The sequence below is a fragment of the Rhodococcus spongiicola genome (genome assembly GCF_004011835.1).
Taxonomy (GTDB): domain Bacteria; phylum Actinomycetota; class Actinomycetes; order Mycobacteriales; family Mycobacteriaceae; genus Prescottella; species Prescottella spongiicola.
In genome coordinates this window covers 57,672-115,342 of sequence record NZ_RKLN01000003.1, presented here as the reverse complement: position 1 = coordinate 115,342, position 57,671 = coordinate 57,672, and the positions used below count along the sequence as shown (strand labels likewise).

The 57,671-nt window shown below is 68.0% G+C and carries 44 protein-coding genes (2 of these 44 cut by a window edge); 22 read left to right on the top strand and 22 right to left on the bottom strand.

All coding sequences use genetic code 11. From position 1 onward, the window contains the following. From EF834_RS08715 to EF834_RS08690, 7 genes are all read right to left on the bottom strand, one after another. A protein-coding gene (locus EF834_RS08715; protein WP_206615220.1) for a GAF domain-containing sensor histidine kinase crosses the window boundary here: on the bottom strand, window positions 1-1,244 show its 5' portion. 460 nt of this gene lie to the left of the window's left edge; the window shows 1,244 of its 1,704 coding nt (coding positions 1-1,244); it begins with the start codon at window positions 1,242-1,244; the stop codon falls past the left edge of the window. 95 nt (window positions 1,245-1,339) lie between these two features. Next, complete coding sequence (locus EF834_RS08710) at window positions 1,340-1,831, bottom strand: hotdog fold domain-containing protein (RefSeq protein WP_127946834.1); 492 nt, start codon at window positions 1,829-1,831, stop codon at window positions 1,340-1,342. Between the two features lie 26 nt (window positions 1,832-1,857). Continuing rightward, a complete protein-coding gene (locus EF834_RS08705) occupies window positions 1,858-2,520 on the bottom strand; it encodes an enoyl-CoA hydratase/isomerase family protein (protein WP_127946833.1) in 663 nt (220 codons plus the stop codon). 13 nt (window positions 2,521-2,533) lie between these two features. Further along, a complete protein-coding gene (locus tag EF834_RS08700) occupies window positions 2,534-3,187 on the bottom strand; it encodes a TetR/AcrR family transcriptional regulator (RefSeq protein ID WP_127946832.1) in 654 nt (217 codons plus the stop codon). A 300-nt stretch (window positions 3,188-3,487) separates the two neighbouring features. Beyond that, window positions 3,488-3,631, bottom strand: coding sequence for a hypothetical protein (locus tag EF834_RS18190; RefSeq protein WP_164874105.1), 144 nt, complete (start codon window positions 3,629-3,631; stop codon window positions 3,488-3,490). 595 nt (window positions 3,632-4,226) lie between these two features. Next, the gene (locus EF834_RS08695) at window positions 4,227-4,790 is read right to left on the bottom strand and encodes a hypothetical protein (protein WP_164874104.1); all 564 of its coding nucleotides are present in this window, start codon (window positions 4,788-4,790) and stop codon (window positions 4,227-4,229) included. Window positions 4,791-4,955: 165 nt separating this feature from the next. Next, entirely contained in the window at window positions 4,956-5,597 is a 642-nt protein-coding gene (locus EF834_RS08690) for an arsenate reductase ArsC (protein ID WP_127946830.1), read from the bottom strand. Between the two features lie 368 nt (window positions 5,598-5,965). Here EF834_RS08690 and EF834_RS08685 point away from each other — a divergent pair, with 368 nt between their 5' ends. After that, entirely contained in the window at window positions 5,966-6,739 is a 774-nt protein-coding gene (locus EF834_RS08685) for a SigB/SigF/SigG family RNA polymerase sigma factor (protein ID WP_235871075.1), read from the top strand. A gap of 4 nt (window positions 6,740-6,743) precedes the next feature. On the opposite strand, the gene EF834_RS08680 is transcribed toward EF834_RS08685, so the two are convergent. Further along, the gene (locus EF834_RS08680; protein WP_127946828.1) at window positions 6,744-6,977 is read right to left on the bottom strand and encodes a hypothetical protein; all 234 of its coding nucleotides are present in this window, start codon (window positions 6,975-6,977) and stop codon (window positions 6,744-6,746) included. Window positions 6,978-7,354: 377 nt separating this feature from the next. Here EF834_RS08680 and EF834_RS08675 point away from each other — a divergent pair, with 377 nt between their 5' ends. Both EF834_RS08675 and EF834_RS08670 read left to right on the top strand, forming a co-directional pair. Continuing rightward, complete coding sequence (locus tag EF834_RS08675) at window positions 7,355-8,398, top strand: tyrosine-type recombinase/integrase (RefSeq protein ID WP_127947303.1); 1,044 nt, start codon at window positions 7,355-7,357, stop codon at window positions 8,396-8,398. 73 nt (window positions 8,399-8,471) lie between these two features. After that, complete coding sequence (locus EF834_RS08670) at window positions 8,472-9,842, top strand: NAD(P)/FAD-dependent oxidoreductase (RefSeq protein WP_127946827.1); 1,371 nt, start codon at window positions 8,472-8,474, stop codon at window positions 9,840-9,842. A 12-nt stretch (window positions 9,843-9,854) separates the two neighbouring features. Here EF834_RS08670 and EF834_RS08665 read toward each other — a convergent pair whose 3' ends face one another. Continuing rightward, window positions 9,855-10,316 carry a PaaI family thioesterase gene (locus EF834_RS08665; protein ID WP_408014487.1) on the bottom strand — a complete coding sequence of 154 codons (462 nt, stop codon included), beginning with the start codon at window positions 10,314-10,316 and terminating at the stop codon, window positions 9,855-9,857. Window positions 10,317-10,828: 512 nt separating this feature from the next. Here EF834_RS08665 and EF834_RS08660 point away from each other — a divergent pair. The 4 genes from EF834_RS08660 (at window position 10,829) to EF834_RS08645 (ending at window position 14,562) form a co-directional block, all read left to right on the top strand. Beyond that, window positions 10,829-12,196, top strand: coding sequence for a FecCD family ABC transporter permease (locus tag EF834_RS08660; protein ID WP_408014497.1), 1,368 nt, complete (start codon window positions 10,829-10,831; stop codon window positions 12,194-12,196). 107 nt (window positions 12,197-12,303) lie between these two features. Beyond that, a complete protein-coding gene (locus EF834_RS08655; RefSeq protein ID WP_127947302.1) occupies window positions 12,304-13,299 on the top strand; it encodes a FecCD family ABC transporter permease in 996 nt (331 codons plus the stop codon). Next, a complete protein-coding gene (locus EF834_RS08650; RefSeq protein WP_127946824.1) occupies window positions 13,296-14,162 on the top strand; it encodes an ABC transporter ATP-binding protein in 867 nt (288 codons plus the stop codon). The genes EF834_RS08655 and EF834_RS08650 overlap by 4 nt, the downstream gene beginning before the upstream one ends. A gap of 85 nt (window positions 14,163-14,247) precedes the next feature. Then, the gene (locus tag EF834_RS08645; RefSeq protein WP_127946823.1) at window positions 14,248-14,562 is read left to right on the top strand and encodes a PadR family transcriptional regulator; all 315 of its coding nucleotides are present in this window, start codon (window positions 14,248-14,250) and stop codon (window positions 14,560-14,562) included. Between the two features lie 9 nt (window positions 14,563-14,571). Here EF834_RS08645 and EF834_RS08640 read toward each other — a convergent pair whose 3' ends face one another. Genes EF834_RS08640 through EF834_RS08630 form a run of 3 tightly spaced genes read right to left on the bottom strand, consistent with a single transcriptional unit; the run spans window position 14,572 to window position 16,645 of the window. Beyond that, window positions 14,572-15,078 (bottom strand): hypothetical protein, encoded by a 507-nt coding sequence (locus EF834_RS08640; RefSeq protein WP_127946822.1) that lies wholly within the window; start codon window positions 15,076-15,078, stop codon window positions 14,572-14,574. Next, window positions 15,075-16,193, bottom strand: a complete 1,119-nt coding sequence (locus tag EF834_RS08635; protein WP_127946821.1) for a DNA polymerase III subunit beta family protein — start codon at window positions 16,191-16,193, stop codon at window positions 15,075-15,077. The genes EF834_RS08640 and EF834_RS08635 overlap by 4 nt, the downstream gene beginning before the upstream one ends. Window positions 16,194-16,237: 44 nt before the next feature. After that, entirely contained in the window at window positions 16,238-16,645 is a 408-nt protein-coding gene (locus EF834_RS08630) for an ArsR/SmtB family transcription factor (protein WP_127946820.1), read from the bottom strand. 178 nt (window positions 16,646-16,823) lie between these two features. On the opposite strand from EF834_RS08630, the gene EF834_RS08625 reads away from it, so the two are divergent. The 12 genes from EF834_RS08625 (at window position 16,824) to EF834_RS08570 (ending at window position 31,638) form a co-directional block, all read left to right on the top strand. Next, a complete protein-coding gene (locus EF834_RS08625; protein WP_127947301.1) occupies window positions 16,824-18,071 on the top strand; it encodes an APC family permease in 1,248 nt (415 codons plus the stop codon). 23 nt (window positions 18,072-18,094) lie between these two features. After that, window positions 18,095-18,601: a DoxX family protein gene (locus EF834_RS08620; protein WP_127946819.1), complete on the top strand. Its 507-nt coding sequence runs from the start codon at window positions 18,095-18,097 to the stop codon at window positions 18,599-18,601. 140 nt (window positions 18,602-18,741) lie between these two features. After that, a complete protein-coding gene (locus EF834_RS08615) occupies window positions 18,742-19,203 on the top strand; it encodes a BlaI/MecI/CopY family transcriptional regulator (protein WP_127946818.1) in 462 nt (153 codons plus the stop codon). A gap of 28 nt (window positions 19,204-19,231) precedes the next feature. Further along, window positions 19,232-20,197, top strand: coding sequence for a M56 family metallopeptidase (locus tag EF834_RS08610; protein WP_127946817.1), 966 nt, complete (start codon window positions 19,232-19,234; stop codon window positions 20,195-20,197). 250 nt (window positions 20,198-20,447) lie between these two features. Next, window positions 20,448-22,127 (top strand): DEAD/DEAH box helicase, encoded by a 1,680-nt coding sequence (locus EF834_RS08605; RefSeq protein ID WP_408014486.1) that lies wholly within the window; start codon window positions 20,448-20,450, stop codon window positions 22,125-22,127. 74 nt (window positions 22,128-22,201) lie between these two features. Beyond that, window positions 22,202-23,662, top strand: a complete 1,461-nt coding sequence (gene gndA / locus EF834_RS08600; RefSeq protein ID WP_127946816.1) for an NADP-dependent phosphogluconate dehydrogenase — start codon at window positions 22,202-22,204, stop codon at window positions 23,660-23,662. A 112-nt stretch (window positions 23,663-23,774) separates the two neighbouring features. After that, window positions 23,775-25,109, top strand: coding sequence for a DEAD/DEAH box helicase (locus EF834_RS08595; protein WP_127946815.1), 1,335 nt, complete (start codon window positions 23,775-23,777; stop codon window positions 25,107-25,109). A 56-nt stretch (window positions 25,110-25,165) separates the two neighbouring features. Continuing rightward, a complete protein-coding gene (locus tag EF834_RS08590; RefSeq protein ID WP_127946814.1) occupies window positions 25,166-26,602 on the top strand; it encodes a GuaB1 family IMP dehydrogenase-related protein in 1,437 nt (478 codons plus the stop codon). Window positions 26,603-26,894: 292 nt separating this feature from the next. Next, window positions 26,895-28,274 (top strand): hemolysin family protein, encoded by a 1,380-nt coding sequence (locus tag EF834_RS08585; RefSeq protein WP_127946813.1) that lies wholly within the window; start codon window positions 26,895-26,897, stop codon window positions 28,272-28,274. Beyond that, window positions 28,267-29,355, top strand: coding sequence for a hemolysin family protein (locus EF834_RS08580; protein ID WP_127946812.1), 1,089 nt, complete (start codon window positions 28,267-28,269; stop codon window positions 29,353-29,355). The genes EF834_RS08585 and EF834_RS08580 overlap by 8 nt, the downstream gene beginning before the upstream one ends. 494 nt (window positions 29,356-29,849) lie before the next feature. Then, window positions 29,850-30,344 carry a hypothetical protein gene (locus EF834_RS08575; protein WP_127946811.1) on the top strand — a complete coding sequence of 165 codons (495 nt, stop codon included), beginning with the start codon at window positions 29,850-29,852 and terminating at the stop codon, window positions 30,342-30,344. 532 nt (window positions 30,345-30,876) lie between these two features. After that, window positions 30,877-31,638: a recombinase family protein gene (locus EF834_RS08570; RefSeq protein ID WP_235871074.1), complete on the top strand. Its 762-nt coding sequence runs from the start codon at window positions 30,877-30,879 to the stop codon at window positions 31,636-31,638. Between the two features lie 108 nt (window positions 31,639-31,746). Here the strand turns inward: EF834_RS08570 and EF834_RS08565 are convergent, their stop codons facing one another. From EF834_RS08565 to EF834_RS08520, 10 genes are all read right to left on the bottom strand, one after another. Beyond that, entirely contained in the window at window positions 31,747-33,840 is a 2,094-nt protein-coding gene (locus EF834_RS08565) for a DEAD/DEAH box helicase (protein ID WP_206615219.1), read from the bottom strand. Next, complete coding sequence (locus EF834_RS08560) at window positions 33,837-34,217, bottom strand: type II toxin-antitoxin system death-on-curing family toxin (RefSeq protein WP_127946810.1); 381 nt, start codon at window positions 34,215-34,217, stop codon at window positions 33,837-33,839. Before EF834_RS08560 ends, EF834_RS08565 begins: the two co-directional genes overlap by 4 nt. Then, the gene (locus EF834_RS08555; protein ID WP_127946809.1) at window positions 34,214-34,411 is read right to left on the bottom strand and encodes a hypothetical protein; all 198 of its coding nucleotides are present in this window, start codon (window positions 34,409-34,411) and stop codon (window positions 34,214-34,216) included. Before EF834_RS08555 ends, EF834_RS08560 begins: the two co-directional genes overlap by 4 nt. Before the next feature lie 156 nt (window positions 34,412-34,567). Beyond that, entirely contained in the window at window positions 34,568-35,857 is a 1,290-nt protein-coding gene (gene brxD / locus EF834_RS08550; protein WP_127946808.1) for a BREX system ATP-binding protein BrxD, read from the bottom strand. Continuing rightward, the gene (gene pglZ, locus EF834_RS08545; protein WP_127946807.1) at window positions 35,854-38,532 is read right to left on the bottom strand and encodes a BREX-2 system phosphatase PglZ; all 2,679 of its coding nucleotides are present in this window, start codon (window positions 38,530-38,532) and stop codon (window positions 35,854-35,856) included. The genes brxD and pglZ overlap by 4 nt, the downstream gene beginning before the upstream one ends. Then, window positions 38,529-42,227, bottom strand: a complete 3,699-nt coding sequence (locus EF834_RS08540) for a DUF6079 family protein (protein WP_127946806.1) — start codon at window positions 42,225-42,227, stop codon at window positions 38,529-38,531. Before EF834_RS08540 ends, pglZ begins: the two co-directional genes overlap by 4 nt. Beyond that, window positions 42,224-44,095 carry a DUF262 domain-containing protein gene (locus EF834_RS08535; RefSeq protein ID WP_127946805.1) on the bottom strand — a complete coding sequence of 624 codons (1,872 nt, stop codon included), beginning with the start codon at window positions 44,093-44,095 and terminating at the stop codon, window positions 42,224-42,226. Before EF834_RS08535 ends, EF834_RS08540 begins: the two co-directional genes overlap by 4 nt. Further along, complete coding sequence (gene pglX / locus EF834_RS08530) at window positions 44,092-47,682, bottom strand: BREX-2 system adenine-specific DNA-methyltransferase PglX (protein WP_127946804.1); 3,591 nt, start codon at window positions 47,680-47,682, stop codon at window positions 44,092-44,094. Before pglX ends, EF834_RS08535 begins: the two co-directional genes overlap by 4 nt. Continuing rightward, window positions 47,682-51,935 carry a BREX system serine/threonine kinase PglW gene (pglW, locus tag EF834_RS08525; RefSeq protein WP_127946803.1) on the bottom strand — a complete coding sequence of 1,418 codons (4,254 nt, stop codon included), beginning with the start codon at window positions 51,933-51,935 and terminating at the stop codon, window positions 47,682-47,684. Before pglW ends, pglX begins: the two co-directional genes overlap by 1 nt. Window positions 51,936-52,047: 112 nt before the next feature. Beyond that, entirely contained in the window at window positions 52,048-52,647 is a 600-nt protein-coding gene (locus EF834_RS08520; protein WP_127946802.1) for a TetR/AcrR family transcriptional regulator, read from the bottom strand. Window positions 52,648-52,729: 82 nt separating this feature from the next. Between EF834_RS08520 and EF834_RS08515 the strand changes: the two genes are divergently transcribed. The 3 genes from EF834_RS08515 to EF834_RS08505 all read left to right on the top strand — a co-directional run. Then, window positions 52,730-53,542, top strand: a complete 813-nt coding sequence (locus EF834_RS08515; protein WP_127946801.1) for an SDR family NAD(P)-dependent oxidoreductase — start codon at window positions 52,730-52,732, stop codon at window positions 53,540-53,542. Window positions 53,543-53,884: 342 nt separating this feature from the next. Then, complete coding sequence (locus EF834_RS08510; protein WP_127946800.1) at window positions 53,885-56,086, top strand: malate synthase G; 2,202 nt, start codon at window positions 53,885-53,887, stop codon at window positions 56,084-56,086. A gap of 188 nt (window positions 56,087-56,274) precedes the next feature. After that, on the top strand, window positions 56,275-57,671 hold the 5' portion of the coding sequence (locus tag EF834_RS08505; RefSeq protein ID WP_127946799.1) for an NAD(P)/FAD-dependent oxidoreductase. It continues 436 nt past the right edge of the window; only the first 1,397 of its 1,833 coding nucleotides appear in the window; the start codon lies at window positions 56,275-56,277; its stop codon lies beyond the right edge, outside the window.

The window sequence follows — 57,671 nt, the reverse complement described above, 5'->3', positions numbered from 1 at the left end:
TCGATCCGCGCCCGCAGCTCCGGCGACGTCATCCGATCCACCGTGCCGTGCAGCGAGAGCCCGGCCGCGAACAGCCTCTGGATGACGTGATCGTGCAGATCCCGAGCGATCCGGTCGCGGTCCGCGAGCAGGTGCAGCTCGTGTTTCTCGCGTTGGGCGGCGGCAAACCGTAGCGCGAGAGCCGCCTGATCCGCGAACGACGTCATCAACGCCAGCTGGTCGGAGTTGAAGGCGGGGCGCCCGCGGCGCCGCAAGGTCACAAGCACGCCCGTCACACCATCCCCGGCCCGCAGGGGAACGATCAGCGCGGGCCCGTACGCGTCCAGCGCGCGGTCGAACGGGGCGTATTCGAGCTGGTTGGAATTGGCGGGCGTGCGCATCCGGAAGACCCGGCCGGCGCTCGAACGTGTGACCGGGAGGACGCTACCGACCGCGCGTGCGGACTCCGGCCCTGCGGCGACGACGATCGTCAATTCGTCGATGTCCTCGACCGGTGCGTCCGGATCGGCGGGCATCGCCAGGAACGACTGGTCGGCGCCGGTCAGCTCCAAGGCCCGGTCGGCGACGACCTGCAGCGCACGATCGAGATCACCGCCTGCGAGCAGCACAGTACTCACATCGTGCACCGCCTCGAGCCGTCGCCGACTAGCCCTCGACTGGTCGTACAGGCGTGCGTTGTCGATCGCGATGCCGGCCGCCGAAGCTAGTGCGCGGACCAGGCTCTCGTCGTCGGCTGTGAAGGTCGCTCCCTCGGCCTTTTCCGTCAGGTACAAGGTCCCGAACACTCGTCCATGTACGAGAATCGGGACCCCCAGGAACGTCCGCATCGGTGGATGCCCCTCCGGGAACCCCACCGACGCCGGATGGGCGTGCAGGTCGTCGAGTCGCACTGGGACCGGATCGTCGAACACCAGACCCAAGATTCCGCGCCCTTGCGGCAACTCGCCGATGGCAGACGCCGTCGCCGGATCGATGCCCTCGAATACGAACTGCGAGAAGCGTCCCCCAGGGCACTCGGAGTCACGGACCCCGAGTGCCCCGTAGCGCGCGCCGGTCAGCCGCATTCCGGCGGCGACCACACGGCGCAACGTTTGGGGGAGATCCAGGTCGCCCGTCACCTCGAGCAGGGCCTGCACGAGACCCTCGAGTTGATCTCGCGTACGACAGGACTCGACGATCAACTCGGGTTTGCCGAGTTGATCCGGAACCTCCGGTTGACTTCCCGGTCTCGGCCTGGGGGCCACAGCGTCATTGTTCCACGTAACCTGGGCACCTTCGGCGTTGTCGGCAACGTGACAACGACCAGGCTCTGAAGTGAGACCAAGTAGATCTCAGCAGCTCAGCGAGACTTCTTGGACACCCTCATAGTGATCCTTGCAGTGAAGTATGTGTTGCCGTCGGTGTCGAGAAGATCGACAGGAACGACGAGTTCGGTTGGCTCATTTCCGAACTCGGGAATCGAGTCCAGGCGTGCGGTCGCGGTGACCGCAGTAGTGGCCTTCGCCTTGTATTCCACGGTCATGCCGATCGGAATCCATCGGTGGGTAGAGGGGATCGTGGCATCGGTCATCAAGCCGCCGGCAAGCTCGGCCATGTTGCACGAGGCGATGGCGTGGTAGGTGCCGAGATGGTTGCGCACGCCTCGCCGGTTGGGGGCGCTGACGCGGCACAGCCCGGGCCGCAACTCGTGGACCAGTGGGTGGACCGTCCGGAAGTAGGGGGCCTTCAGGCACACTGCCCGCGTGAAGATCCAGTTGCCGAAAGGCAAGTTCTGCAGCTTGTTCCAGATTCGGAGGTTTTCGCCGATGGGTGCGGTGGTGGAAGTGGTCATGACGTGGGAATCCTGTCTGTGATCGGTTACTGGCTACGGCTCTGCCGCAACGCGTCGGTGACGGAGCTGAACATGGTCGCCTTGATCGCCCCGAGGGTGCCGCGGTCCTTACCGGCGATCGGTGCCAGGCGACTGATCGCGGTTGTGACGAGTTCACTCTCCGCCGCGGTATCGTCGACCAACCCAGCCGCCATCGCTTCGGCGCCGCCGTACCGGTGTCCGGTGCTCATCGCGGTGATCGCGGTCTGCGGAGTGAGTTTCGCCTGAATGAGAGCGGCCATCCCCACCGTGAAGGGGATATTGATGTCCACTTCGGGGAAGCAGTAGTAGCCGCGGTCTTCGCGCATGACTCGGTAGTCGTGGGCGATGGCCAACATGGCGCCGGCGCCGAAGGCATGTCCGTTGACCGCCGCGATGGTGGGTAGCGGGTAGGTCAGGATCCGGTTGAACAGCTCTTGGACCTGCCCTACATACCATTCGGCCCGGCTCCCGTTGGCCATGAGCCATTCCAGGTCCAGTCCGTTCGAGTAGAACTTGCCGGCGCCCACGGTGACCAGGCCGCGTGCTGTCGTCTCGATCTCACCTAGGTGGGCGTTGACGGTGTCGAGCCATTCGGGGGAGAAGCGGTTCTCGCTATCGCCGAGATTCAGCACGGCGATGTCGTCGCGGTAGTCCAGGGTTGCAGTCATCGGTCGGTTCCTTTCACTTGTCGGCTGTGGTGTGCACTGACGTCGATAGAGGTAGGGGCGGTTCCAGTGCCAACAACGCATGCACGGCCGCCGCGAGGCGTTGACGCACAGCCGCATCGGGTGTGCGTCGACCTCGCAGCAGCAGCGCGCCGGGTAGCTCCACGACGCAATCTCTGATCACGTCCACGGCGTTCCTGTCTGCGCGGTGCCACATGGCGCGCGAAAGACGGACGAACAGCTCCGCGAGGGTGTCGTCGAGGTTGCGGATATCGGCCGCAAGGTCGTTCGAGAGGTCGCCGGCGCCGAGGAGTTCGTTGCGCCGCACGGTGAGTAGGAATCGGCCCGACACCGGAGCGTCGAGCAGGAATCGGGCCGGGGCGTCGGCGGCGGCGACGACCGCCTCGATCGCAGCATCCTGTCCTGTTCCCAGCTCCAACGCAGCGTCGACCGCCCCGTTCTGCATGGTCAGAAATCGCTGTGCGGCTCGTAGCCAGACTTGGCCCACCAGGCCCGCGCGAGACCCGAACGCGTGGTAGATGGCGCCATTGGACACCGAGGTGAGTTCGGACAACGCCCGGACAGTGACCGCCGCAGGTCCTGAATCGACGGCCAGCTTCTCTGCGGCATCCATCAACTGCTCGAGATCGTGAACGCGGGGTCGGGGCATGGCGCCCACAATAACAGAGCATTTGCTCTACTATTAAACGCCCGTTTGTCTGCAGGGCAGGCCGACGCCTCCAGCGAACCGACACGAAAGCGTGGACGCGGGCCCGTTCGGCTCCCGCCTACCGGAAAAGGCCACCAGGAGCGAGCCCGCCACGTTTGGAATTGCGGCTTGGCCGATGCGTCGGCACGCCTGGGCGCCCGGCTGCCTGGCCTCATTTCGTCATAGTGACGTTTCGAAGGAGTAAGGCGGCAAGCCGGGAGAGCGGTCACGACAGGGTCGAGGGTCGAGCCAGTCGATGATTCAGACACCGGCGGAACCGAGAACCGACGGCTTCGCCGGCTCACCGCATGCCGTACGGGACGCGACCGTGGTGGCCGTCGACGACGCGCGGCGCGTCGTGGACATCCACCGGGACGCCAGTTGCGCGACGCGATAGATCCGCACGTGTGCCTCGAAACAGCCTGGTCTGCAGCATGTTCCGCACACTGTCCGTGTGCCGATAATCGACATTATGTCAAGTAATGTAAACCCGGGCGGTCCCCGAGGGCCGAGCAGGACGCGATTCCCGATCCACCCAATCCGACCCGGAGTGCGCGCGGGTCAGGGCGAATCGACGATCCGAACCCACACCTCCCTCCCGGCCAGGAGGCGACGGACGCGGTGCCAACCAACGCAGCCATCGGCACACCCGCGAGATCAATGTGCGCGTCAACGACACGGATACGGCTTACCGTTACGGACGGCGTCGAACCGACGTACGGTCTGCAGGAGTCGGCCACTCTCCCCGCCGCAAGTCCCACCTTCCCGGAGTCAACCCTCATGGATATTACCGAATATCCATGTACAGCAACATGTTTCGTGCTACTCGCGGCCCGGTGAGCTCTCCGGGTTCGGCGAGCAGGCCGAGCGCCAGGCGGTCGACCTCGTCCCGGATCTAGCGCAGCCGATCAGTAGTCGACGGCAAGTTCGGGCAGGTGCGGTGGCTTCTGGTGACGTTCCTCCTCAACCATGAACCTCTCCCCTAGGCGAAGGAATTCCGTCAGGCACGTTGGGCACGGTCCGACGGCGCACTAGTGCCCGCGACCCGCGAATAAACCTTGCCGGCCACGAGCAGCGCAGCCAGTGCGAGAAGTGTCCAGCCGACCACCGGGAACGTGAGTACCACGCCCATGATCAGGCTTAGTGCCGCGAACCTTGCGACCTCCTGCACGGCACGCACCTTCCAGCGTTCCGTCGGCTTGCGCCGGTAGAAACTGCGGGCCAACCTGGAGAGCGCCACAATCCGCCCATCCCCGTCGAATTCGAACAGTGCGATTCCCATCCGGTTCGCGAACGATCGTGCCTCGCTGGTGTAGCCCCCGTATGAGAAGTGCACCCAGCGATCGTTGGTCTTTCCCAGGTAAAAAGTCTGGTGGATGCCCGTCAGATGTTGTTCGTCGACAGGCGATCTCGTAATCGTTCCAAGTCCCACGACGCGGCGACCGTCGACGTGGAACAGATCGTCCGTCCAACCAGCGCGCGTACTGACCGACTCGAAGCCCATGTCCCCCATGTGAAAGGCGACGGACTCGTGCATATCGCGACGACTGATGGCAGGTTTCAAGAAGACTCCAGAGCTTCGGAATGAGATGACAAATCGTACCTGGCAGATCCGAAGTGGGTCGGTCGATCGCCGGCCACACCGGAGAGTGATTGAGAAAGGGCATTCTCGACGCCCGGAACCGGTTCCAAACGCAGATCGACTATCTCCGGTCGACCCGGGCGCTCGTCAAAGTTCGGCGAGCAGACCACGCACGAGGACGTCGATCTCGTCTCGGATCTCGCGCACAACCTCAACGGGTTGTCCCTCCGGGTCGGCTACCGGCCAGTCGAGGTACCGCTTCCCCGGGTAGACGCCACAGGCGTCTCCGCACCCCATGGTCACCACGATGTCGGCGGCGGCGACCACGTCGTCGGTCAACGGCTTGGGGTACGCGGGAGCCAGGTCCAGACCGCTCTCGGCCATCACCTCCACGACGCCCGGATCGACCTCCCCGGTCGGTGTCGACCCCGCCGAATGCACGTGGACCCGATCGTGGCCGTGGTGATCGAGCAACGCTGCGGCCATCTGGGAACGGCCGGCGTTGTGGGCGCAGATGAACAGCACGTCGGGCTCGGTCTTGGGCACGCTCCCGTCTGCGCGGGCGCGGGCGGTCAGTCGTTCCGCCGCGAGATTCGGCGCGAGGGCCGCCAGATGGGCGTGGACGGTGGCGGTCTCCCGAAGCGCTTCGTAGGACTCGACCACTGCCCGTTCGACCGTCTCCGGGGAGAAGATTCCGGCATACCTCTTGGCCAAGTGATCTGCGGCGCGCGACAGAACGGCCGCGGGTAAGAACAAGGCGGGTTGCTGACGGTCAACGCGCTGGCTCATTGTCGCCTCCTGTGGTCCTTCGGTAGGTAGCCGCCGCCCCCATGAAACGCGAAGAAGATCACGATCGTGCACAACGTCCGTGCCGCGCTCGCGACCCGGTCGCATGGCGGGCCGGTGGGCCTTACCAGGTCCGACCGTTCGCTTTGTGTGCGCGGTGCCGGGCGAGCGGGCGGCCTGGGCCCGACCTCGAAATCGAAATCGCCGGTGCTGGACGACCGGGCGCCGCTCCCCTCTCCGATCGCTCCCAACCGGCTGCTGTGCGTCATACGATGAACGGAGTCCGATGTCCGAGGAGGACACGTGAGGCAGCCATCCCGGTTCCGCGCGACGGCACCGGGCCTGCTCCACCGGCACCGCGAGGCGATTGTGTGAGCGGATCGGCCCAGCACACCAGCGAATACCGCGACGTCGGTGCGGTCTTCGAGTCGATGGCGGCGCTCGACCGCACCGATCCGCGGTACCGAGTGCTGCGCGACTCGGTGGTCACGCGATGTCTCCCCCTCGCCGACCACATTGCCCGCCGGTTCGACGGCCGCGGTGAGTACCACGACGACCTGGTCCAGGTCGCTCGGGTCGGACTGGTCAATGCGGTCAACCGTTACGACGTGCGCGTGGGCTCCGACTTCGTTGCGTTCGCGGTGCCAACCATGATGGGCGAGGTTCGGCGACACTTCCGGGACACAGGTTGGGCGGTGCGGGTGCCGCGCCGGGTCAAGGAACTGCATCTCGAGATAACCCGTTCGGCCGCACTGCTGACGCAGCGCCTCGAGCGGCCTCCTACTCGGCGCGAGATCGCGGCCGAGCTACGGATCGGTGAGCAGGACGTCGCCGAGGGACTTCTCGCGGCCAACGCCTATCAGACGGTATCGGTCGACGCCCCGCAGAACGGTCGCGCCCGCGGACATCCGCTCGCCGAGGAGCTCGGCGACGACGATGCAGGTCTAGAGGCGGTCGAGAATCATGAAGCGCTCCGCCCGGTGCTCGCCGCCCTGTCCGACCGCGAGCGCCGGATCGTGTTCATGCGTTTCTTCGCCAACCTCACGCAGAACCGGATAGCCGAGGAGGTCGGGATCTCCCAGATGCACGTCTCGCGCCTGTTGGCCCGGTCTCTCGCGACACTCCGCAATCAACTCGAACAGTGATTGGTCACACGCGATCGACCAGCCGCTCGTGGCCGGCCATCCGCGCGCAGTTGGCGCAACAGAATATGCGGCTCTCGTCTTCGACGCCGTGGCCGAGGATGCGGCATCCGCAGTGCGCACACACGGGAGCCATCGCGTTTGCCGCGCACTCGAAACTGTCGAAGACCCCTCGGCGGTCTCCCATGACCACCGTGAACGCCTTGTCGTAGTCGTTGCCGCACGTCTCGCAGGTCGCCATTACTCGCCTCCTCATCGGGGCCGGCTCGCACACGCGCGGCCGGCGTAGATGACGAGTACCCAGATCCCCGCACCGATAACCCCCCGAAAACGGTCTGGCGAGGTGCGATTTCGCGACTGACACGGCCCGGAAAGCAAGGGGCCAGGCACACGTCGGGGGGCGTGCCTGGCCGTGTTCAAACTATGAGATCGGGGTAGTCGGCGAAAGAAGCGCCAGGGTGAAACCGAGGGTGAAGCCGCCTCTCCCCCCGTACGCCACAGCCACCCGCTTCACCGCCCCGTCGTCTCGAGTTGCCTATACACTTCCGATACGAATCGAACACATGTGCTGTTCGATCCGAGACGAGTAGCAGCGGAAGGCGCGTGGCAGCGAAAGATATGGATCAGGACAGCGTGCGTGACGACCAACGACTACTCGACGCCTGGTTCGATGAGTTCCTGCTACACCGCAGTACCGCGAAGCCGTCCCCGAACACCCTCAAGGCGTACCGGCAGGACTATGCCGGAATCTGCGAGTTCCTCGCTCACCAAACCGGGACCGCGGTGAGCGAACTGTCCGTGGATGTGATCACCAAGCCGGCGATGCAGCAGGCGTTTGCGACGTTCGCTGCAACGCACGAGGTCGCGTCGATCCGTCGATGCTGGTCCACCTGGAATACGTTGTGCGATTTCCTGTTTTCTCTGGACGCAATCGTTGCGAACCCGATGTCGGCGGTGCTGCGACCCAAGGCGCCCAGGCGGATTCCCAAGGCGCTCCCGTCGGACGCGGTCGCCCGACTGATCGCGACCCTGCAGGAGGACGACACCGACGGCGTCCGTCCGTGGGGCGAACGCGACCTTGCGATCATCCTCACGGCGTTGCTGACGGGCATGCGGTCGTCCGAGTTGATCGCGGTGAACATCGGGGATGTGCGCAGCGCCGCTGATGACGGATCGACCGGAGCGACGAAGGTGATCCTGGTCCGCGGGAAGGGAAGCAAGGAACGTGTCGCCACTGCGGAACCCGCGCTCGTGGCAGCCCTGACCGGCTATCTCGAGTCGCGAATCGACCGCTTTCCGGCCACGACCAAACGTCGGGTGTCGCAAGTCGCGACCGCCTGGCAGTACTTCCGCAGCACGGATCCGCTCTTCGTCGGCGCCGACGGCAGCCGGATCACTCGCGGCACGCTGCAGTACCGCGTGCTGCGGGCCTATCAGCGGGCGGGGATCAACGGGGAACGCGCCAAGGGCGCCCTCACGCACCAGTTCCGGCACACCTTCGCCACCAACATGGCCGACGAGAACGTCAGCATCTTCACCCTCATGCGCATGCTCGGCCACGAGTCGATGAACACCACCCAGGTGTACACGGAGGGTGCGGGTGCTGGGGTGCGGGAGGCGGCGGCGCGCAACCCGCTCTATCGACTGCTCGACGACCACTGATGCGGCGGCACGCTGCGCGCGGCGGCTACGGTGGCAGGGAAAGCACGGTTCGACGACTTTCGAGGAGCGCGGAATGAGCACTTCGTCGACGCCTACACGCCGCCATCGCGTCGTGGTCATCGGATCCGGATTCGGCGGACTGTTCTCCACCCAGGCCCTCGGGCGCGCGCCGGTGGACATCACGCTGATCGCCCGCACGACGCACCATCTCTTCCAGCCTCTGCTGTACCAGGTGGCGACCGGGATCCTGTCCGTCGGGGATATCGCGCCGACCACCCGGATCGTGCTGCGCAAGCAGAAGAACGTCGAAGTCCTCCTCGGTGACGTGGAGACGATCGACCTCGCAGCGGGCAAGGTGACCTCCCACCTGCTCGACCGTGAGACCGTCACCGAGTTCGATTCCCTCATCGTCGCTGCCGGTGCCGGACAGTCGTACTTCGGCAACGATCACTTCGCGGAGTTCGCGCCCGGCATGAAGACCGTCGACGATGCCCTGGAGTTGCGTGGCCGCATCCTGGGGGCGTTCGAGCAGGCCGAACTGTCCGACGATCCCGAAGAGCGAGCGCGGCTGCTCACCTTCGTCGTGGTCGGTGCCGGGCCGACCGGCGTCGAGCTGGCCGGGCAGATCGCCGAACTCGCGCACCGCACGTTGGCGGGGGCGTTTCGGCGGATCGATCCGCGCGACTCCCGGGTGGTCTTGCTCGACGGCGCCGCGTCGGTGCTGCCCGTGTACGGCGGCAAACTCAGCGCCAAGGCCGCCGAGCGGCTCGAGAAGCTCGGCGTCGAGATCCAGCTCGACTCGATGGTCACGAACGTCGATGTGGACGGGCTGGTCGTCAAGCACAAGAACGGCACCGAGAACCGGATCGAGTCGCAGTGCAAGGTGTGGTCGGCCGGAGTGCAGGCCAGCCCGCTGGGAAGGCAGTTGGGTGAGCAGACCGGTGCGGAGGTCGACCGCGCCGGCCGAGTCCACGTCAACCCGGATCTGACTCTCCCCGGCTACCCGAACGTGTTCGTGATCGGTGACATGATGGCGCTCGACGACCTGCCTGGCCTTGCTCAGGTGGCGATGCAGGGCGGCAAGTACGCAGCCAAGGAGATCCGGGCCGGGCTCGACGGCGCGCGGCCCGAGGACCGGGAACCGTTCAAGTACTTCGACAAGGGTTCGATGGCGACGATCTCCCGGTTCAGCGCGGTCGCGAAGGTGGGCAAGCTCGAGATCAGCGGGTTCATCGGCTGGGTCATGTGGCTCGTCGTCCACCTGATGTACCTGATCGGGTTCCGCAGCCGTCTGTCGACCGTGTTCTCGTGGATAGTCTCGTTCCTCGGCAGAGGCCGTGCGCAGATGACGTCGACCGAGCAACAGGTGTTCGCGCGCAACGCGATCGACATGCTCCAGGAGCACAGTCGGGCGTCCGCCGGCGAATCGCGCGAAGCAGGCTGACCCGGTCCTCCGTCAGCCGTTGCCGAGCGCCGACGTCTCGGCGATGTTCTGCAACCGCACCTGTCCGCGTGCGACGAGCCGGTCCTGCTCGTCGGTGACGGTCACGAGCCACAACTGCTGGGTGCGTCCGCGATGCACCGGAGTGGCCTCGGCGAACAGCATGCCGTCGCGGGTGGCGCGCAGGAAGTCGGTGTTGTTGTTCACCCCGACGACATGACCGCGGTCACCGAACCAAAGGCTGGCTGCGACGCTGGCGAGGGACTCGATGACCGCGCAGTGCACGCCGCCGTGCATGATTCCCCACGGCTGGAAGAGCGCGGGCGTGACCTTCCACTGCGCGCGGACGCAGTCGGCGGAGAGTTCGGTGTACTCGAGCCCGATTGCTTCCCCGAATCCCCTGTTGAGGAATGCGCCGACTTCCGCCGGGTCCGCTCCGGCGCCCGGTATGGATCCACGCTCCGCGTCGCTCGCCATCATCCGCTCCCTCGAGTCTGGCGGCCGTGGATGCCGGGCCGCCTACCGCATACGTTTCCCGTCATGGTGCCCGACGCCGCTGCGCGCGATTGATCCGCCCTACCGGGTGAAGCGAATCGGCGGGTTCCGCGCGTGTGCGCGGAACCCGCCGTGGAATGGACCGGGAGTCTCTGCAGCCCTCAGGACTCCGCACGGCCCGGCAGCCTGCGCATGAGCATAGGCAAGGCTCGCCTAAATTCGCAACCCGAGAGTGGGGCGGGGTTGGTCTCGCGGCGCGGATACCGCCGTCGCACGTTCGGTTAGGCTTCCGTAACCTGATGCTCGACCGCGTCTTTTCCCTTCGCCTTCCCGTCCCCAGGAGCACCCCCGTCGTGACGACCCGCCCGCCTGACACGAGTCCGGACTCGTCGACGCGCAAGCATGCACTCGGTGGCCGCGGTGACCTCGGTGATCACAGGGGCGGCGGGGACTTCGGCAAGGAGGTCGTCCCCGAGGGCCCCGCCCCGTGGCAGCTGCGGGCGGTCGCGAACGTGATCGACCTGTGCGTCATCGCGATCCCAGTCCTGATCGGCTGGTACTTGGTCGACTCGCTCGCCGACATCAACGGCGGCGGCCAGGCGGACCGGTCCGTCTTCGGCGGGGCGGCACTGGCGGTCGCGATCGGTCTGTTCGTCTGGAACCGCGGTGTGCGGGAGGGCCGAGCCGGAACGACCGTCGGCAAGGGATGGTGTGGCCTCGTCACCCGCGACATCGAGACCTGCGCACCGATCGGTGTCCGGCGCGCACTGCAGCGCTGGTGGGATCGCGGCACGGAGGTGGTGCGCGAATCCACTGCCCGCGTGGACGGATTCGAACCGGTGGCACCCGATACCTCGCTGGCCGCCATTCGTCGCCGACGACTGCTGGGCCTGGCCGCGCTCGCGGTCCTGCTGGTGCTCGTGCTGTTCGCGAGCGTCTCGGTCGGGGCCCGGCCGTTGTCGTTCGGCGAGATCTTCCACGCACTGTTCTATTCGACGGGCGGCGACACCGACATCATCGTGCAGACGCTGCGCATCCCGCGGACCCTGCTCGGTCTCGTCGTCGGTATCGCCCTCGGCGTCGCCGGTGCCCTCATCCAGGGCCACACCCGCAACCCGCTCGCCGACGCCGGCCTGCTCGGCCTCAACGCCGGCGCCGCATTCCTCGTCGTGATCGCCATCTACGCCTTCGGGCTGGCCACCCCGGGCCAGTACCTGTGGTTCGCCTTCGTCGGATCGGCGCTCGCGTCGATCACGGTGTTCGGTCTCTCGTCGATCGGCAACGGCAGCGCCAGCCCGCTCAGTCTCGCCCTCGCCGGGGCCGCGGTCGCGTTCTTCCTGCAGGCGATGACCAGTGCGGTCGTCATCCTCGACCAGACCTCGCTCGACGGCTACCGGTTCTGGGTGGTCGGTTCGATGGCCGGTCGCGGGTACGACATCCTCTGGCAGGTATTGCCGTTCCTGATCCTCGGCTTGGTGATCGCGATCGCCAGCACCCCCAGCCTCAATGTCATCAGCCTCGGCGAGGACGTGGCACGGTCGCTGGGAACCAACGTCGCCGTCTCCCGCATCGTGGGCATCGCCGCGATCACGCTGCTCACCGGGGCGGCCACCGCCGCGTGTGGGCCGATCGCGTTCATCGGTCTGGTCGTTCCACACGTGGCGCGCGCGATCACCGGTCCCGACTACCGCTGGCTGGTCCCCTACGCCGGCGTTCTCGGCGGCCTCATGCTCGTGATGGCCGACGTGATCGGCCGGGTCGTGGTGCGGCCGGGTGAACTCCAGGTCGGCATCGTGCTCGCCGTCTTCGGCGCCCCGTTCTTCGTCGCGCTGGTCCGGCGCAGGAAGCTGGCGAGCCTGTGAGCGTCATCGACCCAGCCACCACGTCCGCCGAGCACGGCGAACCGCTGAAGGTGCCGTCACGGCCCGCGTTCCGGATCGGTCCGATCTCGCTGGTCCTGCGGCCGTACATGATCGTCGTGAACCTCGTGCTGGCAGTGGCGGTGTTCCTGCTGGTGTGTGTCGGCATCGGCCGCGGCGACTTCCCACTGTCACTCCCCGAGGTCGCCGAGGTGCTGTTCGGCGGAGGGTCGAAGGTGCAGCGATTCATCGTGATGGACCTGCGCCTGCCCCGCGCGCTGACGGCCGTACTGATCGGTGTGGCGCTCGGCATCGCCGGCGCGATCACGCAGTCGGTCGCCCGCAACTCGCTCGCCAGCCCGGACATCCTCGGCATCACGTCGGGTGCGGGTGCCGCGGCGGTCGCGTTGATCGTGCTCGGGGGTGGCGGGTCGTTCGTCGGTCTGCTCGCCACGCTCGGCATCCCCCTGGCAGCGCTGTTCGGCGGTCTGCTCACCGCGGGCTTGATCTACCTGCTGGCGTGGCGCCAGGGCGTCGAGGGATACCGGTTGATCCTGGTCGGGATCGGCATCAATGCGATGATGCTCGCGATCACCGGCTGGCTGCTCATCTCGGCGGACATCAACGACGCCTCCCGCGCCATGGTGTGGATCAACGGCTCGCTGAACGGCGCGGACTGGGCGCAGGTGTGGCCGGTGACGATTGCCCTCGTCCTCATCGGCGGCTGGGCAGTCGTCGCGACCTTCACGCTCGGAGCCCTGCGGCTGGGCGACGACAATGCCCGTTCGCTGGGGATCCGTCAACAGTCCGAGCAGGCCAAGCTGCTGATCGCGGCGGTGGTACTCGCGGCGGTCGCCACCGCGGCCGCCGGACCGGTCGGGTTCGTTGCGTTGGCGGCGCCGCAGGTCGCTATGCGCCTGATCCGTTCGGCCGGACCGCCGATCATTGCATCGGCGCTGACCGGCGCCGTGCTGGTGGTCGGCAGCGACATCATCGCGCGAACCGTTCTTCCCGTCGAACTGCCCGTCGGCGTCGTGACCTCGGCGATCGGCGGCCCGTTCCTGTTGTACCTGCTCGTCCGCAACAACCGGAAGGTCTCGGCATGACCCCTCGAACCGGACCGGCAGAGTCGGCGCCGCCCTCACCCGCCCCGCGGCTCGTCGCCGAGAACCTGACCCTCGGCTACGGCGACCGGATCATCGTCGAAGGGCTCGACGTCGAGATCCCGACCGGCGTGATCACGACGGTGATCGGCCCGAACGGCTGCGGGAAGTCGACGATGCTGCGTGCCCTGGGTCGGCTCCTCAAGCCGCGTGCCGGCACCGTGCTCCTCGACGGTAAGGCCATCTCGTCGATGCGCACCAAAGAGGTGGCGCGGACACTCGGCATGTTGCCGCAGGCCCCGGTCGCCCCCGAGGGGTTGACGGTCGCGGATCTTGTCGCGCGTGGACGCCACCCGCACCAGTCGTGGTTCCGTCAGTGGTCGTCGGACGACGAGGACGAGGTCGCGCGTGCGCTCACACTGACGGGTGTGGCCGATCTTGCGGACCGGCCGGTCGACCAACTCTCCGGTGGGCAGCGCCAGCGCGCATGGATCTCGATGGCGCTTGCCCAGGGGACTGAGCTCCTGCTGCTCGACGAGCCGACGACCTACCTCGACCTGTCGCACTCGGTGGAGGTGCTCGACCTCGTCGACCGCATGCACGAGGAGATGGGCCGCACCGTGATCATGGTGCTGCACGACCTCAACCTCGCCGTCCGCTACAGCGACCACCTGATCGCGATGTCGCAGGGACGGATCGTCGCGTCCGGCAGGCCGCAGGATGTCATCTCCACCGAACTGCTCGCGGAGGTGTTCGGGCTGGAGGCCGCCGTCATCGAGGACCCGGTCTCGGATCGTCCCCTGATCGTCCCGATCGGCACCCGGCACGTATATGGCGCGGCGGGCGGTCCGGTGCGCCATCGGTGACCGCCGTCCGTCGTAGTATCGAAACACGGTATCGGAATGCGATATCGGCTCGGATATCCGGGAGTTCGGATGCGGAGGTGTTCACATGCGGGAGTTTCAGCGCGGCGCGGTACGCGTCCACATCCTCCATCACGCAGCCCAGCGGGGTATCCATGGCGCGTGGATGACCCGGGAGTTGTCCGAGCACGGGTACGACATCAGCCCGGGCACGCTCTACCCCGCCCTGCACCGACTCGAAGCCGAAGGGCTGCTGACCTCGCAGCAGCAGGTGGTCGAGGGTCGTGCCCGCAGGGTGTACCACGTGACCGAAGCCGGGATACGGGCGCTCGAGGACGACCGTCGGGCCTTGGCCGAGTTGGCCCGCGAGGTTCTCGGCATCGACGCCACCGAGCACGTCTGATCTCGCCTGTCATGCCCCCGCGGCCGGCGCTGAGGCGCGCACCGCGGTGTCGTGGTTCGCGATGGCCGCGGTCACTTCGTCGATCGCGGCACGAATGAGCTCTCCGTACGAATCCTGAGGCAGTGCGGGCGAGTGCTCACGTGCGGCGTCAATGTGTTCGCGTGCCGCTTGGAAGGACCCCAGCCGACGGTAGTTGTCGGCCAGATTGAGATGGAGCGATGGGTAGAAGCCCGCGATGTGCAGGCTGACATGGTGGTCCTGGACGCGCCGCTCGGTGGTGGCGTCGGCGGCATCTAATGCGCGCACATCCCAGGCCAGTGCGCGCGCCGGATCCCCGTAGAGGTCGGCGAGGTAGTGAGCGAGCGTGCAGCGGTGCAAGGGGTCGCCCCCGACTCCGATGGCCTTCCACAGGTCCAGGAGATCGGCCCGGGCCCTGGCGGTGTCCCCGCCCCGAGCCTCGGTGACGGCCTTGCCGATCGCTTCCATCATCGGGTCCGCGTTAGTTGGTCCGGTCATTCGTCTCTCTCCGTCTGTTCGGTGTTCGCGGGTTCGGCGTTCGTTTCTCTCGATTGCGGGTTGGTCGGCATGGCGAGGGTGGTGAGGTCCCCGTTGTCGGCGGATCGGATGGTGGCCGGCTGGTCAGGGGCCCTGAGGTCGAGCAGCACGTCCGCCCCGATCGCGGTGCTGACAGCCGGATACAGAGTGGTCAGCTCGAACCAGACCTCCATGGACGGTCCGGTCACGCGGGCCGGCAGCCGCACACTGTGGTCCCGCTCGCCGCGTCGACCCCCTACCGCGACGGCAGCCTGGCCGACGCGCAGCGAGATGTGATCGGCGGATCGCTCCTCGAGCGACGCTAGGAGTAGGGCCTTCGGCACCTCAACGCGAGTCGTGATCGGTGGCAGCGCTGCGAGCATCAACCGGTAATCGGGGAAGGGCTCGGTCAATAGGCGGCAGTGGTGATCGTCCCGATCGGCCAGCCGGATCCAGATCTCGTACTCGGTTGCCTCTATCCGGGCTAGCGGGCTACGGCGCAGGTCCGGTAGGCAGCTACGCAGATCGTCGGCGTTAACCGTGGCCGCCCAGGTCATGGCGGACGACTCGGCAGGCACGAGGGTGCGTGTGGACAGGCGATAGCGGTCGGTCGCTGTCAAGGTCGCCGCCCCGGAATCGACCTCGAAGCGTACGCCGTTGAGGACCGCGATATCCCGGTCGTATGCGGCGGCCGTCAGGACCTGCTCGATAGCTGCCGTCAGCACCGGTCCACTCACGGTGACGACCAACAGTGCGGGCTGCGGGGCCAGCGAAGCCCTGATGACAGCTGCCTGCTGCCGCGCGGTCGCGGCCTCACCGACAACTGCGTCGACGTACGCCTCGACCGCACGGACAGCCTCGTCCTGCTCGGCGCAGAGGACCGATTCCGCCGAGGCGAGAGGCATACCGATCGCGCGTAGTCGCCTGAGCAGAACAGCACGCTCGAGTTGATCATCGCTGTAGAAGCGATACCCGGATATCGGGTCGACCTTCGCAGGCAGCAACAGTCCTGAATCGGCGTAGAAGCGTAATGCGCTTGCCGTGATTCCGCTTCGGCGCGCGAAGGAACCGATCGACATCAACTCTGAACGAGACACCCGGACATCATTCGGGTTCGACCTACCTGAAGGTCAACAGTCCTTCACAGTCGCGGTTTCGCGGCCGCGTCGTCGACCGACGTGCAGTCCGAGCCTCGGACGACGCCCGGCTCGGACGATAGCACCGCCGAGAGTTGCGCGAGCGCCGACGGGATCACCCGGTAGTACACCCAGGTGCCACGGCGTTCACTGTCGAGCAAGCCGGCCTCGCGCAGCACTTTCAGGTGGTGCGAGATGGTCGGCTGCGCCAGCTCGAACGCCGGGGCGATGTCGCACACGCAACTCTCCCCGTGCTCGTGTCCGGCGATCAGACTCATCATCCGTAGCCGGACCGGGTCCCCCAGTGCTTTGAACCTCTGGGCCAGATCGTCTGCCCGATCCGGACCCAACGGCTCACACCCGAGAGGTGCGCAGAGCGTCTCTGGCCGATTCGACACCGCCTGATTCGACATCTGTCAATACTGGCGTGCGTCAATTCGCCTCGTCAAACGTTTGGGCAGGCTCCGACCCGGCGAAGGGTCGCGGCGAACGGGGAATCGAGATATCGTTGGCCGATATCGGCTAGCGATAGGAGTTCGGGTGTCGAACAGCCGACCCAATTCCGCAACCACCGGCGACACGAACCAGTTGATGAGGCGCCTCGGCACCGGCGACGCCATCACCATCGGGTTGGGCTCGATGATCGGTGCCGGGATCTTCGCCGTGCTTGCCCCCGCCGCCCACGCGGCCGGCGCCGGGCTGCTGATCGGGTTGGCGATCGCCGCAGTGATCGCCTACTGCAACGCCACCTCCTCCGCGCGCCTGGCCGCCCGCTACCCCGCCTCTGGCGGGTCGTACGTCTACGGGCGGGAACGCCTGGGCAAGTTCTGGGGATACCTCGCGGGTTGGTCTTTCGTGACCGGGAAGACCGCGTCCTGCGCGGCGATGGCGCTGACTGTCGGGCTGTATGCCTGGCCGCAGTACGCGCACGAGGTGGCAGTCGCGGCAGTGGTGGCCTTGACGGCGGTCAACTACGTGGGGATCCAGAAGTCCGCGTGGCTCACCCGTGCAATCGTGGCCGTCGTGTTGGCCGTGCTCGCCGCGGTGGTCGTGGCCGCATTCGTGTCCGATGCCGCCGACCCGACAAGGCTCGAGTGGGGTTCGGACATCAGCGTCGGCGGCGTGCTCCAGGCCGCTGGACTGCTGTTCTTCGCCTTCGCGGGATACGCGCGCATCGCGACCCTCGGCGAGGAGGTCCGGAACCCGACTCGCACCATTCCGCGGGCGATCCCCCTTGCCCTGGGAATCACCCTCGTCGTGTACACCTGTGTCGCGGTCGCGGTCCTGCTCGTGCTGGACCCGCGGCAATTGGCCACGACAACTGCACCGCTCTCGGAGGCGGTCAACCTTGCCGGAGCCGGCTGGCTGGAACCGGTGGTACGGGTCGGTGCGGTCGTGGCCGCGCTCGGGTCGCTGCTCGCGCTGATCCTCGGAGTCTCCCGTACCACCCTGGCCATGGCCCGCGATCGTCATCTCCCCGGGGTGCTCGCCGCCGTGCATCCCCGGTTCGGGGTCCCGTACCGGGCCGAGATCACCATCGGAATCATCGTCGCCGCGGTCGCGGCGTTCGCCGACGTCCGCTCGGCCATCGGATTCTCCTCGTTCGGAGTACTGCTCTACTACGCCGTCGCGAACGCTTCCGCCTGGACCCTCTCGCCGAGCGAGGGTCGGCCGGCGAGATTGATTCCCATCATCGGGTCCCTCGGCTGCCTGGTGCTGGCGTTCACCCTGCCACTGACCTCCGTTGTGGCCGGGGCCGCCGTGATCGCAGCCGGTGCACTCGTCTACGTAGCACGCCGACTGCGAGTCGGTGGAAGAGGAAATCGGGGGCTCGAATAGGCCCAGGCGACCGGGAGGCACCCATGCCTGAACTTCAAAAAATTCTGACCCGACTGACCGCGACGGATGCACCAGCTTCGGTTGTCCTGATCCGCTTCTACGTCGGCGCCATTTTCCTGTCAGAGGGGATCCAGAAATTCGTCTACCCGGAGCGGCTCGGGACCGGACGATTCAGGACGGCCGAAATCCCCGCACCGGCGTTCTTCGCCTACTTCGACGGCGTGTTCGAAATACTGTGCGGCTGTCTGATTCTCGCCGGCCTGCTCACACGGCTGGCCACAATCCCCATGATCGTGGACATGATTGGCGCGCTACTGATCACGAAGATGCCCATCCTCTGGGGCAATTCCCCTACGTTTGCCGGTGAATCGGGATTTTGGGACTTCGCCCATGAGGCGCGCCCCGACATCGCTCAACTCTGCGGAAGCTTGTTCCTGCTCATCGTCGGGGCTGGCGCCTGGTCGCTGGATGCCCGCCTACGATCCTCGCGCGCAATGCCGAGCCAGCGAGAAGTCCCGAGCGAACCGTAGCCGCGCCCGGAGGGACGTTCGACGACCCAGCCCGGGACGTCCACGCCGACGTGGACTGAGACCGATACCACACACTCCGACTCGAACGCACTTCGGGTAGTGCGAGCGGTTCGGGACGTGCGGTACGTAGAATTTGAAGTATGGCTGGACTCGGTGAGCTCGAACGCGCGGTGATGGATCACCTGTGGTCCGTACCGGAACCCCAGACGGTGCGGCAGGTGCACGAGGCCCTCGCGGCCCGCCGCGAACTCGCGTACACCACGGTGATGACCGTGTTGCAGCGCCTCGCGAAGAAGCATCTGGTGATCCAACAGCGCGACGATCGGGCGCACCGCTACGTACCCGTGCACGGCCGCGACGAGTTGGTCGCGAGCCTCATGGTCGACGCCCTGCAGCAAGCCGACGCGTCCGATGAGCGTGCCGCGGCACTCGTCCACTTCGTCGGGCAGGTCGGCGCCGACGAGGCCGCCGCGCTCCGCGAGGCGCTGGCCGCCCTCGAGGAGTCCGAGGCGACCAAGGCCGACACGACCACCCAGTCGTCAGCCTCGATGCACCCGCCGGGCTCGCCCGGTTTGCGCCCGGGCACCGGCCGGGCGAGCTGAGGCCCGTAGACGTCATGCCGTGTAGCCGATGAACGCCAGCACCGCACTGGCTTTCGGGGTGCTCGCGCTCGCCCTGACCGGTCCCGTGCCGATGCTGCTGAGCCGTGCCCGGTGGCCGTTCCGTGCGCCCCGCGCGGCACTGGTGCTTTGGCAGGCGATCGCGCTCGCCGCGGTACTGTCGGCCTTCAGCTCCGGGCTCGCCATCGCCAGCCAACTGTTGGTTCCGGGCCCGGACGGGCGCCCCACCACGGACCCGACTGCCGAGATCGACGCGCTCGGTCTACCGCTGTGGATCCTGTACATGGTCGTGCTCGGCCTCACACTGCTGGTCGGCGCCAGGTTGATCGCCTCGATCGTCCGTGTCGCGGTGCACACGCGCCGCCGACGAGCCCGGCACCGCATGCTGGTCGACCTGCTCGACCGCGGCGACGCTGACATCTCCGCCGCCCTCGGGCGGCTGTCCGATGTGCGTGTCCTCGATGCTTCCGAACCGATCGCGTACTGCCTTCCGGGCCTGCGGCATCGGGTCGTGCTCAGCGAGGGGACCTTGAAGTCCCTCAACACCGCCGAGATCACGGCCATCCTCACCCACGAGCGTGCCCACCTGCGGGCCCGCCACGACCTGGTCCTCGAGGCGTTCACCGCACTACACCAAGCCTTCCCGCGAGTGGTTCGCTCCAAATCCGCACTCGGCTCGGTCCAGCTGCTCGTCGAGTTGCTTGCCGACGACTCCGCCGTCAAGGTCACCGGCCCGGCTCCACTGGCGCGCGCCCTGGTGACCTGCGCCGGGACCACGGCTCCCCGGGGTGCCATGGCGGCAGGCGGCCCGAGCACCCTGGTCCGCATCCAGCGCCTGGGTGGTGCCGGCGCCGACCCGCGGATCGCGGTGTCCGCCTACTTCGCGGCGGCAGCGATTCTCGTGGTCCCGACGATCGCGGTCGCCGTGCCCTGGCTAGTCGAGCTGAATCGACTGTTCTCGTCGTCCCAGCCCTGACCGCCGACTGGTTACGCGGGTCACAGCGCCCGCGCGGAGTCGTCGTCGTGGACGGGGGTCGCGTACACTCGTCCACGGCCCGACGACAGGGTCCATACAGTTTCGATTGTTCGATGTGGCACAGAGCACCCGGTCCCAAATGCGCAGCGCGCACTGACGACCGTTGAATCGTGCCCCCGGCTCGTCTCTTCGTGCGGCTGCGTGACAGCCCGCTCCGCGACGCGCCCGCCGTCCGGAGAGGTACTTCCGCGTGACTTCTGCTGCCCCCAGCCCTTCGACCACCGTCGACCACGACCGGCCGACGATCGACGACACCGAGGTGACGTTCGCGAACCTCGGATTGCCCCAACCGGTCGTCGCGGCACTCGCGCAGAAGGCGATCACCGTGCCGACGCCCATCCAGGCCATGGCGATCCCAGATGCGATCGCCGGCAGGAACATCCTCGGACGCGCGCAGACCGGGTCGGGGAAGACGCTCGCGTTCGGTCTGCCCATGCTGGCGCGGCTCGCCCGGCATGACGGTCGTCCCAGGCCCAAACGCCCCCGCGCCCTGGTGCTCGTCCCCACCCGTGAACTGGCTTTCCAGGTGGTCGATTCGCTGGCTCCGTACGCCACCTCCCTCGGCCTGAACGTGCGTCCCGCGGTCGGCGGCACGCTGTTCACCAAGCAGGTCGATCAGCTGCGTCGTGGCGTCGACATCCTCGTCGCGACCCCGGGGCGGCTCAGTGACCACCTCAGACAGCAGACGTGCGTCCTCGACGAGGTGGAGATGACCGCGCTCGACGAGGCCGATCAGATGGCGGACATGGGTTTCCTGCCTCAGGTGCGCGAGCTGCTCGACCAGACACCCGCGGGCAGCCAGCGACTGCTGTTTTCGGCGACCCTCGACCACGACGTACAGGCCTTGGTTCGAGAGTTCCTGCCCACCCACGAGATGCACTCGACGCAGGACGTCCGCGCATCGGTGACGACGATGGACCACTACGTGCTGTTGGTCGAGCGAGGCCAGAAGGACGCCGTCGTCGCCGAGATCGCGTCCCGCGAGGGTGGCCGCACGATCATGTTCGCCCGGACCAAGCTGGGCGCCGAGGGAATCACTCAGCGGTTGCGGGACAAGGGCGTCGCCGCCGAGGCGCTGCACGGCGGCAAGGCACAGAACCAGCGCAGCCGGGTGCTGGAACGATTCAAGAACGGCCGTACCCCGGTGCTGGTGGCGACCGATGTCGCGGCCCGCGGCATCCACGTCGACGGGATCGACCTGGTCGTACACGTCGACCCACCGCAGGACCACAAGGACTACCTACACCGTGCCGGTCGCACCGCGCGTGCGGGCGAGGCCGGCGTCGTCGCGGCAATCGTCCTGCCGAACCAGCGTCGCCAGTTCCGTCGCCTGACCGGCATGGCCGGGGTGAACGCCAGCATCGTCCCGGTCTCCCCGGGGTCCGAGAAGCTCGCCACGATCACCGGGGCCCGGACCCCGAGCGGTGAGCCCGTGCGCGAGAGCTACTTCCGACCGCAGCGCCGCGAGCGGTCGTTCGGTGACCGTGGCCCGCGCCGTGGTCTCGGCGACCGTGGTCCCCGCCGCGACGGTGGCAATGGCACGCGCCGCGACGGTGCCAATCGAGGTCATCTCCGCGACGGTGGCAACGGGCCGCGTCGCGACGGTGGCAACGGGCCGCGCCGCGACGGTGGCAACGGGCCGCGCCGCGACGGTGGCAACGGGCCGCGCCGCGACCACGACGACCGGGTGGTCCGCGGTCCGCGCCGGGACGTCGACAACCGCGGTCAACGCGGCGCGGCGGCTCGCCTTCCGGGTTCCGGGCCGCAAGCCGCCGCGTCACCGGAGCGCCGGTCGAACGGGTTCCGTAGCCGCGCCGACCGTCGCAGCTACGACGGTTTCACCGGGCCCCGCCGCGAACGCGACCAGTAACGGGTGGTGGATGCCGCCCCTGGAAGGGCGGGGGCGGTTCGCAATGCGGCAGGGCAACAGGGGAAGCTGTATTCATGACCACCGAGACCTCTGCCAGTACCGAGGCTGCCCGCGCCCAGATCGGCGTCACCGGGCTCGCCGTCATGGGATCCAACATCGCCCGCAACTTCGCCCGTCACGGGCACACCGTGGCCCTGCACAACCGCAGCGTCGCGAAGACGGATGCGCTCCTGGCCGAGCACGGCGACGACGGTGACTTCGTACGTACCGAGACCATCGAGGAGTTCGTGGCGGCCCTGCAGAAGCCGCGCCGCGTGCTGATCATGGTCAAGGCCGGTGACCCCACCGACGCCGTGATCGAGGAGCTCGCCGGCGCGATGGAGCCCGGCGACATCATCATCGACGGCGGCAATGCGCTGTATACCGACACGATTCGTCGCGAGGCCAGCCTGCGGGAGCGTGGCCTGCACTTCGTCGGCGCAGGCATCTCCGGCGGCGAAGAAGGCGCGCTCAACGGCCCGTCGATCATGCCCGGCGGACCCAAGGAGTCGTACGAGGCGCTCGGCCCACTGCTCGAGTCGATCGCCGCACAGGTCGACGGCACCCCGTGCTGCACGCACATCGGACCCGACGGCTCGGGACACTTCGTGAAGATGGTCCACAACGGCATCGAGTACGCGGACATGCAGCTGATCGGCGAGGCCTACCACCTGTTCCGTGACGCGCTCGGCTACGACGCCGAACGGATCGCCGACGTGTTCACCGAGTGGAACGCCGGAGACCTCGAAAGCTACCTCGTGGAGATCACCGCCGAGGTGCTGCGCCAGAAGGACGCGAAGACCGGCACGCCCCTGGTCGATGTGATCGTCGATGCCGCCGAGCAGAAGGGCACCGGCCGCTGGACGGTCAAGTCGGCTCTCGACCTCGGGGTGCCAGTCACCGGCATCGCCGAGGCCGTGTTCGCGCGGGCGCTGTCCGGTTCACGTGACCAGCGCGCGGCCGCACGGGGATTGGCGTCCGGGACGCTCGGCGACAAGCCGACCGATGCCGCACAGTTCACCGAGGACATCCGTCGCGCCCTCTACGCGTCGAAGGTCGTCGCGTACGCGCAGGGATTCGACCAGATCGCGGCCGGAAGCGCCGAGTACGGCTGGAACGTCACCCGCGCCGATCTCGCCACCATCTGGCGCGGCGGCTGCATCATCCGCGCACAGTTCCTCAACCGCATCAAGGAGGCGTACGACGCCGATCCGGAGCTGCCGAGCCTGATCCTCGCCCCGTACTTCCGTGAGGCGATCGAGAGCGGCATCGACAGCTGGCGCCGGGTCGTCGCGACCGCGACCATGCTGGGCATCCCGGTCCCGGGCTTCGCCTCGTCACTGTCGTACTACGACGGCCTGCGCGCCGAGCGGCTGCCTGCGGCGTTGACGCAGGGCCAGCGCGACTTCTTCGGCGCCCACACCTACGAGCGAGTCGACTCGCCGGGCAAGTTCCACACCCTCTGGAGCGGCGACCGCTCCGAGGTCGTGGCCTGAGCCTCCCGGCAGCGGACGGGGCGCACGCGCGGCGTCCGCCCCGTCGCGCAGGTTGGGCGTCGGCGGAGCCGCGGTAGCCTGTCACCTCACGAACGGAAGGCCCCGCTCATCCATGTCCGACCGTCCCTCCCCCTCCTTCGCGCAGCTCGGACTACCCACGACGCTGGTGCATTCCCTCGGCCGCGAGGGGATCTCGACCCCGTTCCCGATCCAGGCCGCCGCCATCCCGGACATACTCGCCGGGCGGGACGTGCTGGGGCGCGGTCCGACCGGCTCCGGAAAGACCCTCGCCTTCGGGCTGCCGCTGCTGGTGCGCCTGACCGGTGCGGCGAGCCGGCCCGGGCGACCGCGCGGGATCGTGCTGGTCCCCACCCGGGAACTGGCCACGCAGATCGAAGCGTCGCTCGACGCGTCAGCCGTGGCGCTGGGACTGCGGATGGCCGCGATCGTCGGTGGGGTGCCGCTCAAAGCGCAGGCCACCCGGTTGGGCCGCGGCGTCGACCTGCTCGTCGCCACGCCCGGGCGGCTCGCCGATCACCTGGGCCGGGACACCGTCCGCCTCGACGACGTGGCGATCACCGTGGTCGACGAGGCCGATCACATGGCCGAGCTCGGCTTCCTGCCGCAGGTCACCGAGATCCTCGACCAAACCCCCCGCTCGGCGCAGCGGCTGCTGTTCTCCGCCACCCTCGACGGCGAGGTCGACACGCTCGTCGCCCGGTACCTGCACGATCCGGTCACACATGCGACGGCCGCCGCCGTCGCCGCCGTCGACACGATGGCCCACCATGTGCTGCACGTGCCGCGAGAGATCAAGTGGGACACCGTCGCCCGCATCGCCGCCCGGAACGGCCGGACGTTGCTGTTCGTCCGCACCAAGGCGGGCGTGGACCGGCTCACCGACGAACTGCGCACGGCCGGGGTGAATGCGGCCGGCCTGCACGGTGACAAACCGCAGGGCCACCGCACCCGTGTCCTGACCGGGTTCGCGGACGGGACCGTACCGGTGCTCGTGGCCACCGACGTCGCCGCGCGCGGCATCCACGTCGACGACGTCTCGCTCGTCGTGCACGTCGACCCGCCCACCGAACCGAAGGCGTACCTGCACCGGGCCGGCCGCACCGCACGGGCCGGCGAGTCGGGTGTCGTGGTGACGGTGGTGACCGAAGACGAGCGTGCCGCCGCCGCGAAGGTGATGCGGGCGGCGGGCGTGGAGGCGGACCCCCCGCTGCCGGTGGGCGGCAAGGATCGGCGCTGGGCGACGGTTACGGGGGCGCGCGAGCCCAGCCGAACCCCGGTTCCCGAACAGACACCCGAGACGCCCCCACGCGCCGACCAGACGCGGAACCCCCGCGGACGTGGCAACGGGTTCCGTTCCCGCGGCGATCAGCGTCGCGGACGTCCCGCCGGTCCCGGGTACGGGCGACGCCGCCGGGGCGGACGGTGAGGGATTGCATGCACGTAGATGCGGCGCGACGGCCGTATCCGCAGTAACGTCAGGGCGTGAAGTTCCTCCGCGATCAGCAACCCCCGTACGACCTCACCTACGACGACGTGTTCCTCGTCCCGAATCGGACCGAAGTAGCGTCCCGCTTCGACGTGAACCTCGCGACGTCGGACGGGTCGGGCACCACGATCCCGATCGTGGTCGCGAACATGACCGCCGTCGCCGGACGCCGGATGGCCGAGACGGTCGCGCGCCGCGGCGGCCTTGTCGTCATCCCGCAGGATGTGCCGGCGTCCGCGGTCGCCGAGACGGTCAGCTTCGTCAAAAGTCGGCACCTGGTGGCCGACACCCCGATCACCCTCGATCGCGACGATGCCGTCTCGGATGCGCTGACGCTGCTGCACAAACGGTCGCACCGCGCGGCGGTGGTCGTCGACGGCGGCCGACCCGTCGGGGTGCTCACCGAGGCCGCCTGCTCGGACGTCGACCGGTTCACCCGTGTGGGCGCGGTTGCCGTGCGGGACTTCGCGACTGCGCCCACCACCGCCACCCCCCGGGACGTGTTCGCTCTGCTCGAGTCCCGGCACGACCCGCTCGCAGTGATCGTCGATGACGACGGCATGCTCGCCGGCGTCCTCACCCGGACGGGCGCGATCCGGGCGGGCATCTACACCCCTGCTGTCGACCAGCACGGACGATTGCGTGTCGCGGCCGCTGTCGGTGTGAACGGCAACGTCGCCGAGAAAGCCAAGGCGCTCGCCGACGTCGGCGCGGACGTGCTGGTCCTCGACACCGCGCACGGCCACCAGCAGCGCATGATCGATGCCCTCCGCTCGGTCGCCGCGCTCGGTCTCGGACTGCCGCTCGTCGCGGGCAACGTCGTCTCGGCGCAGGGCACCCGCGACCTGATCGAGGCGGGTGCGAACATTGTCAAGGTCGGCGTCGGGCCGGGCGCGATGTGTACTACCCGCATGATGACCGGCGTGGGGCGCCCGCAATTCTCGGCCGTCGCCGAGTGCGCCGACGCGGCCCAGGAACTCGGCGCGCACGTGTGGGCCGACGGCGGCGTGCGGCATCCGCGGGACGTCGCGCTCGCGCTCGCGGCCGGCGCCTCGAACGTGATGGTCGGGTCCTGGTTCGCCGGGACGTACGAATCGCCCGGGGAACTGCGGATCGACCGGGACGGCAACCGGTACAAGGAGAGTTTCGGAATGGCCTCCAAGCGCGCCGTCGCCGCCCGTACCGTCGAGGACACCGCGTTCGATCGGGCCCGCAAAGGGCTGTTCGAGGAGGGCATCTCGAGTTCCCGGATGCGGCTCGATCCGACCCGGCCCGGGGTCGAGGATCTGCTCGACCACATCTGCTCCGGCGTCCGGAGCGCATGCACGTACGCGGGCGCGCGGACGCTCGACGAGCTGCATGAGAAGGCGGTGATGGGGGTGCAGTCCGCCGCTGGATTCGCGGAGGGTCGCCCGCTGCCGTCGGGGTGGTGACCGTCACGGTCGTGGCACCGAAGGATGTCTCTTTCCTCCCATTCAGATCACGAACGCTACAGTGGAGGCTCACTTTCAGGAAATACGTTCGGCGCCGTTCCGGTTGAAGGTGATGACATGCGCCGCCCGACAGAGAGGACACAGGTGCCCGAGGCACCCATACACCAACCCCCCGCAACCTCCCCGGGATCGGATTCCGACTCGGCCGGGGCCGACGGATCCTCCGAAGGCTCCTCTACCGAGCCGGGCGACAAACCCGGCGGCCCTCATCCCCTGAGCGGGCGGTGCTGATATGGACGTCGCAGCGCTTACGCTCGCAATCCTGAGCCTGCTCGGCTTCATAGCCTTGACTGCAGGCACCGCCATCTTCGTGGCGGCAGAGTTCTCGCTGACCGCACTCGAGCGCAGCACCGTCGACGCCCACGCGCGTCGCGGTGACCTTCGCGCTCGCCAGGTCCGGCACGCCCACCGCACGCTCTCGTTCCAGCTCTCCGGCGCCCAGCTGGGGATCACGATCACCACTCTGATCACCGGTTATCTCGCCGAGCCCGTGCTGGCGCGATTCATCAGCCCACTCCTCAGCGGCTTCGGGCTGTCCGACGCGGCGACTCGGGGTATCTCCCTCACGTTGGCGCTGATCATCGCGACCTCGTTCTCGATGATCTTCGGCGAACTGGTCCCCAAGAACCTGGCGATCTCCAAGCCGCTGCCCACCGCCCGCGCCACGGCGGGGCTTCAGGTCGGGTTCTCGCTGATCTTCAAGTGGGCCATCAAGGGCCTCAACGGCGCCGCGAACTGGATCGTCCGCCGCCTGGGCATCGAACCCGCGGAGGAACTGCGCTCGGCCCGGTCACCGCAGGAGCTCGGCTCGCTGGTGAGCACGTCCGCCGAGCGGGGTTCCCTCGACGCGGGTACCGCGCTGCTGGTGAACCGGTCGCTGCGGTTCGGCGACCTGAGCGCCGAGGAGTTGATGACCCCGCGCGTGAAGATCGAGTCACTCGAGACCGGCGCGACGGTCGTCGACCTCATCGAGGCCGCGTCCCGGACCGGTTACTCCCGTTTCCCCGTCGTCGACGGGGACCTGGACAACACGATCGGCGTCGTGCACGTCAAACACGCCTTCACCGTGCCCGCCGCTCGCCGCACGTCCACCCGACTCGCCTCGCTCGCTCAGGTCGTTCCGGTGGTGCCGTCCACGCTCGACGGTGACGCGGTGATGGAACAAGTGCGTGCCGACGGCATGCAGGTCGCACTGGTCGTCGACGAGTACGGAGGCACCGCAGGCATCGTGACCATGGAGGACCTGATCGAGGAGATCCTCGGCGACGTGCGCGACGAGCACGACGAGACCGAGATCGACGTCCAGCGTGTCGGCCACAGCTGGTCCTGCTCGGGCCTGCTGCGCACCGACGAGGTTGCCGCCGCCACCGGCTACGTCGCTCCCGAGGGCGAATACGACACGATCGGCGGGCTCGTGCTCACGAGCCTGGGACGGATCCCCGTCGAGGGCGACGAGGTGGCCCTGCCCGACGCGAGCGGCCAGCCCCTCGGCCCCGATGGGCACGGCTGGATCGGGCGCGTGCTGACGATGGATGGCCGTCGCATCGACCGGGTGCTGCTGACCCCGGTCCCGGCGATCGACGCGATCCGAGAGGAGAACGACCGTGGCTGACCTCCTCGGAGTGTTGCTCGCCGTCGTGCTGCTGGCCGGCAACGCTTTCTTCGTCGGCGCCGAGTTCGCGCTCATCACCGCGCGCCGCGACCGGCTCGAGGCGTTGCATGCGCAGGGCAAGAAGCGTGCGGCGACCGTCATCAAGGCCGGCGAAAACCTGTCCCTGATGTTGGCGGGCGCCCAGCTGGGCATCACGATCTGCTCGATCCTGCTCGGTAAGGTCGGCGAGCCCGCGATCGCGCATCTGATCGAGAAGCCGATGGGCGCCCTCGGGGTGCCCGACGCCTTCCTGCGCCCGATCGGCTTCACAATCGCGCTCAGCCTGGTCGTGGTGCTGCACATCCTGCTCGGCGAGATGGTGCCGAAGAACATCGCCATCGCCGGGCCGGAGAAGTCCGCGATGCTGCTCGTGCCGGCTCACCTTGCGTTCATCAAGCTGGTCCGGCCGCTGATCGCGTTCTACAACCTCTGCGCCAACGGCATCCTGAGGCTGCTGCGGGTCGAACCACGGGACGAACTCGATGCGACGGTCTCGTCCATAGAGCTGTCGGAGATGATCGGGGAATCCCACACCGAGGGCCTGATCGACGAGGAGGAGCACCGTCGTCTCACGCAGGCACTCGACACGGAGGGGCGCACCGTCGCCGACGTCATGATCCCGTCGGCGAGAATGCGCACCGTCCCGCTGCTGGCGGGCGGCACCACGCTCGGCGCGGTCGAGGACGCCGTCATCGAGACCGGCTACTCGCGCTACCCGGTTCGCGGCGCTGATGGTTCACTGGTCGGCTACCTGCACGTGAAGGACGTCCTCGATCGGGTGGCCGACGAATCCGCCGGACCGGAGACGGTGATCCCGCTCTCGGACATCCGCCGCCTGCCGCTGATCTCGGTGGCGCTGCCGCTCGACGACGCTCTCACGGTCCTGCGCCGCACGGGCGCGCATCTTGGTGCGGTCGTCGACGGGTCCGGGGCGGTGATCGGGATCGTCGCGCTCGAGGATCTGGTCGAGGAGTTCGTCGGCACCGTCCGAGACGGCACGCACCGGATCGACGATGCGGTTCCCGGCGAGAGGGCGGTCTGAGGGCCGCGCATAGGACGCCGGGGCCGGCGAGGTTGGCCACCCGGTCCACGTACTTCCTGTTCACCTATTGGGGCATCCGGCGAAACCGGTTGCGGCGCTGGCATCCCGGACGCGCGACGGGCCTGGCCGGTGGGTGTGCGAACAGTCGGAAGTACGTGGGCCGCATGGCCACAAGATGACGGAGTGAGTGTCTCCGCCGCCGCACTCGACCATCGCCGGTCAACCCTCGGTATACCGCGCTGAGTGGTGGCGGTGCCGGGCTCGCGGGCACCGTTGCGACTGGGCCCTGCATGCCACCTGCTCGACCGGTGCCGCCGGTTACGGGCCATCGGTACCGATTCGCGATCGCCGTCTGGCACAGCTATCTTGGTCATCGGTCTGGGGGGACATTTCACGCATTTCCGGCGGGTCCGCCCCGGTCCCGCGGCGCCGACTGGGGACGCCGACGCGCACAAGCGCCGCGTCCCACGCGGCGCACAAACGAAGGGGAACTCTTGGCTCAACATCCCGCGAAACGACGTCGCTGGGTGCGACGCGCCATCGTCGCCGCCGCACTGCCGATCGCGATCGCCGCATCGTCCACCGGCACGGCCCACGCACAGGAAACCGGATCCACGATCCCGCCCACGAACGTCCCGGTGTGGAATCCGCTCGAAAGTCCTATCAACCCAGCCATGTTCGCACCCGACTACGCTCCCACGCCCGAACAGCGAGTCGAGGACTACGAAAATGCCGGCCAGTGGTACGGCTCCCTCAGCGGCGGCCTCAGCGGAGTAATCACGGGCGTCCTCGGTGGTGGCTCTCTCGCAGTGCCGATCGCCGTGGCTGCACCTTGGGCGGCCGGCCCCATCTTGGTCGGTGTGCCCGCGGCGTTCGCAGGTATGTACGCCGTCTACTACGGCTCGTTGGGCGCCGACCAGGGCGCCCAGATGAGCGTGGACACCGCGAATCAGCACAACGTGACCGGCCAGCGAAATCCGTTGTCGTAGCGCGTAATCGCGCACAGCGTTGGCGCTCTTCTGACGACTGAGGCCCGATCCGATCCTGGCGGATGGATCGGGCCTTGGTCGTTCGGGAACCCCTGTCGGAGACTACCGTCATGACCAGAGGGACAAAAGAATACAGACTTACAAGGCCCGCTCTCCCCGGCGCGTCGGATGCGGGAATACATAACCCCGTCGAACTCGGCAGCCAAGTACGGGAAATGCAAATGAGTCCGCACCCGACAATCGCAGGCCTCGTCGGTGCTCACGTCGAATAAGTGTGGCTTGAAAAGGCATCCTCACGATCACGGTATGGGCCAACACCTTCCGGCCTCCGAAGCGGGCGCGATCGGCGACGAATAACTCGCCCCTCGTCGTCACGCGATATCACATCTGGGCTCTGCGCGCGCCCAAACGACGCCCCTTAGCCGCAGTGAGTAGCTAGACACCTCGAAATCAGGGCGCTTCGAGGCGCTTCCGGTATGCAGTAAACGACCGTTTCACATCCTATTCTGCACAATTTCAGTACGGTAACGGGGTGGAAAAGGTGATCGAGGCCGCCCTCGCAAAGGCCGAGAGGGCGAGGAAGAAGAAGAATTCCGCCGAAACGGCAGTCCCCGGAACCGCGGTCGCCTATCTGCGCGTCTCGACGAAGGAACAGCGCATCAGCGGCGCCGGAATCGGCGCCCAGCGCGCGGCAATCGAGGCCGCCGCCGAGCGGGAAGGCTGGACCATCACCGCCTGGCACTCCGACGAAGGCATCAGCGGCGGCAAAGGTCCAGCTGAGAGGCCCGGACTGGCCGCGGCGCTCGCCGACATCACCTCAGGGCGGGCCGAACGGATGATCGTCCACAAGGTCGACCGACTCTCCCGCAAGTTCTCCGACTCGGTGATGCTGATGGAAGCCGCGATCACCGAGGGCTGGCCGCTGTACGTCGTCGCGCAGTCAGCGAGCACCCATGACCAGCACGGACGGTTCCTGCTGCGTCTGTTCGCCAACCTCGCTGAGGACGAGCGCGACACTATCCGCCAGCGAACCCGTGACGCCCTGGCCGTGAAGAAAGCTCAGGGTGTCCGGCTAGGCCGTCCTTCGGTCCTGTCCGACGAGGTGGTTACCCGGATCGTGCTCGCCCACCGCGGCGGCGCCGGATACGCGCGCATCGCGAACGACCTCAACCGCGCCCAGGTGCCGACCGCCCGCGGCGGCAAGATCTGGCATCCGTCCACAGTCCGCAGCGTTCTCGCAGGTCAGGACGCCGCCCGGATCAGCCGGGAGTTGTCGGAGGCAGGGGGTCAGTAGTGGGGATCATTTCGTCATGTGACGAGTGACGAGTTGCTGGGGCGCAATCGGCGCGGTGGCAAGCGCAGGGACAATATCGAGACGCCCGTCACTCGAGAGAGCGGCGACTCAAGTACGACTGATGATCCGGCGGTCCTCTACCGCACGGGCTGCCCCGCGCGGGTCCCCGATCCTCTCCGCCAAAGTCCTTGCTGCCAGCCCGGGCGGCAACGCCGCCGAGAACTTCAGCCCGGCAACCGCGTTCGCCGCGACCTCGGGCTGTTGCCAGACGATCCGGGCGATTGCGTCGGACACCTCACGTGGCCCGATTCCGGGGAGCAGTCGCAGCGACTTCTCGTCGATCCGCTGCCGGGGGTCCACCAGGGTCGGCAACGATGCCTGCAGAGTGCGGTTCGCAGCGGATCCCGCCCACGTCCACCAGCGTCCACTCCCCTCGGACGGCAGCGCGACCACGGCCGCGTCCGGTCCGATCGCATCGCCGTAGCGCTCCCGCAGCTCCGCGAGCGCGGCCTGCGCCCGCCGGGTGAGTGTCACCCCGGACGGTGCCTGGCCGAGCAGCACGGCCCGCATCCCCTGTGTGATCTCGTACGACACCCCGCCGCCGAGCCCGGACCACTTGGCCTTGCCTCCGGTCTCGACTGGGTCGACGAAACACCGGCGACGCTGCCAGTCGACGTGGGTGACCTTCCACGACCTGCCCGCGAGCAGCAGCACGCGCGGACCCTCGACCTCCTCGACCAGCAGATCGGTGCCAACGGTGCCGACCTCGTTGCGCCCGGCCAGCACCGTGAATTCGGGGGGCGCGCTGAACACAGCGGTGAGGTCGGAGAAGTAGCGGCGCCCGAACCGCCGTTCCGCCTCCGGCCCGATGTGCAGGAAGTCCCCATCTCGCTCGAAATAGCCTTCGGCACAGAGGAACTCCATGATTTCGTTGGCGGTGTCGTCGAACACCGCCAACGAACCCCACCAGTGACGCCAGGACGCGATCCCGAGGCGATGCTCCTGCAGGCACAGTGCCATCACCTGTTGTGCGGCGATGTGTCGCGGTGCTGGCGGCGGGGTAATCGGCTCCACCCAGCCTCGCGCCCAGCAGTGCAACATGCCGAGCGCGTGAAGTTCCTGTTCCTCGTCGAGGCACAGGAACAGGCAGTTGCGGACTGTGCCCGCGCGGCGCCCGGTGCGACCGAGGCGCTGCAGGAACGAGGCGACCGTCCGGGGTGACCCAATCTGGATGACCCGGTCGAGGTCGCCGACGTCGATACCGAGTTCGAGGGTAGAGGTGGCAACGATGACCGTGTCACGGGACTCGGCGAACGCCGTCTCCGATTGGCGTCGTTCGGCCGCGGAAAGCGATGAGTGCGAAACGAACGTCGTCACACCCCGCTCTCGGAGGGCGGCGCCGAGTTCCTCCGCACGTCGGCGGGAGTCGACGAACACAAGTCGCTTCTCCCCCCGATGCAGCGAGGCGATGACGGTCGCGGCGTTCGGAACGGATCCGACGAAGTCGACGGTGATGTCCGGTCGCACTGCCGGACCGTCGACCGCGGGCGCAACCACACGCCTGTCCCGGTCGGCGAAACCGCCTTGCAGCCAGCACAACAGCTCGTCCGGGTTGCCGACGGTCGCGGACAGTCCGATGCGCTGGATCTGACGACCGGCGACCCGCGACAGACGCTCGAGGACGGCGAGCAGATGCCAGCCGCGGTCGTCACCGGCAAAGGCGTGCACCTCGTCCACGACGACGGCACGGACCCCCGCGAAGAGCACCCGCGGATCCACCTTGGTGGACACCAGCATCGCCTCGAGCGATTCGGGGGTAGTGAGCAGGATATCGGGACGCTCCCGCAGGATCCGTCCACGCGCGGACGGTCCGACATCTCCGTGCCAGACGGCGGCGCTGCGGCCGAGCCACTGCGCGTAGCCGTGCAGGCGCGGCTGCAGGTTGTTCAACAGTGCCCGCAACGGGCACACGTACAGCACCGACACCCCTTCCCAGTCCTGCTCGGCCATCACCGACAGCAGCGGGAAGGCCGCGGCCTCGGTCTTGCCGCCGGCGGTCGGAGCGAGCACGAGTGCGTCCTCCCCGGCGAGTATCGGCGCGACCGCCGCCGCCTGGGTGGGTCGTAACCCGTCCCAGCGCAGCGTGTTCGCCAGGTGGTACCGGACGCCGGGATGCAGGAGGGAAAAGGCGTCGATCGTCATGGCTCCCGGAACTGCTGTAGCACATCGCCGACCTGTTCGACGTCGACTACACCCTCCGCCGCATCGTTCATCAGCTGCTCTGCGACATCGACGTCGAAGCCATAGGCCAACTCGATCCCGTTGTAGGCGAGAAACAGCCATGCCGCGTTCCAGGCGGTGCGCTTGTTGCCGTCGGCGAGTGCGTGATTCCGGGCGATCGAGTGCAGCAGCGCGGCTGCCTTCATCCACGAACCCGGGTAGGCGTCCTGCCCGAAGACCGTGCTCTGTGCTCGCGCGATCGCAGCATCGAGCAGACCAAAGTCCCGGACGACGGCCGGTTGCCCGAACACACTCGCTGCACACGCGAGCACGTCCTCGCGATCCAGATAGACGATCAAGCCAGCCGCCGGTGAAGTTCGGCGGACTTGTCGTTGATCCGAGCGAGGATCTCGTCGCGCACGTGCTTGCGCGACCTCGCCGCCTCGACCACGGCGTCGTGGACGAACGTGCGCAGGGACACGTTCTCGCGCTCCGCTGCCTCGCGCAGCGCTCGGTGCTCCTCGTCGGTGAAGGTGATGTTCAGGGCCGGCATGATCTCACGGTACCAGTGACAGTGCCACTGTCGGTACCAATTACGGTGTCGTCGGTGGTCATGCGTTCGCCCGCCGCGAGCCCCTGAGCAGCGGGATCGATAGCACGGTGATGCCGGTTTCCGCGCGCAGTTCGGCGAGGGGATTCGGGCACCGCTTCAGTTCGGTTGGATATCCAGCTCGACGTCGTCCGCCGAGACCGCCTCCCGTTCGGCGTCGGACAGCTCCGATGCTGCGATCTTCACCTCGTAGTCGGTGTACGGGTCGAACTCCGGGTGCAGTTCGATCACATCCAGCACGTCGACGAGTTTGCGCAGGAACAACCGCGGGGCGATACCGACCCGACCGCCGAGCCCGCCGGCTACCGCCGCGGCGAATCGTCGCAGGAACTCGTCGCCAGCTGTCGTCCGAACCCGATCTGCGGATTCGATTCCGGTGCAGAACAATTCACGCACCCTGCCGCCGAGTTCGACGAGCCGGTCCAAATCGAAGCCGGTCAGCCGCAGCTGGGGTGCGCGCGGGTTGTCGAACCGCGGGTCGCGGGAGAAGTCGGTGTGCAGACGATCAGCCAGCGGGGGCAGCAATTGGATGCCCTGCCGGCCCTCGAAGAAGGCGGGCGTACCGGTGATCAGCAGGTACAGACCCGGGAAGTGCCCGTCGTGGACCTCGTCGACCAGCTGCCGCAGCGCGTTCAGGGCCTTGGCGCGGGCGTCGGAGCGGACCCGCTGCAGGGTTTCCACCTCGTCGAGCACCAGCACCAGCCCGGCGTTCCCAGCGTCGGCGAGGACCGCGAGCAGACCGCGGAGGAATCCGAGCGCGAGGAAGTGGTCGAGGTCGCCCTTGATCCCGGCCCGACGTTTGACCGCCGCCGCGACGTGCGGTTGGCCGCCGAGCCAAGCAACGAGGCCGTCGGCGCCGTCGTTGTCGCCCTCGGCGACCATCCTGCGGTACGCGCGGATGGCCATCGGGAACACCGGCGCCCGGGTGGCGACGTCGGTGAGGCGACGCTCGAGTAGCTCGTCGACGCTCACGCCCTGCCCGGCGGCGTCGTCCTCGATGGTGAACAGCCAGGCGTCGAGGATCGGGCGCAGCGCGGACGGCGGGATGGAGGCGGTGTGCAGCGATTCGATGCTGCGCCGGTAGACGGTCTCGAGCTTGTGCAGCGGGGTGTCGATCTCGTTGATCTGCACCTCGGCCACCGCGAACCCGCGTTTGGTCGCGCGGTCGGCGAGCCAGCGGGCGAAGAACGTCTTACCGGACCCGTAGTCGCCGCGCACCGCCTTGAACATCGCGCCGCCGGCGGCGACCACGGACAGTTCGGCGTCGAGTTCGGTCTCGAAGCGGCCGAGTCCGACCGCCAACTGGTCGAGCCCGTTGGAGGGCACGGTGCCCCGACGTAGCGCGTCGAGGATCTCCCGGCGCCGACGCGGCGAGACCGGGGCACTCACGGCCCGATCCCGAATTGCTCACGCAGCGCCGCCTCGTCGACCCCGACGACACCGCCGCCCAGCAGCAGCACCTCGTAGCCCTCGACGTCGAGCACCCGCTTGATCTGCAGCAGGGCACCCCCAACACGGGAAGGGGCGAGACCGAGGATCGCGGCGGCCCGTGCGGTGGTCAGCTCCCGCGCCGGCGCCGCCAGCAGGGCGGCAAGCAACGTCCGAATCTGCTGCTCACGCACCACGATTCGCCCGGCCAAGCGGATCTGGTCGGCGAACACCTTCGTCGCCAGCACCTGCTCGGCAACACCCCCGGTCTCGGGGGCCGACTCCTCGGCGTCGAACAGGGTGGGTGCGGCCTGCTCGGGGGCGTGAGAGGACATCGGCACCGGCGGGGGCGCGTCCACGTCGACCGGGGTGTGCCACCATTGCGGCTCGACCGGGTCGAGCGAGCTCAAGGGCTCCGGTATCTCCCCCGTGTACAGGGCGAGCACCGGCACTACCGCCTCGGCGGGGCTGGCGCCGCCGTGGTAGCCGGCGTTGACGGACCCGTAGCGGACGGTCTCGTCGACGGCGAGGACCACCGCCCCGCTGTCGGTGAGCACCCGCGGCCCACGGACCACGATCTCCCCGTCCTCGACGCAGTCGAGGTCGCCGTGTGCCCGCTGCCCGTACAGGTTCGACCTTTCACGCTTGACGGAGTCGCGGCGTTCGATGATGTGCCCGTGATCAGAGGTGACGATCACCGCGCGGCCGGCGCGCTGCGCCGCTTGGAGCAACGGACGCAGATGGGTGATGGTGTCCACGGCCCACACGGTTCCGCCGGGATCGGTGTGGTGAAGAGTGTCGTCGACGTAGTTGAGCACCGCCGCCACCAGCGGCCTGCCCTCGGTGTCGGCGATCGCGTTGGCGACCTCGGTAGCCAGGTCTGCGCCCGCGGGCACGGTGTCGAGGGCCTTCTTGTGGAAGATCGGGTCGGAGCGGCCAGCATCGGCCTCGAGCCCGGCCGCACGCAGCGCGTCGAGGAACCCGGCGCGTTCGGCGCCGTCCCCGCCCTCGCGCAGGTCCCCGGTCAGCAGCGAGCAGCGGCTGCGCTGGGTGAGCGTCGGCAGCACTGCCAGAGCGCCCGTCCGGCGCGACGATTTCAGCACCGCCGCCTCGCTCCACCCGGATTCGGCTGCAGCGGAGGCCAGTTCGGTGGCCGCGGCCACCGACAGCGCGTCGACCACCAGCAGCAGGGTGGGCTGCGCCTTGGCGAGCGGCAGCACCACCGTAGGTAATACCTGTTCGACGACGAGTCCGGTCGGTTGCGGGGTGTCGGCGAGCGCGGCCGCGAAGCGCCGGTCGTGCCCGCGGCGGCGGGCGGCAACGCGGTCGATGACCCGGGACGCGGTGTCGGCAAGTGCACGGTGGTCGGCACCGCGGCGGGCGGCGGCGAGCGCGGCATCCACCCAGCCGTCGGCCTGCACGTAGCGGTCGGTGAGCTCGGCCAGGCTCGTGGTTTCTCCGGGGCCGGCCGCCGGGGCGTCGACGGCGAGCCACCGCAGCAGCCGCACCGTCGCCTCGGCGGCACGACACGACGGATCGGTGCGGGCGAGGAAATGCCGCGTCACCTCCTGCCACGCCGCTTCCACGGAGTTGACGGTACCGGCGGCAGGGACTGTGTCGGGGTCCGCGGACAGCGTCTCCTCGACCGCCTTCGCGAGCGCATCCAGCCGGGCGGTCAGGCCCTGCGGCAGCAGTTCGGAGCGCTCAGCCAGGGACTCGATGCCCAGTTCCCGTACGTGCGCGGCCGCAGCCTCGAGGACGTTCAGGCGTTCGCGGGCGGTGAGGGAGCCGACCACGAGTCCCGCGGTGTCGCGGTACCACGCGCCGAGGTCGTCGACGCCGAGTCCGGTGAGGCCGTAGCGCCCGAGGAACATGCCACGGGCCAACTCGGCGCCCGGGGCGTTGTCGGCGAGAACACCGGCGACGAGCCCGAACGGCACCAGATCTGTGATGCGACCGGCGGCCAGGAGCGCGGTGACGGCGGGGCCTAGACGTCCAGCGCGTTCGGCGAGCCATGAGTCGGTGGCGTCGACCAGTTCGGCGCCGCCGTCGGCGCGCAGGCGGGCGAGGTCGTCGGCGACACCGGCGCGCCGGCTCCATTCGAGGATCGCGAGGGTGTCGATCTCGGTGACCGGGTCGTCGGTCATCGCGAGTGCGCCGCAAGCGACGGCGGCCATCGCGTGACCGCGGGTGAGGACACCACCCGGTGCGGGCGTGATCGCGGTGGTGGGGATCGTGGCGAGCAGCCCGATCGCGAGCGCCCGATCGTTGGACACCCGGTACAGGGCGGGCTCGATGGTGGTCGCGGCGAACGTCGAGCGCAGCGCGTCCCACGGGTCGGGGCTGAGCAGACGGCCGTCGACGAGGTGAGCGAGCACCCCGTCGCCGAGGTCCTTCTCGTCGACCGGGGTCAGGATCACCAGCCACTGCCCGTCGGTCCGAGATTCGAGCGCCTCCCACACCGCGAGGGTGGACGGGCACGCTGCGACGGTCACCGGCACCCCGTCGTGCTGGAAGGTACCGCCGTCCCAGGTGGGGGTGGCACGGAGACCGAGCACGCCGTGCCGGTACCTCTTTTCGGTGGCCTTGGCGAGCTTGGCGGCGATGATCGGCCGGGTGGCGGTGAGCGTGCTCATTCGATCCACCACTTCACGCGCACGCGGGAACCGTCTTGCTCGATGGCTTTTCGCAGTTCCTCGGTGAGGTCGTCGAGGTCGCCTAGGTTGCGCAGAGTCACCTTGTCCGGGTTGACGACGACGGTCTCATCCTCACCGTCATCGGTCGGCGGCTTCACCGGATCCGGTTTCCTTTGCCCTCCGACCACCCAGTCCACCACGCGGTTCTCGGCGCGGGAGAGTTCGTCGTACAGCGACCGGCCCGGGGTCACGATCACCTCGCGCAGGTTCTTCAGAATCACCCGCGCGGCGTCGCCGCGCGCGCCCGGCTGGTCGGCCCCGGCCACCACGGTGTCGAGCAGCTTCCACTGGAAGGTGCGCAGCGCGGTCATGTCCCGACCCGCCTCGGCCCGCAACTGGCCGGCTGTTGGCGGCGCAACGACGAGCTTCGTGCCCGCGAGCATGTCGATGAGGGCGACGTTGCCGCCGGTAGAGGTCAGCGCGTCGAGGAACGCGACGAGCTCGCGGGCGGCGCTGAGCCGATCCGCTTCGGCCGCGTCCAGGGCGAGGACGGTGTGCGCGGCATCGAGCCGTTCGATCAGCCCCCGCAGATCGGTGAGCTTATCCCCTGCCTTGGCCCGCACGGTCTGCGCGAACTCGGCGACGTTGGCGCCGGTGAGGTAGGTGCGCGGCATCGTGTACCCGAACAGGTCGGTGGCGTGTCGGCGGGCGGTGTCCCAGGCCTGCTGCTCGGGCAACTGTTCAGCGCGCAGTTCGATGTTCTCGCGCAGGGCGCCGAGCTTGGGCGGGGTGACCGGCGAGCCAGCCTCGAACCAGGCCCGCTTGCGCAGCAGCGCCCACGCGGCGACCACCAGATCCCGCGCGTCCGGTCGCAGGCCCCAGGCGGGGCTGAGCGCATCGATGCGGCGCTGGAGCGCTCCGACGGTGACGGGATCGTGTTCGGCGGCGGCGCGGTCGAGTTCCCCGGCCCAGAACGCGAACGTGTCCTCCCCGAACAGGTAGTGGTCTTCGGTGGCCTTGCCGACCTTGAGGGGACCGGCGATCCGCTGGACGGCCTTGCGGTCGGGTCCGGGCAGGGTGGGCACGCGCCCGTTGGGGTCGGTGGCGGCCTTCTCGACGTAGTCGCGGACGATCTCGTACTGGCGGACGGTCACCTCCTCGTCCGGGGCCGGGTACTGCGGGTGGCTCGGGTACAAAGCTGTGAAGGCCTGGTCGATTACCTTGCCGAAAGCGACCTCGAGCGTGTTCGCGGCCGGCAGCTTGGGGCTGAAGTCCTTGCTCAACGAGACCAGAACCTCGGTGTGACCGGGATCGTCCACGAACCGCTTGGGGTCGATGGCCTCGATGCCGTACGCCTGCTCGAGTAGCCTCTCGAACGCGGCGAGGGTGCCGCGGTACAGGTTCTCGAGGATGCCGCGGGCCTGCGCCCGATCGGAGGCGGACAGGTGGTCGGAGTTCTCCTGCCAGCGGTCTCCACTGCCGGTGAACAGCCAGTCGAGTTTGACCAGGAGCGCCAGGTCGTTCATCGCGGTCTCGGAGAAGAAGCGCGGCAGCCACACGATGGTGTGCCGGTCGCCACCGGCGAGAAGGCGGTCGATGCGGGCGATGTCGTCGGCGGCGGAGAAGTTCTGTTCGTCGAACGGGTAGTCGACGACGAGCCGCCAGGTGCCCGGCCGGTTGTCGAAGTTCTGCTCGGGCAACGAGGAGGCATCGCGGACGTTGCCGAACACCACGTCGACCTCGCGGCGGGAGCCCCGCCAGACGATGGTGCGTGAGGCGCCGCCGGCGAGGTCGTCCTGGTTGGTGGCGACCCCGAGCGCGCGGTGGACGAGCGTGCGGATCAGGACGCGCCGGCGGCCGGGGTTGTCTTCGCCGCGGACGCGTTCGAGAACGGACTGGTAGTCGACGTCGGCGAGCTGGACCCGGATGATCGGGTCGGCGCCCTCGGAGACGCTGATCTCGGGTACGTCCTTGGTCCATTCGCGGACCACCCCGAGCACCACGCGGGCCTCGCCACCGCGCAGGCGTGACTTGATGGAGCCGTGGTTGAGTGCGGCCAGACGCTTGGCTGTGATCTCCCGTAGCGCCGGCACCTTGGGCGCGACCGCGGACAGCAGCAGGGTCTTGGCGATGCGCTCGTGGGCCCGGAAACCCTGCAGATCGGACTCGGTTGTGGTGGCGAGCTGTTCCTCGGTGAGGTTGTGGCTGCGCAGCAGCAGCGGCAGCAGCTTGCCGCGGTACAGCTCGGAGGCGGCGGTGAACATGGTGCCGGCGTGGGAGTCGATAGGGGTATTTCCCTCGACGATGTAGTCGAACGCATCGCCGACGGGGATGAGGTCGGCGGTGGTGAGGGTGTCGCGCCGGTCGACGAGCATCCGCTGCATCACCTTGAGGGCGGTGCGTTCGCGCTGCATCACCGACGACAGGTTCCGCAGGGTTGCGACGAGGGCCGGGGAGAACGGGTAGGTGAGCTGGAATTCGCGTTCGGAGGCGCCGCCGTGCTCGTCGGAGGTGTTCATCGAGTCGCGCAGCACGTCCCACACGTCGGGGGTGCGACTGACGGACCGGAACGCCTCCGTGAGGACGGCCTCGGCTTCGTCGTCCCGGGGGCGCAGCAGGCGGGCGTGCGCCACCTCGGCGAGGTTGTCGTCACCGAGCGCGATCTCCCGGAAGCGTTCCTTCTGGTAGTGGAAGGCGCGGTCGAGGGCTTCCTGCTCGGCGCCGGAGGCGCCCGCGTCGGCGAACCACTTGCGCAGGTCCATCTGCCGGGAGACGAACGAGATCAGCGGGATGGGCCGCTGGGTGCCGGACGATTCGACGAGCTTGGTGATCTTCTGCGATTCGCGGGCGAAGAACGCGTTGTCGCGCACGGAGAACGCCAGCCACAGCACGAGCTCGTCGAGGAACAGGACGGTCGCGTCGTAGCCGAGGCTCTTGGCGTGCTCGGTGATCGCGACCAGGCCGCGGTCGAGGTCGAGGTACTCGGCCTGCTCGACGAAGTGGCCGAAATAGCTGCGGACGAGAGCGGAGACCAGTTCGGCGCGGCGCGGGTCCTCCGCCGGTGCTTGGCGGGCGGCGTCGTAGCGATCGAGGTCCCAACCGCTGCCGCCGAGCAGCCCACCCCAGGCGTCGTCGCCGGTGCCCTCGCCGCCGAGTCCGTCGAGGAACGCGGTGTCGCCGATGCGGGCACGCAGGTTCTCGGCGTCACGGAGGAGGGTGTCGGTGACGTGGACGGCCGGCAGCGGCGCGTCCGGGTGCAGCCGGGCGATCTGCTGGAGGTAGCCGCGGAGGATGGCCTCTTCCAACGAGTTCGCGCCGAGCAGGTGGTAGGTGAGCCGGAGAACCTTCTTTCCGGCGAGCACCTGGTCGTAGTGGCCGGTCAGTGCGGTGTACTGGGCGGTGCGGGCGGCCGCATGGTTGCCGAGTAGCGCGTACAACACGGCCATGAAGTGCGACTTACCGGAGCCGAACGAGCCGGTGAGGAACGCGGCGCGGGAGGTGTTGTTGTCGATCGCGTTGGCGACGAGATCGAGTGCGGCCAAGAAGTTCTCGCGCAGCGAGTCGGTGAGCACGTAGGCGCCCAACGTGGAGCGGATGTGCGCGTCGTCGTCGGTGCTGTCGGTCAGGCGCAGCACGTAGTCGTCGGCGCCGGTGCGTTCGGGGATGTCGATGACGTCCCGCAGCAGGGTGCTCATGGTCGCAGTTCCTCCAGTCGAGCGGGGGACCAGATCTTGTTGGCGAGGGCAAGGACGAGTGCGCTGCGCTCCTCCTGCTCCGCCTTGCCGAACTCTTCGAACGACCGGAACGGCAGTTCCTCCACATCCCGGAACTTGGCGAACTGTGGCTGGTGCTCGTAGGCCGACGCGGTGAAGCTGGCGGCGTAGACGTTCTGCTTCGCGTAGTGCGGCGCCTTGTCCGCGAAGCACTTGTCCTGCAGGCTGCGGTTCACGTCGGCGCGAAGCAGCACCAGCCCCGAGACGTCGTTGCGCCAGGCGTCGAAGTCCTGTTCGGACTCGAACTCGGCGCCGTCCCTGTCGTAGCTGTCGGAGCGCACGTGCTCGATGTCGTACGGGTTCTTCTGGCTGCGGTTGACGTAACTGTCGAACTGGTCGGCCTGACCGGCACCGGTCTCGACGTAGGCGGTGATGCGCGCAAGCAGGTGGTAGATGTAGCGGCGGCTGAACTGGTTCAGGCGCAGATCGGCAATACCGATGCGCCCCTTGCTGGCGCTGCCTTCGAAAGTCACGTCGTCGGTGCGCAACTTCTCACTGAGGATGTCGATCAGTTCGTCGAGTGGCTTGCGGCGGATGTCGCGGCACAGCAGCCACATCGCATAGCTCACGGTGGAATAGCCGACGCGGATGTAGTTGACGGTGCGGCGCATGATCCAGATGTCGAGATAGGCGGCGACGGCCTCGATCTTGCGGCGGACGGTCTCGTCGTCGTCCTCGGCACACAAGGGCGCCAGCAGCACAGTGGTCTGCCAGGTGAAGTCGTTGTGCGCGTTGTAGAACACGGAACGCAGCCCCGGGGTGTAGGTGCGGCTCGCCTCGAGGATCATTCGGTACGCACGCGCGAAGAACGGGAACTCTTCGGTCATGATCCGTAGGTTCTGCTGCGCACCTCCGGCGCCGACCCGCTTCTCGTTGTCGCGCAACCACCGATGGAATGCGGAGCCGATCAGTTCCCAGTCCTTGTCCGTCGCGCCCGCCCTGCGGTCGCGGGTGCCATCCGCGTACTGCGCGCGGAGCCACGCCTTGATGCAGGCAGAGTCGCGTTCGGCATCGGGATCAGGCTCCCAGGCGATCAGATCCAGGACCGTGTGCTTCCACACCCGGTTCGCGTTGCTGCGGCCGTCCGAGGAGTCGATCGGCGCAAGCAGATACGCCTTGAGCATGTCGACCGGGCTCAGCGGCTTGCCGCGGTCGTTCATGGTCTCGAAGATCGAATACGCCTGCACGTCAGAGGCAGTGGCGATCTCGATGAGCCCGACACGGCGCAGCAGCCAATACACAAAGGTTTCGAAGCCCGCGCCGAGGTCATCCGCAAGGTCGAGGTTCTCGATGTCCCGGAACCTGTCGACGATGGTGCGGATCGACTCCTCTTTGCCGTCGGTGTTGTAGTCCTCGCCGTTGAACAGAGCCTGGATCACCGGCACCCGCTCGGGAATGGCAAGGTTGAAGCTCTGCTCACCGAAGTCGTCGGAGAAGATCAGCGGCTCGATGGTGGACGCGACGCTCAGGCCACGTTCCTTCGCCTCCCTGTACAGGTGGATCAGCAACAGGGTCAGCGACGTGACACGCTGCTGACCGTCGACGAGGTAACTCTTGTTGTTGCGTTCGGTGACGATGATCGAGCCGAGGAAGTAGTCGGCGTACTCGCCGGCCTTCTTCGGCGAGTCACCCTCCGAGTAGGATGCCTCGAACTTGTTCTGGAGGTCGGTGACGAGTTCTTCGATGTTGGTGCGTTCCCACTTGTACTCGCGCTGGTACTCGTCGATGGAGAATGACCGGCTCTGCAGCAGCTCCGTGATCGTGCGGTAGTGCGGCGTGATGCTGCTCATGCTGAGGTGTTCTCCTTTGTAGATTTCTTGCTGGTGCGGCCGCGGCCGCGGGTGGTGGTCGGGGGACGCCACGCGGCGAGGTCGTCGGCGGTGACGCCGATTTCGGCGCTTCGGGAGCGCAGGACTTCGTCGATGGTGTCGGCGACGGATTCACCGAATTCGGGGTCGATCTCGCCGTGCCACTGCCGCAACCACGGCAGCAGTTCGGCGAGTCCGGCGAGCATGGGGACGAGTTTGTCGGGGCTGGCCTGGTCCCAGCCTTCGCCGTCGATGCGCTCGTCGACGAGGCCGGCTAGGGCCAGGGCCTGCTCGGCGTGGTCCCAGCCTGCCCAGCCGAGCAGCATCGTCGGGTCGGTGTCGCGGTTCGCATTCGGATAGGAGACGAACCGTTCCTTTGGCACGTCGAGCCTGCCGCGCCGCGCCCAGTACGACGTCTTGAGGAAGTCGCTGGACTTGTATCTGGGCGGCACAGGGATTGGCGCATCCAGCTTCTCTCCGGCATCCTCGCGACGCTGCAGATCCCAGGTGTGCTCCCAGGCTTCCCGTTTGGTCAGGCCGGATGGCTTGTACCGCAGCGCGGCGAGGTACGGCACACCCTCCTCGTCCAGGAGTTTCGCGAGCGCGGCCGAGGTGGACACGTCGGGGATGCCTGCCCACAGACGCAGCACTTGCCGGTAGTCCTCGTCTCGGTCGAGCCTGTCGGCGAGTTGCGCGACGCTACGCGGGGTGGGGTGCCCATCCTCGAACCACAGATCACGGCTCTCGACCCGGTCGAGCAGCCAGTCGCGCAGGGCTTCGGTGACGCGCTTGTCCCACGGTTCGATCGCCCACCGGCGCTTGTGTTCCGGCTTCTCCAGTAGCCGAATGCCGGGGTTCGACGCGATGACGTCAAGGCGGCGCTGGACGAGGGCCTGGTATTCGGCGGGCAGGTGCGCGGGAATCCCGGTGACCGGGGTGGAGCGGTGCCGTTCGAACCACGCGGTGTGCTCACCGCGTTCAACCGCACGGGCGAGAACGATCTCGAAGGTACGCTCCCCCAGGGCAATGCCCGGAAGGTCACCTTGGTAGGTGAGATCTTCGTCGACGAGTCCATAGAGCCGGTAGCACTCCCAGTCGAGTTCCTCCTGGTGCGCGATCATCAACGCACGGATGCGCTCGGATTCCTTGTGCGCCAACTCCAGGGCCTCGGCGGTCGGAGTCGTGGTCGTGGCGAGCGCGGCCGGGGTGCGCGCGGCAAGTTCCTGCGCGAGAACGTCGAGGGTACGGGCGCGGGCGAGCGGGGAGGACGATGGGAGGGGGAAGTTCTGAACCTTAGTACCATTGAACTGGTACCGCTGTTCCCAATGCTCATCCGAATCGCCTCGGCCGATTCCACCACCTGCCTTGTTCTGACAGTTCTGCTTGAGCCAGAAGCACGCCACCGAACTGTTCAGCAACCCGAGCAGCCGCAAGTGCTCGTCCTCACTCGCCCCCTCCGGAAGTTTGATCACTGGGGCTGAGTCTTTGAAAACCTCGCCCCGGCTTCGCAGAGCGAAGTGATTGTCGGTCGAGATCGCGGCAAAGGTGATTGACAAGGGGGTTCGGTAGCGGTCCTTGAAGAACATCGAGTACTCGTACCACTCTAATTCACGCTCGATCTGGGTCAGGCCATAGGCGACGCGACTGCTGAGCTGCGTGCGGTACGGCCACAGGAACTGCTCGAGATGCGGTTCTGATGTTGCCTTGAGCGTCGACTCGTCGTACGGCCAGAGCGACATGGAGGCGTCATGCACTGCCCACTCTCGGACCTTATCGCCCTCAACGAGTTGCTTTCTGAGTGTGTGGGGAATCCCTGCACGCCTCAGCGGCCCGTCTCCGACCATGTATGCCGCGTCCTCGCGGGTGACCGCTCCGAAACCGACTGAAGTTGTGACGGTTTCGAGTTTCTTTGTTTGAGCACTCTCGACTTGAGCGAGAAGTGTGACTGCACCACCACCTGTGAGGCTCCATGGGTGCTTGAGTAGAGCCCCCCGATCCAACTCGGCCACGCTTATCCAGCCGTTGTCGAACCTGGCTTCGGCGATATGGTCGACAATCGCCGACCACACAACACCCTGCGAGGGATCATCCGGCCGGCCCGGTTCACCGCGCACGCCGAGCACAGCCCGAACGGTCTCGCCAACAGGAGAACGGTTGCGGCCCACAAGAATCACCGTGGGCGTTCCGTGCCCGGGAATGTACGCACCAGACGTGTCGATGACCCGCTTCAGGTCACGGGTGCTGAGGAACTGCTCGATTAGCTTGGACCCGAACTCCCGCTTCATGAACGAGTTGGAGGTGATCTGCCCGACCCAGCCGGGCTTACCGTCGGAATCGTTCTTGGCGAGGTCGAAGAACAGTTCCATGAACGGCACCGTCAACGCATACTGACGATGGCAGGTCGAGTAGAGCTGACGGTACGTCTGATTCAGCGCGGCGTCCTTGACAGTGATGTACGGCGGATTGCCCACCACCACATCATGTTCGCGCTGCAGGATCGCCTTCAGCGCCTCGGCGTTCTCCGTCGCGAGTACCATCTGCTCCTGGCCCGCGGACCACAGGTCGTCGCTGATCGCCTGCTGCCGGGCACCCCACAGCAGCGAGTCACCTGCAGCCAGGTTCAACTCGATGTCGATGAGCTTCTCGATCGACTTGTCCCCGCTCGCATCCAGCGCCGCGACCATGAGCCGGAATCGGGCGATCGCAACGGCGAACGGGTTGATGTCCACGCCATACACCGACGACAGCGCCTTCTGCACTAGCACCCGCGGACCGAGGGCCGGCGCCTCACGCTGCCAGCGCTCCAGCAGCCTGTGGAAGGCGCCGAGAAGGAAGTGACCACTGCCGCAGGTCGGGTCGATCACGGTGAAGCCCTCGAGCGGCCGCTCGGCCAGCGCCGGTTCGAGGGTCTGGTCGAGGATGAACTCCTCCACGAACTCCGGGGTCTGCAGCAGCGCGTACGTCTTCTTCGCGAACTCGGACAGGTCCTGGTAGACGTCACCCAGGAAGCGGGTGTCCACGCCCGTGAAGCTCCACAGGGGTTCGCCGGAGGCGTCCTTGTCCCACCAGAATTCGAGCAGCACCCGGGCCGCGTCACCCGATGGTGCCACCTGGTGCAGCGGCGAGTACGAATCCACCACGCCACGGGTAGCGTCGAGCCCTGCGAAATGCTCGATGATCGTGCCCAGCCACTCCCGGTCGGTGTCCTCGGGATTTGCGGTGAAGTAGGCGCGGCGGGCGTCGAGGGCCTGCTGGCGCGCATCCGGGTCCGGGCCGCCGATCCACGCCCTCGACACCAGCGCGTGGTCCTCGCAGTAGCGGGCGAACACCGTCAGCAGCACCCACGCCACCGCCGCCTGGGTGACCCGCTCGTCGCGCCACGCCTGCCACGACGCCGCGGTGCGCTGCGCCTTCAACGCGGCCGTGTGCTCGGCGCGCCAGCGTTCCCCCACCTCGGGCTGGCGCGCATCCACGTCGGCACCGTCCACGCGGGCCCGCAGGTCGTCCTCCAGCACCGTCACCTGCCTGCGCAGGGCCTTAACCAGATCGGTCGCGGAGAAACCCGCCATCACACCTTCTCGCTCTCTGTCTCGCGTGTCGGCTCCGCCGACCACACCACGAACTGTCCACCGGGCGAACCCAATTGGATCGGCTTGCCGTCCACCAGCGCGCCACGCTGCCCCCGCAGCTGCGGCAGCACCACCCACACCGGCCGCCTCCGGGGCGCCGACAGGTCACTGAGCCGCGCCAGTACATCCAGGTAGCCGTACCGGGCCAGCGGCGAGACCTCGGTCAGGATCAGCGGACGCTCGCCGCCGGAGGGGTTCTGGTCGCCGAAGACCTGCTCTTCCAGCCGGGTCCGCAGCGCCGGCATAACCCGGTCCAGCACCGCGCGCAGTCCGCGGGCATCTCGGCTGCCTTCGGCGGCCGCGTCGGCGCCGCGCACGAGATCCCAGGGCAGACCCTGCGCTGCTGCGAACTCGCGCATCGCGCTGACGATCTCGCCGGTCACGTCCAGCATCTGGCCGTCGTGTGCACGCGCCAACGCGTGTGCGGCGGCGATGTGCTCACCCGGCCGGTGCACCGGCACTCCGATGGCGAGGAAGCCGTTCTCTCGCAGCGACGCCGCCAGTATCGCCTGCTGCGCCGTCCCATCGGTGCCCGCCCACGTGCCGGCGGCTGCCTCCGGGGACGGACCGGTGCGTGTGCCGGCGCGGGTGTGCAGCGACGTCTCGCTCGCCGGGGCCGCGTTCTCGTAGCGGTAGCCTGTGCCGTCCCACTCGAGGCCCAGCCCGGCCCGCTCGACGTGCGCATCCAGTGCCGGACGCCCCGGCAGCCGGTCGAGCTCCGGGAAGCGGGCCGCGACACGCGCCCGCACCTCTGCCGGCGTCAGCGACTCGGTCTGCGCCAGCCCCGCCAACGCCAGGCGCAGCGCCTCCGACGGGCCGAGGCTGCGCGCATGAAGTTCACCCCGCCCGGATACCGCCGCGTGCCGGGAGGTGGCCGCGGCCAGCCGGATCAGCCGCGGATCGGGCGGCAGCGGCACCCGCGCCTCGGGTCCGGCGCCGGCAGCAAAGGCGTCGGCGAACGCCGCCCGCAGCTCCCGCGCCGCCGTGCCTGCCGGCACCACACCACCTGCCGCCCCTGAGGAACCGTCAACCAGTTTGTCGGCCCGCTTGGCCGCGGCCTCGGCGCCGGCAAGCAGCATTTCGTCGTCCGCGACCAGCGCCAGCCGACCCTCGTGGCGCCGCCGGGTCAGTCGGCGGGCGCCCTCGGCGGTCTCGTGCTCGGTGAGCCGGTCGAACGCCACCCGCAGCAGCCCAGCCGCGGTGCGTTCCGCCAACTGCGGCGCCGCCGCATCCGAGGCCGCGGCGGGCGCCTCCGGCAGAGACCCGCGGATCTCCGCGGTGAGCGAAGAGATCGCCGCCACGCCACCCGAGTCGCGCAGCACCTGCTGGACCATGTCGATCAGGTCGTCGAGGAGATTCCGCGCGGCCGGATTCTCCGCCCAGTCGGCCTGCAGCTCCTTGAGCAGCTGATGCCCACGCGGGGCCGTCTTGTCCAGCGCCGCCGCCAGCTCTGCACCGCTGGCGAACGCGTCCAGCGCGCCGCGTGTGCCCAGCAGCAACTCGGCGGCCTCGCGCCGGGTGCTCGCCCGACCCTTCCCGACGGCGGCGAGCAGCAATGACACCGCGTCGTCCAGGCCTAACAGCCCCTGCCCCGCGCCGGAAACCCTCTGCGCGCGGGCACCCTTCGTCGTGAACTGCTTGGCCCACGCCCGATGCCGGTCCCGGATCTCGGTGCGGGTGGCCTTCGCCTCCTTCGCCACCAGCCGGTTCAGGCGGGTCGAATCCAGCGCCAGCAACTCGCCGACCGTGGTCACCTGCGCGGCCGCCAACGCCGACACCGCACGAGCGCTCAAACCGGCTGCAGCGAGCGGCGTTGTCGCGCTCACCTTCACGGGGGTCTTGGTCGGAGCGGTCGGGGCCGCATCCAGATCGGTGAACACCCGCTGCCACGCCCGCAACATATCCTCGGCCGTGTCCGGGCGAGCCAACGCCTCCCGCGACAGCGCCGCTGCGAAGAAGCTGGTGAGCCCGTCCGCGACCGCCGACTCGAACATGGTCGGCGCCACCGTCACGTCGTCGTCGACGGTGGCCGGATTCGCCTGCGGGTCAGGGCCGTACAGGGGCGCGGCGCCGGTGGCCATCTCGAACAGCACCACCGCGGCGCCGTACCGCTCGGCGGCCGTGTCGTACTGGCGTCGCCCACCAGTGCCCAGGAACGGATCCAGGTATGGCGGGGTACCGGCTTCGATATTGCGGGGGTCCACGCCGGCCATCGAGAAGTCGAACATCAGCAGGTGTGCATCGGCGCGCGAACTCGACGCAAACACGCCGAGGTTCGACGGCTTGAGGTCGCGGTGCATCACCCCGGCACGTTCGAGCGCGACCAGCGCCCGCAGCAGGTCGGTGCCCCACCGCTCGAGCAAGTCGATCGAGAGCCGACCACCCTTCGCGGCCAACTCCTCCGCCAGCGTGGTGCTGCCCGCATACTGAACCACCAGTACCGTCCGGCCGCCGACGGACTCTTCCGAGGCGAGCTGGACGATCCGCGGATCGTTGAGCTTGCCGAGTACCTGCGCCTCGGCCCGCAACCGCACCGCGGCCTCGTCGTCGCGCGCCACCTTCAGCACCCGCTGCGCGTCGCCCGCCTTGCGGTCGATCACCAGGATGCCCACCGCCGTCGACCCAGACCCGAGCCGCCGCTTGAATTCGAACCGGCCGTCGCCGAGTTCGTCGCCGGGGCCGGCCTCGAGCGGATCGGATTCGGATTCGGAGCCGATCAACTCGCGCCGAACCTCTTCGATCCGTTCGAGCAGTTCGGCGACCGTGCCGATCCGGTCGGCCGGGCTCGGGTGCGTGGCGTCGAGCACCAGCTGCCGCAGCGGTGACGGCACCTGCGGCAGGTCCGCTGCCAGGTCCAGGCCTCGGTCTCGGCGCAGCCGGTCGATCAACTCGCCCCGCTCGGTGGCCAGCGCCTTGCCCCCGGCCACCAGGTAGAAGGCGAGCGCGCCCAAGCCGAACACGTCCATCCGGGCCGGGTCGGCGGGCTTTGCGCCCTCGGGAGCCGCGAACAATCGCGCCTGGTCGCTGAGAGCACCGGCCATCAGGCTCAACGGGCCGGCGGACAGCCGGGTCACACCGGTCTCCGCATTCGCCGGCAGCACCCCGGCGCTGTCCCAGTCGGTGACCTGCGGCTGCGGCGATCCCGCACGCTCGCGCACCACGATCGCGCGCGGATTCAGGGTGCGGTGCACCACCCGGTGCCGGTGCGCGTACTGCACGATCTCAGCCACCTCGGCGATCAGCTCGAGCTGGCCCTCCAGACTGAGAGCCGCGCGGTGATCGGCGAGCCACAGGTCCAGCCGGACGTCGCCCTTGGACTGCGTGAACACCAGGCCGATGCCGAGTTCCTTGTCCTTGACCACATCCACCGGCACTTGCAGGCCGTCGTGGCGCAGCCGCGCCAGCAGCCGGTACTCGTGCTCGACGGCGCGGACCCGCTCGTGCTCCTCCGCCGGTGTCGCGCCCGGTCGCGGCAGGTAGAAGCGGATGCGCGCGTGGCGCTCCATGTCGACATGATGGAAGGCCGGCCAGTCCTGCCAGCCCTCACCGTCCCCGAGCGGGTGCTCGTCGATCACCCACGACCCCAGCTCCCGCTGACGCCGCGGGGCCAACCCGATCGCCGTCATGAGATCCCGGATCAGCAAGGACTTCTGCTCACTGACCGGTTGGCGCGTGGGCGGTGCCAGTAGGCGCTCGCCGATGCCCGGCAGGCGGCTGGTCCTCTCGTTGCCGTCGATGCCGTACAGGTTGATCGCCGAACTGGCCGGCAGCTCGCACACCAGGCCGGGATGATGCAGGAACACCAGCTCCTGCACGTACGGGATCGCGCCCTTGGGGACCTTGCTGCCAGTCTTCTCCGCCAGCCGGTCCTTGAGCAACGAGGAGAAGTACTGCGCCTTGCGCCGGGCGAGCAGCAGCGGCGAGTCCTCCGACCGGTGCCCGCCCCGGCTCCACACGTGATCGTTGCCGCGCAACGTGCCGCTGTAGTACTTGAGTTCGATCAGGTACAGCGTGTCCCGCGCGAGGACCAGCAGGTCCACCTCGTGCCAGCGGCCGCGGCTGTCCCGGAACTCGAAATTCGACCAGGCACGGAACGGCGGCGCGTCGGGCAGGAGTTGCTTGATCCAGTCCAGGCCCTTCGTCTCGTGATCAAACTGCGAAGGTGAGATCTCTACCCACCGGCCGTCCTGCACTGATCACACTCCCCAGAGATCCGAAATGTCGCCCGGTCAATGTAGACCGTGGTGGCGACAGAAAACTACCGCGGAGGACGGCGCGTCGAAATGCCCTGCGGGTCGCGTCATCTCACTCTCGAGTGAGACCTCGCCAGAACGTGTCGGATGCCGCGGTAACCACCTCGTCGACCGAAGCGCCGTAGAGCATTCCGCCCGCGGCGACAGCGGCGACGCCGTGGAAGGTGGCGAACGCGACAAGGGCGATGTGGAGGGGGTCGCCGGGGCCGATGTCACCCGCGGCCTGGGCCTCGGTGACGATCCGGACGGTCAGATCCATCGGCGTGCGGCCGGCCTCCACCACCGCGGCGGCAGCCCCGGGTGCTTGCTTGCTGCTGTACATCAGGGCGAGCAGCTCGCGGTGGGTGAGGGCGAACGTGACGTAGGCGCTGGCGAGTGCACCCAGGCGGGCGCGGGCATGCGGTTCCGCCTCGTCGAATGCCTGCTCGAGCGCCTCGGTCAGGCGTCGGAACCCCTGCTCGACGAGCGCGTCGAGCAGGGCCTGCCGATCCCGGAAATGTTTGCTGGGTGCGGCATGACTGACCCCGGCCTCCCTGGCGAGTCGTCGGAGCGAGATGCCGTCGACGCCGTCCTCCTCGAGGGTGCTCTCGGCACGGGTGAGCAGCACCTGGCGCAGACTCCCATGGTGGTACGGCTGTTCGAGGTCGGGCATGGCATCAGCGTAGCGCAATGTTGGCATTGACTACATTGGTGACAGTGACTACATTCGGGGGCACTCAACAACTAGGAGAAGCATGTCTGTCGACGTATCCGGATCGACCGTCCTCATCACCGGCGCCAGCGCGGGCCTCGGCACCGAGTTCGCCCGGCGCTTCGCCGAGCGGGGGGCAAACCTCGTCCTCGTCGCCCGCCGCGCCGACCGGCTCGAGGAGCTTGCCACCGAGATCCGCGATAAGCACCGCGTGACGGTCACCGTCCTCCCGATGGACCTCGCCGCGCCCGGCGTCGCCGAAAAGCTCAAGAGCGAACTCGCCGCGCGCGACATCCGCATCGACTCCCTCGTCAACAACGCCGGATTCGGCATGCACGGCGACTTCGCCTCCGCCGACCTGGACCGGATGACGTCCGCGATCCAGCTCAACGTCACCACGCTCGTCGAGTTGTCCCACGTCTTCCTGCCCGATCTGCTCCGCGGGCGCGGCCTACTGATGAACATCGCCAGCAGCACCGCGTACCAGCCGGTTCCCGGCATGGCGGTGTACGCGGGAACCAAGGCGTTCGTCCTCCACTTCACCGAGGCGTTGTGGGCGGAGGCCCGGGGTACCGGACTGACAGTGCTCGCGGTCTCCCCTGGCCCGACCCACACCGAGTTCTTCGACGTCGTCGGCACCCAGCAGGCGGCCGCGGGGCACATGCAGACGGCCGAGCAGGTGATGAAGACCACGTTCCGGACCCTCGACCGCCGCAACCCTCCGCCGAGTGTCATGTCCGGGTGGACGAACAAGCTGTCCGCACTCGGCCCGCGACTCGGGACCCGCCGGCTCACGGCGCTGGTCGTCAGTCGCATGCTCGGCAACGTCCGGATGCGCGCATCGGTCGAGAAGTAGCAACGACCGGCGAGCAGCTACGGCCCGGGCGAGCGAGCGAAATCGCCCGGGCCGTATCATCGGTGCACGATCGGCCAACTCGCCTTTCATGATCGAGTCTGCATCCGGACGCGCACCTTCTCGTCCGACCGCAGTCGGCGCCCACCGCACGCGCCCCAGCTCCGCACTGGTTCTATCGATGCTGGCTGTATCGATCCCGCGGCAGCGACACCGGACCGATCTGCTTCCGGAAGCTACCCCCGGGTAACATTCATTGTTGTCGTCCCGTTCGGCGTCCCCGCGTGTGCCCCTCGTGTGGCCATGTCCACAGCGCCGTTGGTACCGGAAAAGTGAGGCAGTTCAATGACTGAACGCGTGCAGGTCGGTGGTCTTCAGGTCGCCAAGGTTCTCTACGACTTCGTGAACGACGAGGCCCTTCCGGGCACCGGCGTCAGCGCCGATGCGTTCTGGGAGGGTGCAGGCAAGGTCTTCGCCGACCTGGCCCCGAAGAACAAGGCGCTGCTCGCCAAGCGTGACGACCTGCAGGAACAGATCGACGGCTGGCATCGCGAGCGGGTCGGCCAGCCGATCGACACCGCCGAGTACAAGGCGTTCCTGCAGCAGATCGGCTACCTGCTGCCCGAGCCGGCTCCGTTCCAGATCGAGACCGCGAACGTTGACGCGGAGATCGCCACCACCGCCGGACCGCAGCTCGTCGTGCCCGTCCTCAACGCCCGCTTCGCGCTCAACGCGTCCAACGCCCGCTGGGGCTCGCTGTACGACGCGCTGTACGGCACCGACGCGATCTCCGAGGAGGGCGGCGCGGAGAAGGCGCCCGGAGGAAAGCCCGGCTACAACAAGGTCCGCGGCGACAAGGTGATCGCGTGGGCCCGAGGATTCCTCGACACCGCCGCTCCCCTGGCCAAGGGCTCGCACGCCGAGGCCACTCGCTACTTCATCGACGGCACCGAGCTGCGCGTCGAGCTAGGTGGCGAGGTCATCACCGGGCTCGCGCAGCCCGAGAAGCTCGTCGGCTACCTCGGTGAGAAGGACTCCCCGAACTCGGTGCTGCTGCGGAACCATGGCCTGCACATCGAGATCGAGATCGACCCCAGCTCCCCGATCGGCCAGACCGACGGCGCCGGCGTCAAGGACGTCGTGCTCGAGTCCGCGGTCACCACGATCATGGACTTCGAGGACTCCGTTGCAGCGGTCGATGCCGAAGACAAGGTCGTCGGCTACCGCAATTGGCTCGGCCTCAACCGCGGCGACCTGTCCGAGGACTTCGCCAAGGGCGGAAAGACAGTCACCCGCACGCTCAACGGCGACCGTACCTACACCACCCCGGACGGCGACGAGCTGACGCTGCACGGACGCTCGCTGCTGTTCGTCCGCAACGTCGGACACCTGATGACCAATCCGGCGATCCTCGACACCGACGGCAACGAATTGCCCGAGGGCATCCTCGATGCCCTCGTCACCAGTGCGTGCGCGACTCACGGTCTGAGCGTCGACGACCAGCACGGACCGCTGAGCAACTCGCGTACCGGCTCGATCTACATCGTCAAGCCCAAGCAGCACGGCCCCGAGGAGGTCGCGTTCACTACCGAGTTGTTCGGCCGCGTCGAGGAGGTCCTCGGACTGCCGGCGAACACGCTCAAGGTGGGCATCATGGACGAGGAGCGGCGCACCACCGTCAACCTCGCCGCCTGCATCAAGGAAGCGGACCAGCGGGTGGTGTTCATCAACACCGGCTTCCTCGACCGCACCGGCGACGAGATCCACACCTCGATGGAGGCCGGCGCGATGGTGCGCAAGGCCGACATGAAGAAGCAGACGTGGATCGCCGCCTACGAGGACTGGAACGTCGACACCGGCCTGGAGCGCGGCCTGCAAGGCAAGGCACAGATCGGTAAGGGCATGTGGGCCATGACCGATCTGATGGCCGACATGCTCGAGCAGAAGATCGGCCACCCGAAGGCCGGCGCCAACACTGCGTGGGTGCCGTCCCCGACGGGCGCGACCCTGCACGCCACCCACTACCACCAGGTGGACGTGTTCGCGGTCCAGGACCAGCTGAAGGGCAAGCAGCGTGCCACCATCGACGAGATCCTGACGATCCCGCTCGCCCCCAGCACCGACTGGTCCGACGCCGAGAAGCAGCAGGAACTCGACAACAACTGCCAGTCGATCCTCGGCTACGTGGTGCGGTGGATCGATGCCGGCGTCGGCTGCTCCAAGGTGCCCGACATCCACGACGTCGCGCTCATGGAAGACCGGGCGACGCTGCGCATCTCGAGCCAGCTGCTGGCCAACTGGCTGCGGCACGACATCGTCTCCGAGGCCGACGTCGTCGCGAGCCTCGAGCGGATGGCGCCGGTCGTCGACCGCCAGAACTCCGATGACGCCGCCTACCGGCCGATGGCCCCGAACTTCGAGGCCAGCATCGCGTTCCAGGCAGCCAAGGAGCTAATCCTCGAAGGCGGTAAGCAGCCGAGCGGCTACACCGAGCCGATCCTGCACCGCCGCCGGCGCGAGTACAAGGCCGCCGTGGCCGGGGCATAGTCCGCCGAACCCGCCTGACCTCACCAGGGAGTGCTTCCCGGGCCGCACATGGCCCGGGAAGCACTCCCTGTGGTGTCTCGTCGGCTTGCGGGTGCCACCGTGAAGAAGTGGTTCGCTGCCCCCCTGCGGTGACCTCCAGGACGCCAATGGCGCCGCTAGTCTGGGTTGGAGAGTGCGAGGAGCCACACATGACGAAGTCGGTTCTGCCGCCTACTGCCCCAACGATCTTGACGCCCCAGGAACGTGTCGATCGGTGGTTGGCGAGTTTCGAATCCGCTCTCTCCGACCGCGACATCGCCCGGGTCGCAGCGATGTTCACAGTCGACAGTTTCTGGCGTGACCTGGTGGCGTTCACTTGGAATATCGCGACCGTCGAGGGCCACGACGGTGTCACCGAGATGCTTCGGGCGCGGCTCGATGACACCGATCCGTCGAACTTCCGCACCACCGAGGTGCTCGAGGAAGAGGTGCCGGAACGCGATGGGGTCAGGTCCGCGTTGATCGAGTTCGAAACGGCGACCGGCCGAGGCAAGGGGCACCTGCGGCTCGAAGGTGATCAGGCGTGGACGCTGCTCACCACGATGGAGGAGCTGAAGGGCCACGAAGAGCGACGGGGGCCGACTCGCGTCAACGGTGCGGTGCACGGTTCCGCTGGCAACACTCGGAGTTGGGCGGAGAGGCGCGAGATCGAGGAGCGGGAACTCGGTTACACCTGTCAGCCGTATGTGCTGGTGATCGGCGGTGGCCAGGGAGGAATCGTATTGGGCGCGCGACTGCGTCAGCTCGGCGTTCCGGCGCTGGTCGTCGACAGACACGAACGGCCCGGTGATCAGTGGCGCGAACGATACAAGTCGCTGTGCCTGTACGACCCGGTCTGGTTCAGCCACCTCCCGTACCTGCCCTTCCCCGACAGCTGGCCGGTCTTCTCGCCGAAGGACAAGCTCGGCGACTGGCTCGAGATGTACACGAAGGTGATGGAGATTCCGTACTGGGCCTCCACGAGGTGCATGTCGGCGAAGTTCGACGAGGAGCTCGAGGAGTGGACCGCCGTACTCGACCGCTCTGGACAGCGAGTGGTGCTGCACCCGAAGCATGTCGTGCTCGCGACCGGGGTTCATGGCGAGCCCCATGTCCCGGACTTCCCCGGCCGGGACGTGTTCCACGGTGAGCAGCATCATTCCAGCCAGCATCCGGGTCCCGACGCTTACGCAGACAAGCGTGTCGTCGTGATCGGCTCGAACAGCTCGGCTCATGACATCTGCCTAGCGTTGTACGAGAACGGCGCTGATGTGACGATGGTGCAGCGTTCGTCCACACACGTCGTCAAGTCGGAAACGCTGAGGGACCTTATCGCAGAACTGTATTCGGAGGATGCACTTGCAGCGGGTATCACAACGGAGAAGGCCGACCTCATCTCCGCGGCGGTGCCCTACAAGATCATGCCCGAGTTCCAGATCCCGGTCTACGAGAAGGTCGCTGAACGGGACAGGGACCTCTACGATCGGCTCGCGAAGGCCGGTTTCAAACTCGACTTCGGTGACGACGGGTCGGGGCTCTCGATGAAGTTCCTGCGCCGCGGCTCCGG

Excerpts from the sequence above, each read along its gene's own strand:
- EF834_RS08710 (WP_127946834.1), bottom strand. The coding sequence starts at position 1,831 with ATGACCACTTCCACCACCGCACCCATCGGCGAAAACCTCCGAATCTGG.
- EF834_RS08705 (WP_127946833.1), bottom strand. The coding sequence starts at position 2,520 with ATGACTGCAACCCTGGACTACCGCGACGACATCGCCGTGCTGAATCTC.
- EF834_RS08700 (WP_127946832.1), bottom strand. The coding sequence starts at position 3,187 with ATGCCCCGACCCCGCGTTCACGATCTCGAGCAGTTGATGGATGCCGCA.
- EF834_RS08690 (WP_127946830.1), bottom strand. The coding sequence starts at position 5,597 with ATGAGCCAGCGCGTTGACCGTCAGCAACCCGCCTTGTTCTTACCCGCG.
- EF834_RS08680 (WP_127946828.1), bottom strand. The coding sequence starts at position 6,977 with ATGGCGACCTGCGAGACGTGCGGCAACGACTACGACAAGGCGTTCACG.
- EF834_RS08675 (WP_127947303.1), top strand. The coding sequence starts at position 7,355 with ATGGATCAGGACAGCGTGCGTGACGACCAACGACTACTCGACGCCTGG.
- EF834_RS08670 (WP_127946827.1), top strand. The coding sequence starts at position 8,472 with ATGAGCACTTCGTCGACGCCTACACGCCGCCATCGCGTCGTGGTCATC.
- EF834_RS08665 (WP_408014487.1), bottom strand. The coding sequence starts at position 10,316 with ATGGCGAGCGACGCGGAGCGTGGATCCATACCGGGCGCCGGAGCGGAC.
- EF834_RS08655 (WP_127947302.1), top strand. The coding sequence starts at position 12,304 with ATGATCGTCGTGAACCTCGTGCTGGCAGTGGCGGTGTTCCTGCTGGTG.
- EF834_RS08650 (WP_127946824.1), top strand. The coding sequence starts at position 13,296 with ATGACCCCTCGAACCGGACCGGCAGAGTCGGCGCCGCCCTCACCCGCC.
- EF834_RS08645 (WP_127946823.1), top strand. The coding sequence starts at position 14,248 with ATGCGGGAGTTTCAGCGCGGCGCGGTACGCGTCCACATCCTCCATCAC.
- EF834_RS08640 (WP_127946822.1), bottom strand. The coding sequence starts at position 15,078 with ATGACCGGACCAACTAACGCGGACCCGATGATGGAAGCGATCGGCAAG.
- EF834_RS08630 (WP_127946820.1), bottom strand. The coding sequence starts at position 16,645 with ATGTCGAATCAGGCGGTGTCGAATCGGCCAGAGACGCTCTGCGCACCT.
- EF834_RS08625 (WP_127947301.1), top strand. The coding sequence starts at position 16,824 with ATGAGGCGCCTCGGCACCGGCGACGCCATCACCATCGGGTTGGGCTCG.
- EF834_RS08620 (WP_127946819.1), top strand. The coding sequence starts at position 18,095 with ATGCCTGAACTTCAAAAAATTCTGACCCGACTGACCGCGACGGATGCA.
- EF834_RS08615 (WP_127946818.1), top strand. The coding sequence starts at position 18,742 with ATGGCTGGACTCGGTGAGCTCGAACGCGCGGTGATGGATCACCTGTGG.
- EF834_RS08610 (WP_127946817.1), top strand. The coding sequence starts at position 19,232 with ATGAACGCCAGCACCGCACTGGCTTTCGGGGTGCTCGCGCTCGCCCTG.
- gndA (WP_127946816.1), top strand. The coding sequence starts at position 22,202 with ATGACCACCGAGACCTCTGCCAGTACCGAGGCTGCCCGCGCCCAGATC.
- EF834_RS08595 (WP_127946815.1), top strand. The coding sequence starts at position 23,775 with ATGTCCGACCGTCCCTCCCCCTCCTTCGCGCAGCTCGGACTACCCACG.
- EF834_RS08585 (WP_127946813.1), top strand. The coding sequence starts at position 26,895 with ATGGACGTCGCAGCGCTTACGCTCGCAATCCTGAGCCTGCTCGGCTTC.
- EF834_RS08565 (WP_206615219.1), bottom strand. The coding sequence starts at position 33,840 with ATGACGATCGACGCCTTTTCCCTCCTGCATCCCGGCGTCCGGTACCAC.
- EF834_RS08555 (WP_127946809.1), bottom strand. The coding sequence starts at position 34,411 with ATGCCGGCCCTGAACATCACCTTCACCGACGAGGAGCACCGAGCGCTG.
- pglZ (WP_127946807.1), bottom strand. The coding sequence starts at position 38,532 with ATGAGCACGCTCACCGCCACCCGGCCGATCATCGCCGCCAAGCTCGCC.
- EF834_RS08540 (WP_127946806.1), bottom strand. The coding sequence starts at position 42,227 with ATGAGCACCCTGCTGCGGGACGTCATCGACATCCCCGAACGCACCGGC.
- EF834_RS08535 (WP_127946805.1), bottom strand. The coding sequence starts at position 44,095 with ATGAGCAGCATCACGCCGCACTACCGCACGATCACGGAGCTGCTGCAG.
- pglX (WP_127946804.1), bottom strand. The coding sequence starts at position 47,682 with ATGGCGGGTTTCTCCGCGACCGATCTGGTTAAGGCCCTGCGCAGGCAG.
- EF834_RS08520 (WP_127946802.1), bottom strand. The coding sequence starts at position 52,647 with ATGCCCGACCTCGAACAGCCGTACCACCATGGGAGTCTGCGCCAGGTG.
- EF834_RS08515 (WP_127946801.1), top strand. The coding sequence starts at position 52,730 with ATGTCTGTCGACGTATCCGGATCGACCGTCCTCATCACCGGCGCCAGC.
- EF834_RS08510 (WP_127946800.1), top strand. The coding sequence starts at position 53,885 with ATGACTGAACGCGTGCAGGTCGGTGGTCTTCAGGTCGCCAAGGTTCTC.